Source organism: Paenibacillus sp. NPDC058174 (assembly GCF_042883865.1).
Classification (GTDB): Bacteria; Bacillota; Bacilli; order Paenibacillales; family Paenibacillaceae; genus Pristimantibacillus.
Map to the genome: position 1 here is coordinate 1 of NZ_JBHVUY010000002.1, position 57,671 is coordinate 57,671.

Annotated in this window: 51 protein-coding genes, 11 tRNA genes, 1 rRNA gene and 1 riboswitch (1 of these 64 running past the window's edge); of the genes, 50 read left to right on the forward strand and 13 right to left on the reverse strand. The window is 46.5% G+C overall.

Going from position 1 to position 57,671, the window contains the following annotated elements; genetic code table 11:
• The 11 genes from ACFVVF_RS11660 to ACFVVF_RS11710 all read left to right on the forward strand — a co-directional run.
• A 23S ribosomal RNA gene (locus tag ACFVVF_RS11660) occupies window positions 1-95 on the forward strand; the annotation flags it as partial.
• Window positions 96-174: 79 nt separating this feature from the next.
• A tRNA-Asn gene (locus tag ACFVVF_RS11665) sits at window positions 175-250 on the forward strand.
• Between the two features lie 4 nt (window positions 251-254).
• Window positions 255-330, forward strand: a tRNA-Thr gene (locus tag ACFVVF_RS11670).
• Between the two features lie 15 nt (window positions 331-345).
• A tRNA-Glu gene (locus ACFVVF_RS11675) sits at window positions 346-420 on the forward strand.
• A 27-nt stretch (window positions 421-447) separates the two neighbouring features.
• Window positions 448-523: transfer RNA gene (locus ACFVVF_RS11680), tRNA-Val, on the forward strand.
• A 9-nt stretch (window positions 524-532) separates the two neighbouring features.
• Window positions 533-607 (forward strand) — tRNA-Gln (locus tag ACFVVF_RS11685).
• A gap of 10 nt (window positions 608-617) precedes the next feature.
• Window positions 618-693, forward strand: a tRNA-Lys gene (locus ACFVVF_RS11690).
• A gap of 22 nt (window positions 694-715) precedes the next feature.
• Window positions 716-798 (forward strand) — tRNA-Leu (locus ACFVVF_RS11695).
• Window positions 799-932: 134 nt separating this feature from the next.
• Window positions 933-1,415: a ferritin-like domain-containing protein gene (locus ACFVVF_RS11700; protein WP_387809086.1), complete on the forward strand. Its 483-nt coding sequence runs from the start codon at window positions 933-935 to the stop codon at window positions 1,413-1,415.
• Between the two features lie 171 nt (window positions 1,416-1,586).
• Window positions 1,587-1,910, forward strand: a complete 324-nt coding sequence (locus ACFVVF_RS11705) for a hypothetical protein (protein WP_387809089.1) — start codon at window positions 1,587-1,589, stop codon at window positions 1,908-1,910.
• Between the two features lie 216 nt (window positions 1,911-2,126).
• Window positions 2,127-2,627 carry a class F sortase gene (locus ACFVVF_RS11710; protein ID WP_387809091.1) on the forward strand — a complete coding sequence of 167 codons (501 nt, stop codon included), beginning with the start codon at window positions 2,127-2,129 and terminating at the stop codon, window positions 2,625-2,627.
• A 15-nt stretch (window positions 2,628-2,642) separates the two neighbouring features.
• Here the strand turns inward: ACFVVF_RS11710 and ACFVVF_RS11715 are convergent, their stop codons facing one another.
• Window positions 2,643-3,305 (reverse strand): DUF1232 domain-containing protein, encoded by a 663-nt coding sequence (locus ACFVVF_RS11715; protein ID WP_387809093.1) that lies wholly within the window; start codon window positions 3,303-3,305, stop codon window positions 2,643-2,645.
• Window positions 3,306-3,474: 169 nt separating this feature from the next.
• Here ACFVVF_RS11715 and ACFVVF_RS11720 point away from each other — a divergent pair, with 169 nt between their 5' ends.
• The 4 genes from ACFVVF_RS11720 (at window position 3,475) to ACFVVF_RS11735 (ending at window position 6,679) form a co-directional block, all read left to right on the forward strand.
• Complete coding sequence (locus ACFVVF_RS11720) at window positions 3,475-4,179, forward strand: manganese efflux pump (protein ID WP_387809095.1); 705 nt, start codon at window positions 3,475-3,477, stop codon at window positions 4,177-4,179.
• A 99-nt stretch (window positions 4,180-4,278) separates the two neighbouring features.
• On the forward strand, window positions 4,279-4,839 hold the full coding sequence (locus ACFVVF_RS11725; protein WP_387809098.1) for a manganese efflux pump MntP: 561 nt from the start codon (window positions 4,279-4,281) through the stop codon (window positions 4,837-4,839).
• Between the two features lie 262 nt (window positions 4,840-5,101).
• Window positions 5,102-6,334 carry an MFS transporter gene (locus ACFVVF_RS11730; protein ID WP_387809100.1) on the forward strand — a complete coding sequence of 411 codons (1,233 nt, stop codon included), beginning with the start codon at window positions 5,102-5,104 and terminating at the stop codon, window positions 6,332-6,334.
• 126 nt (window positions 6,335-6,460) lie between these two features.
• Complete coding sequence (locus ACFVVF_RS11735; protein ID WP_387809103.1) at window positions 6,461-6,679, forward strand: hypothetical protein; 219 nt, start codon at window positions 6,461-6,463, stop codon at window positions 6,677-6,679.
• Window positions 6,680-6,734: 55 nt separating this feature from the next.
• Here ACFVVF_RS11735 and ACFVVF_RS11740 read toward each other — a convergent pair whose 3' ends face one another.
• Both ACFVVF_RS11740 and ACFVVF_RS11745 read right to left on the reverse strand, forming a co-directional pair.
• The gene (locus tag ACFVVF_RS11740; RefSeq protein WP_387809107.1) at window positions 6,735-7,079 is read right to left on the reverse strand and encodes an MGMT family protein; all 345 of its coding nucleotides are present in this window, start codon (window positions 7,077-7,079) and stop codon (window positions 6,735-6,737) included.
• A 53-nt stretch (window positions 7,080-7,132) separates the two neighbouring features.
• The gene (locus ACFVVF_RS11745) at window positions 7,133-7,975 is read right to left on the reverse strand and encodes a helix-turn-helix transcriptional regulator (protein ID WP_387809110.1); all 843 of its coding nucleotides are present in this window, start codon (window positions 7,973-7,975) and stop codon (window positions 7,133-7,135) included.
• A gap of 127 nt (window positions 7,976-8,102) precedes the next feature.
• Between ACFVVF_RS11745 and ACFVVF_RS11750 the strand changes: the two genes are divergently transcribed.
• Window positions 8,103-9,374 carry a TolB family protein gene (locus ACFVVF_RS11750; protein ID WP_387809113.1) on the forward strand — a complete coding sequence of 424 codons (1,272 nt, stop codon included), beginning with the start codon at window positions 8,103-8,105 and terminating at the stop codon, window positions 9,372-9,374.
• Window positions 9,375-9,419: 45 nt separating this feature from the next.
• On the opposite strand, the gene ACFVVF_RS11755 is transcribed toward ACFVVF_RS11750, so the two are convergent.
• From ACFVVF_RS11755 to ACFVVF_RS11770, 4 genes are read right to left on the reverse strand one after another with little or no spacing between them, the layout of a single operon-like run.
• Complete coding sequence (locus ACFVVF_RS11755; RefSeq protein ID WP_387809116.1) at window positions 9,420-10,952, reverse strand: extracellular solute-binding protein; 1,533 nt, start codon at window positions 10,950-10,952, stop codon at window positions 9,420-9,422.
• Window positions 10,953-10,992: 40 nt separating this feature from the next.
• On the reverse strand, window positions 10,993-11,865 hold the full coding sequence (locus ACFVVF_RS11760) for a carbohydrate ABC transporter permease (protein WP_387809118.1): 873 nt from the start codon (window positions 11,863-11,865) through the stop codon (window positions 10,993-10,995).
• Window positions 11,865-12,767: an ABC transporter permease gene (locus tag ACFVVF_RS11765; protein WP_387809121.1), complete on the reverse strand. Its 903-nt coding sequence runs from the start codon at window positions 12,765-12,767 to the stop codon at window positions 11,865-11,867. The genes ACFVVF_RS11760 and ACFVVF_RS11765 overlap by 1 nt, the downstream gene beginning before the upstream one ends.
• A 22-nt stretch (window positions 12,768-12,789) precedes the next feature.
• Window positions 12,790-15,153: an AraC family transcriptional regulator gene (locus ACFVVF_RS11770; RefSeq protein ID WP_387809124.1), complete on the reverse strand. Its 2,364-nt coding sequence runs from the start codon at window positions 15,151-15,153 to the stop codon at window positions 12,790-12,792.
• 260 nt (window positions 15,154-15,413) lie between these two features.
• On the opposite strand from ACFVVF_RS11770, the gene nfsA reads away from it, so the two are divergent.
• The 6 genes from nfsA (at window position 15,414) to ACFVVF_RS11800 (ending at window position 17,748) form a co-directional block, all read left to right on the forward strand.
• A complete protein-coding gene (gene nfsA / locus ACFVVF_RS11775; RefSeq protein ID WP_387809126.1) occupies window positions 15,414-16,154 on the forward strand; it encodes an oxygen-insensitive NADPH nitroreductase in 741 nt (246 codons plus the stop codon).
• Window positions 16,155-16,404: 250 nt separating this feature from the next.
• Window positions 16,405-17,259, forward strand: a complete 855-nt coding sequence (locus ACFVVF_RS11780) for an ABC transporter ATP-binding protein (protein WP_387809129.1) — start codon at window positions 16,405-16,407, stop codon at window positions 17,257-17,259.
• A 143-nt stretch (window positions 17,260-17,402) separates the two neighbouring features.
• Window positions 17,403-17,477 (forward strand) — tRNA-Gly (locus ACFVVF_RS11785).
• An 11-nt stretch (window positions 17,478-17,488) separates the two neighbouring features.
• Window positions 17,489-17,565 (forward strand) — tRNA-Arg (locus tag ACFVVF_RS11790).
• Window positions 17,566-17,590: 25 nt separating this feature from the next.
• Window positions 17,591-17,667, forward strand: a tRNA-Pro gene (locus tag ACFVVF_RS11795).
• Window positions 17,668-17,674: 7 nt separating this feature from the next.
• A tRNA-Gly gene (locus tag ACFVVF_RS11800) sits at window positions 17,675-17,748 on the forward strand.
• Between the two features lie 159 nt (window positions 17,749-17,907).
• Here ACFVVF_RS11800 and ACFVVF_RS11805 read toward each other — a convergent pair.
• Both ACFVVF_RS11805 and rsgA read right to left on the reverse strand, forming a co-directional pair.
• Entirely contained in the window at window positions 17,908-18,924 is a 1,017-nt protein-coding gene (locus tag ACFVVF_RS11805; protein ID WP_387811408.1) for a phosphotransferase, read from the reverse strand.
• Window positions 18,921-19,994, reverse strand: coding sequence for a ribosome small subunit-dependent GTPase A (rsgA, locus tag ACFVVF_RS11810; protein ID WP_387809132.1), 1,074 nt, complete (start codon window positions 19,992-19,994; stop codon window positions 18,921-18,923). Before rsgA ends, ACFVVF_RS11805 begins: the two co-directional genes overlap by 4 nt.
• A 603-nt stretch (window positions 19,995-20,597) precedes the next feature.
• On the opposite strand from rsgA, the gene ACFVVF_RS11815 reads away from it, so the two are divergent.
• The 4 genes from ACFVVF_RS11815 to ACFVVF_RS11830 all read left to right on the forward strand — a co-directional run bounded on the left by ACFVVF_RS11815 (window position 20,598) and on the right by ACFVVF_RS11830 (window position 24,143).
• Window positions 20,598-21,119 (forward strand): hypothetical protein, encoded by a 522-nt coding sequence (locus tag ACFVVF_RS11815; protein WP_387809135.1) that lies wholly within the window; start codon window positions 20,598-20,600, stop codon window positions 21,117-21,119.
• 217 nt (window positions 21,120-21,336) lie between these two features.
• Window positions 21,337-22,323, forward strand: a complete 987-nt coding sequence (locus ACFVVF_RS11820; RefSeq protein WP_387809138.1) for an ABC transporter substrate-binding protein — start codon at window positions 21,337-21,339, stop codon at window positions 22,321-22,323.
• A gap of 299 nt (window positions 22,324-22,622) precedes the next feature.
• Window positions 22,623-23,702: a helix-turn-helix domain-containing protein gene (locus tag ACFVVF_RS11825; RefSeq protein ID WP_387809141.1), complete on the forward strand. Its 1,080-nt coding sequence runs from the start codon at window positions 22,623-22,625 to the stop codon at window positions 23,700-23,702.
• 6 nt (window positions 23,703-23,708) lie between these two features.
• Complete coding sequence (locus ACFVVF_RS11830) at window positions 23,709-24,143, forward strand: hypothetical protein (protein ID WP_387809144.1); 435 nt, start codon at window positions 23,709-23,711, stop codon at window positions 24,141-24,143.
• Between the two features lie 23 nt (window positions 24,144-24,166).
• Here ACFVVF_RS11830 and ACFVVF_RS11835 read toward each other — a convergent pair whose 3' ends face one another.
• Together ACFVVF_RS11835 and ACFVVF_RS11840 are read right to left on the reverse strand one after the other, a co-directional pair.
• Entirely contained in the window at window positions 24,167-24,610 is a 444-nt protein-coding gene (locus ACFVVF_RS11835; protein ID WP_387809148.1) for a WGxxGxxG family protein, read from the reverse strand.
• Window positions 24,611-24,681: 71 nt separating this feature from the next.
• Window positions 24,682-25,044, reverse strand: coding sequence for a hypothetical protein (locus tag ACFVVF_RS11840; RefSeq protein WP_387809151.1), 363 nt, complete (start codon window positions 25,042-25,044; stop codon window positions 24,682-24,684).
• 945 nt (window positions 25,045-25,989) lie between these two features.
• Between ACFVVF_RS11840 and ppc the strand changes: the two genes are divergently transcribed.
• The 16 genes from ppc (at window position 25,990) to ACFVVF_RS11920 (ending at window position 47,708) form a co-directional block, all read left to right on the forward strand.
• Window positions 25,990-28,797, forward strand: a complete 2,808-nt coding sequence (gene ppc, locus ACFVVF_RS11845) for a phosphoenolpyruvate carboxylase (protein WP_387809154.1) — start codon at window positions 25,990-25,992, stop codon at window positions 28,795-28,797.
• Between the two features lie 175 nt (window positions 28,798-28,972).
• Entirely contained in the window at window positions 28,973-30,019 is a 1,047-nt protein-coding gene (locus ACFVVF_RS11850; RefSeq protein ID WP_387809156.1) for a hypothetical protein, read from the forward strand.
• Between the two features lie 141 nt (window positions 30,020-30,160).
• Entirely contained in the window at window positions 30,161-31,315 is a 1,155-nt protein-coding gene (locus ACFVVF_RS11855; RefSeq protein ID WP_387809159.1) for a S1C family serine protease, read from the forward strand.
• A gap of 293 nt (window positions 31,316-31,608) precedes the next feature.
• Complete coding sequence (locus ACFVVF_RS11860) at window positions 31,609-31,755, forward strand: hypothetical protein (protein ID WP_387809162.1); 147 nt, start codon at window positions 31,609-31,611, stop codon at window positions 31,753-31,755.
• A gap of 2 nt (window positions 31,756-31,757) precedes the next feature.
• On the forward strand, window positions 31,758-32,324 hold the full coding sequence (gene sigW / locus ACFVVF_RS11865) for an RNA polymerase sigma factor SigW (protein WP_188888006.1): 567 nt from the start codon (window positions 31,758-31,760) through the stop codon (window positions 32,322-32,324).
• Window positions 32,325-32,380: 56 nt separating this feature from the next.
• Entirely contained in the window at window positions 32,381-33,076 is a 696-nt protein-coding gene (locus ACFVVF_RS11870) for a zf-HC2 domain-containing protein (RefSeq protein WP_387809165.1), read from the forward strand.
• 188 nt (window positions 33,077-33,264) lie between these two features.
• Complete coding sequence (gene cdaA, locus ACFVVF_RS11875) at window positions 33,265-34,104, forward strand: diadenylate cyclase CdaA (protein WP_387809168.1); 840 nt, start codon at window positions 33,265-33,267, stop codon at window positions 34,102-34,104.
• Complete coding sequence (locus ACFVVF_RS11880; protein ID WP_387809171.1) at window positions 34,097-35,545, forward strand: CdaR family protein; 1,449 nt, start codon at window positions 34,097-34,099, stop codon at window positions 35,543-35,545. The genes cdaA and ACFVVF_RS11880 overlap by 8 nt, the downstream gene beginning before the upstream one ends.
• A 101-nt stretch (window positions 35,546-35,646) precedes the next feature.
• A complete protein-coding gene (gene glmM / locus ACFVVF_RS11885; RefSeq protein ID WP_387809174.1) occupies window positions 35,647-36,987 on the forward strand; it encodes a phosphoglucosamine mutase in 1,341 nt (446 codons plus the stop codon).
• Window positions 36,988-37,448: 461 nt separating this feature from the next.
• Window positions 37,449-37,574, forward strand: a complete 126-nt coding sequence (locus tag ACFVVF_RS11890; RefSeq protein ID WP_387809177.1) for a hypothetical protein — start codon at window positions 37,449-37,451, stop codon at window positions 37,572-37,574.
• A gap of 29 nt (window positions 37,575-37,603) precedes the next feature.
• Window positions 37,604-39,436 carry a glutamine--fructose-6-phosphate transaminase (isomerizing) gene (gene glmS, locus ACFVVF_RS11895; RefSeq protein WP_387809180.1) on the forward strand — a complete coding sequence of 611 codons (1,833 nt, stop codon included), beginning with the start codon at window positions 37,604-37,606 and terminating at the stop codon, window positions 39,434-39,436.
• A gap of 223 nt (window positions 39,437-39,659) precedes the next feature.
• Complete coding sequence (locus tag ACFVVF_RS11900) at window positions 39,660-41,021, forward strand: hypothetical protein (protein ID WP_387809183.1); 1,362 nt, start codon at window positions 39,660-39,662, stop codon at window positions 41,019-41,021.
• Window positions 41,022-42,289: 1,268 nt separating this feature from the next.
• Complete coding sequence (locus ACFVVF_RS11905) at window positions 42,290-43,990, forward strand: hypothetical protein (RefSeq protein ID WP_387809186.1); 1,701 nt, start codon at window positions 42,290-42,292, stop codon at window positions 43,988-43,990.
• A complete protein-coding gene (locus tag ACFVVF_RS11910) occupies window positions 43,975-44,694 on the forward strand; it encodes a hypothetical protein (RefSeq protein WP_387809189.1) in 720 nt (239 codons plus the stop codon). The genes ACFVVF_RS11905 and ACFVVF_RS11910 overlap by 16 nt, the downstream gene beginning before the upstream one ends.
• A gap of 10 nt (window positions 44,695-44,704) precedes the next feature.
• Window positions 44,705-45,685 (forward strand): hypothetical protein, encoded by a 981-nt coding sequence (locus tag ACFVVF_RS11915; protein ID WP_387809191.1) that lies wholly within the window; start codon window positions 44,705-44,707, stop codon window positions 45,683-45,685.
• Window positions 45,686-46,183: 498 nt separating this feature from the next.
• A riboswitch (cobalamin riboswitch) is annotated at window positions 46,184-46,389 on the forward strand.
• Between the two features lie 377 nt (window positions 46,390-46,766).
• Window positions 46,767-47,708: a LysR family transcriptional regulator gene (locus tag ACFVVF_RS11920; RefSeq protein ID WP_387809193.1), complete on the forward strand. Its 942-nt coding sequence runs from the start codon at window positions 46,767-46,769 to the stop codon at window positions 47,706-47,708.
• A 20-nt stretch (window positions 47,709-47,728) separates the two neighbouring features.
• On the opposite strand, the gene metE is transcribed toward ACFVVF_RS11920, so the two are convergent.
• Window positions 47,729-49,999 carry a 5-methyltetrahydropteroyltriglutamate--homocysteine S-methyltransferase gene (gene metE / locus ACFVVF_RS11925; protein WP_387809196.1) on the reverse strand — a complete coding sequence of 757 codons (2,271 nt, stop codon included), beginning with the start codon at window positions 49,997-49,999 and terminating at the stop codon, window positions 47,729-47,731.
• A 556-nt stretch (window positions 50,000-50,555) separates the two neighbouring features.
• On the opposite strand from metE, the gene ACFVVF_RS11930 reads away from it, so the two are divergent.
• From ACFVVF_RS11930 to ACFVVF_RS11940, 3 genes are all read left to right on the forward strand, one after another.
• Window positions 50,556-51,281, forward strand: coding sequence for a TraX family protein (locus ACFVVF_RS11930; protein WP_387809199.1), 726 nt, complete (start codon window positions 50,556-50,558; stop codon window positions 51,279-51,281).
• A gap of 125 nt (window positions 51,282-51,406) precedes the next feature.
• Window positions 51,407-51,721: a hypothetical protein gene (locus ACFVVF_RS11935; RefSeq protein WP_387809202.1), complete on the forward strand. Its 315-nt coding sequence runs from the start codon at window positions 51,407-51,409 to the stop codon at window positions 51,719-51,721.
• A 79-nt stretch (window positions 51,722-51,800) separates the two neighbouring features.
• Complete coding sequence (locus ACFVVF_RS11940) at window positions 51,801-52,436, forward strand: hypothetical protein (RefSeq protein WP_387809205.1); 636 nt, start codon at window positions 51,801-51,803, stop codon at window positions 52,434-52,436.
• 88 nt (window positions 52,437-52,524) lie between these two features.
• On the opposite strand, the gene ACFVVF_RS11945 is transcribed toward ACFVVF_RS11940, so the two are convergent.
• On the reverse strand, window positions 52,525-53,079 hold the full coding sequence (locus ACFVVF_RS11945; protein WP_387809208.1) for a hypothetical protein: 555 nt from the start codon (window positions 53,077-53,079) through the stop codon (window positions 52,525-52,527).
• 158 nt (window positions 53,080-53,237) lie between these two features.
• Between ACFVVF_RS11945 and ACFVVF_RS11950 the strand changes: the two genes are divergently transcribed.
• From ACFVVF_RS11950 to ACFVVF_RS11970, 5 genes are all read left to right on the forward strand, one after another.
• The gene (locus ACFVVF_RS11950; protein ID WP_387809211.1) at window positions 53,238-54,008 is read left to right on the forward strand and encodes a DeoR/GlpR family DNA-binding transcription regulator; all 771 of its coding nucleotides are present in this window, start codon (window positions 53,238-53,240) and stop codon (window positions 54,006-54,008) included.
• A gap of 96 nt (window positions 54,009-54,104) precedes the next feature.
• On the forward strand, window positions 54,105-55,346 hold the full coding sequence (locus ACFVVF_RS11955) for an MFS transporter (RefSeq protein ID WP_387809213.1): 1,242 nt from the start codon (window positions 54,105-54,107) through the stop codon (window positions 55,344-55,346).
• A gap of 27 nt (window positions 55,347-55,373) precedes the next feature.
• Window positions 55,374-56,024 (forward strand): sugar O-acetyltransferase, encoded by a 651-nt coding sequence (locus ACFVVF_RS11960; protein WP_387809216.1) that lies wholly within the window; start codon window positions 55,374-55,376, stop codon window positions 56,022-56,024.
• A gap of 509 nt (window positions 56,025-56,533) precedes the next feature.
• On the forward strand, window positions 56,534-57,268 hold the full coding sequence (locus ACFVVF_RS11965) for a GIY-YIG nuclease family protein (RefSeq protein ID WP_387809219.1): 735 nt from the start codon (window positions 56,534-56,536) through the stop codon (window positions 57,266-57,268).
• Window positions 57,269-57,326: 58 nt separating this feature from the next.
• A protein-coding gene (locus tag ACFVVF_RS11970) for an SIR2 family NAD-dependent protein deacylase (protein ID WP_387809222.1) crosses the window boundary here: on the forward strand, window positions 57,327-57,671 show its 5' portion. Its footprint extends 3,153 nt past the window's final position; 345 of the gene's 3,498 nt are visible here — the first part of the coding sequence; it begins with the start codon at window positions 57,327-57,329; its stop codon lies beyond the right edge, outside the window.

Consider the following 57,671-nt stretch of genomic DNA (forward strand, 5'->3'; position numbering starts at 1 on the left):
AAGACCCCTTGAAGACGACGAGGTTGATAGGTTCGGGGTGGAAGCACAGCAATGTGTGGAGCTGACGAATACTAATCGGTCGAGGGCTTATCCTAAATACCCCGATTAGGGGACGCTAAAGTGATACATTTCAATTCGCATCCGGTTTTCAAGGCGCAAAGCTTTGGATCATATTCCCTGATAGCTCAGTTGGTAGAGCACTCGACTGTTAATCGAGTTGTCACAGGTTCGAGTCCTGTTCGGGGAGCCATTATGCTCTCATAGCTCAGTAGGTAGAGTGCATCCATGGTAAGGATGAGGTCACCGGTTCGATCCCGGTTGAGAGCTCCAGGACATCTTATATATGGCCCGTTGGTCAAGGGGTTAAGACACCTCCCTTTCACGGAGGTAACAGGGGTTCGAATCCCCTACGGGTCACCAACAACTTCTTATTAGCAAAGCGCCTTTGGAGGCTTAGCTCAGCTGGGAGAGCATCTGCCTTACAAGCAGAGGGTCGGGGGTTCGATCCCCTCAGCCTCCACCAGTTAGCCGATGGGGATTAGCCAAGCGGTAAGGCAACGGACTTTGACTCCGTCATTCTCAGGTTCGATCCCTGAATCCCCAGCCATTTTTAATAAGAGCCATTAGCTCAGTTGGTAGAGCACCTGACTTTTAATCAGGGTGTCGAAGGTTCGAGTCCTTCATGGCTCACCATTTTTATCCTAGCTTCACCCATGCGCGTATGGCGGAATTGGCAGACGCACCAGACTTAGGATCTGGCGGGCGACCGTGGGGGTTCAAGTCCCTCTACGCGCACCATATCATGAGAAAACCCTTGTAGCTCAAGGGTTTTTTGCTGTTTATTTATCTAATTCAAGCGTGTTGATTTTAGGAACCGACATAGGCAGATACTCATATACTTTGTATATACTAATGTCGGGGGGGACACAAACTTGTATCAAGTACCTGTATACTGGGGAAATCCATATTATATAAGGGCCGATTTTGTACCTGTCTGGAGCACAAGCTTCCCAGAAGCATTACAAATGATAAAGGAAGCGGTACAAGACGAACGTAACGATGAGCTGTTCTACGATGAATTGATCAATCTGGCTCCCTCCCAAGAACAGGTTGCTATTATCGAAAGCATCCGTAATGATGAGCGCGGCCACAATCAAATGTATCGAGAGATGTATCGGGCTTTGGCGGGACAGGAAATTACAGGCATCAGCAGTGAGCAATATGAGCGGGTTCATTCCTATATAGAAGGTCTGCAACGCGCCTTGATGGGGGAGTTAGGGGCGGTGGAGAAATACCGCAGGATTTGGTTTGGCTTACCTGTGGGGATCTATAAAGATACGGTATTCGGTATTATATTGGATGAGCTAAAGCACGCTGCAAAATATAATTATCTTATTACATTAAACCTGAGGTAGTCATTTTATTCCGTTCCAACGGTTAAGCGTACCTATATCATGAGAAAACCCTTGTAACCAAGGGTTTTTTGCTTTTTAAATGCTGAGTCATACTGGAAGTTATTCGCACCAATAAGCTATGAGGAAAAGGGCAAAATGTATGTGGGCAAACCCCAACAGGAGGTCATACACATGAAAAAAATGATCGTTGCAGTTGTATCCGCATGTATGTTGCTTTCCGCAGGTTCTGCAGCCTATGCTGCTGCTCCAACAACAGAGAAGAAGCATCATGAACAAAAAGCTCATGAGAAAAAGGTTCACGCTAAAAAAGTGCATGCGAAAAAAGTGCACAAAAAGCATGTTAAGCAACTGCATGCAAAGAGCGTAAAAAAGGCGCATAAGCTTCATGCTAAAGGAACAAGTGAAGCTAAAAAACTGCATGCAAAAAGCTTCTCAACAAAAGCGACAAAAATGCCGAAATCCGGTTTCGGCGGTGCAAGTGAACAAACCGAATAAGGGGAATAAAGAGGGGGCCGTCCCCCTCTTTACTTTTATCAGATGAATAATAAATGGATTGTATATTTGCTGATGCTAATGATTATATCCATAGGCTGCAGCGCCTGTTCGAATTCGGCTAAAAAACCTCCTTCAAACCCTCCAGCTAAGCATCTAACCGAGTTCAATAAGAGCCGTACTTCACCGCCAGCAGCAGAGCCCCAAATACCTATTGTATTGAAAACGCTGGTTCAGAGTATAACGCCAACAGCCTTAACCGGAATTGTACCGGTTGAATTGTTTATTCCAGCGATTCAGCTGCAAGCGCAGATCGAGCCCGTATCCGTTCTGGAAAACGGTCAAATGGATATTCCCCAAAGTACGGATAAGGTTGGCTTTCTCAGCACGGGCACTTTGCCAGGTGCGCTCGGTAATGCTGTTATGGATGGGCATGTCGACAGCTATACTGGGCCTGCTGTTTTCTTTAAATTGAAGAGGTTGAAGCCAGGGGATGAAGTGCTGATTAGGAACAAAAGCGGCCGTGTGCTTCAATTTAACGTAGAATCAGTTGAAACCTTCAAAACAGCCGATGCTCCGGTTCAAAAAATATTTGGTCCTGCAGATGGGGCTCATCTGAACTTAATAACGTGCACCGGCAAATACAGCAGAAGCAAAAAAGAACATGAGGCCCGGCTCGTCGTATTTACCAAATTGCAGGAAGTCCGTTATGGCCAATAGGTTATAACGGTTTTTTTATGCGGTGAAGCCTTGTTGATTCAGACGGTCGAGTACCAGATGCACAGCAATTGCATCGTCCAGATAGCCGATCGGGAAGATATAGTCGGGAATGATGTCCGCCGATAAAATGAAATAAAGTAATGCGCTGCCGAGTACGGAACGATCTTGTCCAAGTGTCTCTTCATTGCAATACTGCATATACATTTTTTTCAGATGCTCGATGAAAGGACCTGCACCGTTAACTTGTTTAACTTTCGCAAGAAACTCATCGCAGATCATACGATGGCCTTCTTCAGTCCGAGCATACTGCTCATATTTATCGAGCTCCTGCGCAATGCGCGCTGTTGTCACATCCGGATCGTATAGATTAGAATTGCCGAGCATGTCTTTTATCGTATGAAGCGAATCGAAGATTCCGGTATCGCTTTCGTTTTTGTCGCCAGCCATCTCATAACCGGATGCTTCTATCAGTTTTTCAAGCGGAATTTGCAAATGTTCGGAAAATGCTTTCAAATGAATGAGTTTGGGCTGCTGTTTCCCATTCACGATTCTCGATATGGTTGCGGTATCGATGCCGCTAAGACTGCCAAGCTTACGCATAGAGAGCGAACGCTTTTTGATCAAGTATTTGATCAAGTCTCCGAGAGCATGTTCCTTCGATTGATCAAACCCATCCATTCTTATCCCCCCAGTCTCTTCTTTCTATAGTATATGAGGCTCTGTTGAGAAATTTACCATGCAATCGCTCATCAACAAACAAATGATTGTTGAGTTTTTCTCAATGTACTTGCACTTAAATCTCAACAATACATACATTGTTAGCAAATACAACTTGAGGTGATCACAAATGACTTGGCTGCTTATTCTTGGTTTCACTATTTCATCGAGTTTGGATAATTTAGGAGTTGGACTTTCTTACGGTATTCGGAAAATACAGATTGGAGTCGTTTCAAATTTGCTCATTGCTGCTGTATGCTTCTTGTTTAGTTATTCGGGCATTTGGTTTGGAAAATGGATTTCTGCTGTGCTCCCGGGTGTGCTTCCCGTCCTTCTCAGCGCCTTTGTCCTTCTCATCATCGGACTTCGTATCATTCTGCTATCCGTGCCGCGTAAAGTGCAAGAAACAGCGGGGCAGACAGAGCTATCAGGAGGAGAACAGGAACAGCAAGGACGAGAAGGAGGGCCAGTCGCCGTTGGTGAAGTAGCTGCCGGATCTGCTCCGAGACCAAGAGGACTATCTGCGATTTTACGGAATCCGGAAAGTGTGGATTTGGATAAATCGAATCATATCGGAATACTCGAATCACTGATTCTAGGAGCTGCTCTTTCGGCCAATGCACTGACTAATGGACTGAGCGCCGGTCTGCTTGGGATATCGCCAATGATCATTTCATTAATGGCCGCAGGCGGCAGCTTCCTGACTGTATGGCTTGGGGTATGGATAGGCTGCAAAGTTGCAGGCGTGAGGGTCGGCCCCTTTACGTTAGGGCAGTTTGGAACGATGGTGAGCGGTATTATACTCTTATTAATCGCAGTAAACAGCTTCTTCTAAGCGTTAACGGATACAACAATGCATAACACCATTCAACCAACTCTAGCATATTCTATTTAGTAGATTCTACTTGTAGTAGATGAGAGAGGGGGTTGAATTATGCATTGGATTTCAGTTGTAATGATCGGTTTGGCTTCTAATATTGATAATCTGGGAATTGGCGTATCGTTTGGCACACGTTCGACCAAAATTCCGATTCTATCGAATCTGTTAATTGCCGTTGTTGGTATGGCTGCCGCCTATATATCGATTACGATGGGGCATCTCATATCCGGGTATATGAGTCCAAGGCATGCTAATTTCTTTGGCGGTATTATCATCATGGCATTAGGCGTAAGAAGCATCCGATTCAAAGCTTCGGCTAAAGTTGAGTCAAGCCCGCTTGTGCTTGGCGATTATGAAAAACAAATTTCATGGCGTGAATCGATATCATTAGGTCTGGCACTTTCATTGAATTGTCTGGCTACAGGATTTGGGGCAGGGGTAAGCGGTGTTTCTCCTGTTATGACAGCAATCTCTGTGGGGGTATTCTCCTTGATAACGGTGGCTCTCGGGGTGCGTATCGGGCATCAGATTTCAAAAAGCTGGATAGGCAAATACTCAAGTCTAATCGGAGGGTTGATGTTAATTGCTATTGGTCTTTATGAGGTGTTTGTGTAATTAAGCGGCAAAAAGCGACCTGTGCAGGCCGCTTTTTGTTGTCTTGATAATGCTTCTGGCATGATTCTATGGAACAAGTAATTGGCATAAGCAAAGCGATTAAATCGTAATATAAGCTACTCGACTTAAAAATAGGAATTGTTATACTAGTTATATAGCATTGCCAATTATAGCCTAAATGGCTGATGGAATTTACAGCAGCTCATGCATACATAGGAATGGACATATTATAAGTAATATTGATATCGATAGAGGTGCGGGGATGAACCATTCCAATGATAATCCAAACGGCGGGACGACACGCTGGTCCGTCTTGATCGCTTATGCATGTCTTGCGGCAGTAACGCAGCTCCTATGGGTGACATACACGCCAATTACAACGGCATCCGCCGAAAGCTGGGGCGTTTCCATCGATGCTGTGGGCTGGCTTGCGCAGGTGTTCCCGCTCCTGTATGTCATACTGGCTGTTCCCTTTGGCTATTGGGCTGATCGTCGTTTCAAAAGCTCATTAGCCGTTGGGATAGCTGCGACCGTAGCAGGCGCTGTACTGCGAATACTGCCCGGCTACGCGTGGGCGCTCGCTGGACAGATTATTATTTCTATCGGCCAGCCGCTTATCCTTAATGCGATTAATAAGCTGGCAGGTCAATACGCGGCTCCTGCTAAACGCCCGATTGCGATTGCGGCGGGGACGGCAAGCTTGTTTGTTGGCATACTGATCTCAACGGTGAGCTCGCCATATCTGATGGAGTGGGGCGGTCTTGAATCCATTCACCTTATTCAAGCATCGTTTGCCGTTATTGCAGGCGTCATATTGCTGTGGGCACTGCGAGCTCCGGCATTATATAGCGATAACACGAGTGCAGGCATAACTGTTCCTGCATCTATCCGCACGGTTTGGGCTTACCCTTGGGTACGGCTTTACAGTCTGCTTCTATTCGCGGGCTTTGGATTGTTCGTTACTTTAACGACATGGCTGGAAGTGCTGGCGATCCCGGTCGGGCTCAACTCGGCACAAGTAGGACTTGGCATCGGCGGCATGACGCTTGCCGGTATCGCCGGGGCGGCTGTTATTCCCGGTTGGGCTGCGTCGGGGGGAAGAGCGAGAGGGGCATTGCTGGCATCGCTGATAGTTAGCGCGGCAGCTTTGACTGCCCTTGCATTAGGAGCATCATTTCCGTTATTCATCGGACTATTCGCGATAACAGGCTGTTTACTGCTTGCCAATCTGCCGGTAATTCTCTCATCAGCGGAGAAGCGGGCTTCTCTTGGTGAAGCGGGCACGGTGGCCGGCCTGCTGCTCATGTTCGGCAATCTCGGCGGCATCGTTCTGACGCTTGCGGTTCAGCTCCTGTTGAATCATCGACCCGCTGCCATCGGTCTGCTAATTGCGGTCGTGCTGCTGGCGATTCCGATTGCCTGGCGATTTCCTAGAGAAGAGGCAAGTTCCCCTAGTTCCTCTCTTGAGAATAGTGAAACGCCGCATCATTTCTAGTCATCTTGCAAAACCTGATATGCAGCAAATTTTAGTTCTGTGGTATGATGGCTATAAGGCCTAATAAGCGGAAGAATGCAGCGAAAGACAATTATTATTTTACTAACGAGCGCAGCGAGGTAAGCTATGGATCAAGTATTCGCAGACGGAACCGAGATTATGGTGAGCGTGACCTCTCAGACAAGAGACGCGTATGTTAAAATCATTGAACAATGGTACAAAAGTCCAAACGGATTCCTTGTCCAAACGACGGCTTCCGGCATGTATATTAAATTTACGAAGTATTTAACCAAACAACAGAAAGCCGAGCTGTTGCAGATTATACGAGATCTTAACTATTCTTAATAGACCAGTCAGGAATCATTTACCCTATAATAGGGGACATGATTCCCTTTTTATTTTATAGACGGTCATGATCATGATCTTCAGGCACATAACGGTATTGCTCCAGATCGATACGGCCGTTCCGATAAAGCTCTACACCTTCGCCCTCTAGATAAAGCATCTGAAGCGAGCGCGATTCATCGTCCATCATCGCAACCTCTCCTTTGGCGTTAACGACCCGGTGCCAAGGCAGCTTATGCGCCTTGCTCATGGAGTGCAATATCCGCACGACCTGTCTTGCTCCTCTAGGACTTCCGGCAGCAGCCGCAATTTGCCCGTATGTCATGACATAACCCTCGGGTATTTCTTTAATAATGCGAAGCACTCTTTCCGTAAAAGGTAGCAATTTGCTTTCCGTCATCAACCTCAATCTCCTTCTTCTCTTTGTAGCTTTCTCTAAGCATAGCACAGCTCTCAATCGAAATAGATATCTTTGCGAATACCGGCCTGCTCCCGCTGGCGCCACTCTCCAGGGGACATGCCTTCCACTTCTTTAAACACGCGGGTAAAATGGTAAATCGTCTTGAACCCGACCTGCCACGCGATCGTTTTCAAGCTGCCGGATGTCCTGATAATAAGCTTTTGTGCTTGCTCCACCCGGACTTGGCGCAAATATTGCGAGAATGTCATCCCGTAACTGGCACGGAATACACGGCCTAAGTAGCTGTTGCTGTAGCCGATCTCATATGCTGCGTCATTCAAGGTAATATCCTGGGCAAAATGAGCCTCGATATAGGCGGCCAGCCTTTGCGCCGCCTCTTGCGGCTCGTAGGTGAGCGCCGCCTCTTGTTCTGCTGCAGCCGAAGCATTTGGTTCAGCCAAACTTCGTTTTCTAGCCAGTTGATAGATCAACTGGCTCAGCATCAGAGCAGATATGGCCTGATAGTAGGACTGCTTGCCGTCGCCTTCGCTGCGGATTTTCTCCAGCAGCGGCTTTATTTGTCCATCATCGTCCGTGAAGGCGCCTGCACAGCCGAGTGCGGCATCAAGCAGCTCCTCATCGTACAGATTGAACTTCAGATCCAGCGTTCGGCTTGCCCGGCCGCCTTGGGGGGAGAAGCCATGCATGACGCCGGGGGCAATTAGAAAAAAAACGCCGGGAGAGATCGGAACGGCTTGCTCATCCAGCGTAAAGCGGCCGTTCCCGTCGACGAAATAAATCAACTGAAAGAAACGATGCTGATGGGGCTCCAGACGATCGCCCCGCTTGTACTCATAACGGGCGGCCCATTGAATTTGCAATCCATGACGGTTCATGCCAACAGCCTCCTGATTTCATTCGCGCTTAGCGACAAAGATAAGCCGCTCCCGGATAAACCCGCTTCTTCGGACGGTATTACAATGAAGGGGATCATCCATTTCATGCGTAAAGGAGTTATGTCCCTTGATCATTAGTGAGAAATTTCCGCGTTATACCGGCTTCAATCCGCTAGTTCCCGTATGGTGCCTGACGCCTGACAGCAAAGGCAGCTTTCACCGTTTTTTCGATACCTCGGCGGTCAGTCCATCCGGCCGCTATGTCGCGGTGCTGCAAATGCCGCAGGAGGACAGGCTGCCCGAGCCGGGAGAGACAGCGAGCATCGCCGTCATCGATCTGCATACCGGGGAAGAGCGGATCGCTGCGAGCACCCGCGGCTGGGAGCCTCAGCTTGGTGCGAACATCAACTGGGGTCCAACCGATGAGAAGCTATATTATAATGACGTCGATACTGCGATATGGGAGCCGGTCTGCATCGAGCTTAATTTATTGACGGGACAAAAGCGCAGCCTTGAAGGCGGTATTTATAAAATATCGCCGGATGGCCAGACGATCATCTCTGCATGTATGAAGCGGATGCGCCGGACGCAATTTGGCTATGGTGTCATGGTACCGGATGTCTTCGTTCCCCGCAATACCGGCTTTCCGGACGATGACGGCCTGTATGCGACTGATGTGCAGACGGGGAATCGGGAGCTGCTCGTTTCGTTGCGGCAAATCGTGGAGCAGGCTCAGCCTGCTATCGACTGGGAGCGCTACGCCGGCGGCGAATGCTACGGATTCCATTGCAAGTTCAATCCGCAGGGCGACCGCTTGATCTTTACGATGCGCTGGTTCAAATCGGATGAAGAGCAGCCATGGAATATGCTGCACAAGCAGGCGTTAAAGTTCTGGGTGTTAACGATGAAGCCGGATGGAAGCGATATCCATGTGGCTGTCGGACCGGAGCAATGGGACAAGGGCGGCCATCATATCAACTGGTTCCCGGACGGGCGCAGACTATCGATGAATCTATGTCTGGATGGCGACAAGCAGTTGTGCTTGGTTCAGGTGAATGAAGACGGTACGGAGCTTGTCAAAATAACGGAAGCCGTACCCGGCTCCGGTCATCCCACTGTGCATCCGAACGGAAGGCATATGCTTACCGATGCGTACGAGAAAGAAAACGTCGCGTTCGATGATGGTTCCGTACCGCTAAGGTTTATTGATCTGGAAAACGGAACAGAGGAGTTAGCAGTCCGGATACCGGTTGGCAACCCTGTAACGAGCGTCACGCCGGTTCTGCGGGTAGATCCGCATCCCGCATGGGCACCGGATCAGCGCCATGTCGTATTTAACGGTTATGTCGACGGCACGCGCCGCGTTTTTATTGCCGATTTTGGCCCTCTCTTGAAATAGCTGAAAGACCCCTTGCCGTCTTAGAGCAAGGGGTCTTTCCTTGTTTTATCCTTTTCTTGCGGCGTAAGCGGTGTTCATTTCTTCGATAACCTTCATGTAGCTGGCATCGGCCTTCAACGTATCAACATAACGGTCCCAAGCTTCAATGGATTCTTGGCCCATAATGATTTTGGTTTTGAGATCATTCATTTTTTTCGTATAGTCCGGACCGATTTTGAGCCATGTATCGGATATGAGGCCAACACTCGGATCGTCGACGGAATGGGAAGTCCGCTCGTCTACGATTTGCTTGTTGCGCTCGAACAGCTCCTTCGGCATGCCGGTTCGGTAAGCCCATAAGTAAGGATCGGAACGCTCAAACACTTTGCCGAATGAGCTTTGGGATACGCTGTCCTTGAACGCCTGCTCAGTGGCTGTTTTGAAGCCGTCTTCGCCTACCGTATAATGGACGCCTTCGATGCCGAAGCACGCGAGCGTGAAGCCTTCCTCGGAAGCGCCGTAATCCATCAGCGCCAGAATGCGTTTCATTTTATCCTCAGGCACCGATTTCGGGATGAGGAATACGCCGCTGAAGCCCGGCGAGGATGGCGCATACGTGCCTGCGTCCGATTCCAGATAGCTGAGCGGCAGGAAGTTCGCTTGCGGTTCGGTCTTAATCAGCTCGGCTTGGACACGCCAGATTGCTTCGATCGTGTTCGGGTAAATGCCGACTTTACCTGTCTTGGCCAAGTCTTCAGATTGCGTCTCCTTCATAATGGCATAATCGGCAGGCATGTAGCCGGCTGCGAACACTTTATTCAGCCACACTAGCGCTTCACGCGTGCCAGGCTCGAAGGTCGTGTCGATCAGCTTGCCGCCGGTTTCCTTCCATTTGCCGTTGCTATGATTGAGCACGCCTTCAGCCCAGCCCAGATCGTTGCGGGGAAGAAGCGGGATTGTATCTGCAACGCCGTTGCCGTCCGGATCCTGCTCAGCGAAGGCTTTCATGACGTTGAACAAATCATCCAGCGTGCGAGGCGTTTCCAGCTTAAGCTTCTCCAGCCAATCCTGGCGGATGATCGGCAGCCATGGGCCGCCGTGGGACGGACGAACGGAAGGAATGACGTAGTTTTTGCCGTCGATTTTCGTCTTTTCCCATGTTGCTTCCGGGTACTCCATCAGGTGCGGATAGTCTTTCAGGTACGGGCTCAAATCCCAGAATGCGCCTTGCTTGATCATTTGACGCATCAGCGAGTTGTTGAAGTCGAGCACCTTGACCAGATCCGGCATTTCGCCGGATGCCAGAATGAGGTTGATTTTATCCCCGTAGCTGTTAGGAGACGTCCACATGATGTTCAGCTTCGTATTGGTCTTTTTCTCAAATTCCTTCAGCACGGGATTGTCAGGCCCAGGAGCCTCCGGCGTATTGAATTCCGTAATGATGCTGATCGATACGGGCTTATCGTCGGAAGCTTTCGGGGACGACTTGTCGCCTTGATTGGATGGATTGGATGAATTGGAGGCGCAGGCCGAGAGCAGTGTAACGGCGAGACAGGCGGTCAGCATCAGCTTCACCCAATGGTTGATTTGCTTTTTCATAGAAAGAAACCCTCCCTTTATTTTTTTGCGGATATAGCAGCTATTCTTTAATGGAACCGAGCATAACGCCTTTAGCAAAATGCTTTTGCAGCAGCGGGTAGATCATCAGAATTGGCGTTGTCGCTACGACGACGGCAGCCATTTTCAACGTTTGGGCGGGCAATTGCTGTTCATTCATCAGCTCTGCGGCACCCGAGCCTTGTGATGAGGTGGAAGATTCGATCAATATGTTCTGCAGCAAAATTTGCAGCGGCCATTTCGTAGAATCATTGATATAGAGAACCGCGTTGAAATAGGTGTTCCAGTAGCCGACGGCGTAGAAGAGGCCAAATGCGGCCATAGCCGGCAGCGACAGAGGCAAAATGATGCGGAAGAAGATACCGATATCGTTATAGCCGTCCACCATAGCGGCTTCCTCCAGCGCTGGCGGAATGCTGTCGAAGAAGCTTTTCATCAAGAAAACATACCAGCCGCTGCTCAGTACAGGCAGAATCAACGACCAGATGTTGTTGATAAGATGAAGGTCACGCACGAGAATGTAATGCGGAATGATACCGGGACTGAACAGCATCGTGAAGAGCACCATCAGCATGAGCGGTTTGCGGATTTTTAAGCGTTTTCGGGAAAGCCCATAGGCAAGTGTAGCGGTAACCATGAGACTAAGTACCGTGCCTACCGTCGCCAGAAAGGTGCTGACACCCGTTGCGCGAATGTATGAAGCGGTGGACAGGATGTATTTGTACGACAGCAGCGACCATTTTTCCGGAAAGAGTACAAAGCCTTGCTTGGCGATATATTCGGCCGGGTCGGTGAACGAGACGACAAATACATAGTAGAGCGGGAAGAGAGTTGCCAGTCCAACCAAGGTCAGAATGAAAATATTGACGATATCGAACAGCTTGCCTTCTTTCATTAGTACAGTCCCTCCTCGCCGAATCGTTTGGCCAGCTTATTGGCGCCGATGACCATGAGCAGGCCGATGACCGACTTGAACAAACCGACGGCGGTGCTGTAGCTGAATTGGCCTTGCTGAATGCCGTTGCGGTAGACATAGGTTTCGAACACGTCCGCAACATCGGTGACTGCGCTGTTCATCATCAGGAAGACTTGCTCAAACCCGACGTCCATAATGCTGCCCAGCCGCAGAATCAAGAGCGTAATGACGACGTGGCGGATGCCGGGAAGCGTGACATGCCAGATTTGCCGGAGCCGGCTGGCGCCATCGATTTTGGCAGCTTCATTAAGCTGCGGATCGATGCCGGCCATCGCCGCCAGGAAGATGATTGTACCCCAGCCGGTCTCCTTCCATATGCTCTGTACAGTGAGCAGCTGCCAGAAGATGCCCGGATTCGTCAGGAAATTGTACGGCTCGAAGCCGAAGCTCACGAGCAGCTTGTTAATGATGCCTCCGCTTTGGGACAGCAGCAGAAACGTAATGCCCGAAATAATGACCCAGGACAGAAAATGGGGCAAATAAATAACGGACTGGATGACGCGTTTGTACCGTTTCAGGCGAAGCTCGTTCAGCATAAGGGCAATGATGATTGGCATTGGAAAATAGAACAGTATGTTCATCAAGCTGATCACCATCGTATTGCGGAAAATCAGAAAGAAATCGGGATTTTTGAACAGGGTGACAAAATGCTCGAACCCGACCCAGGGACTTTTCCACATGCCCATATAAGGCGAGTAATCTTGAAAGGATATGACGATGCCCCACATCGGCACATATTTGAACAGCAGGAAATAGATGACGCCCGGTAAAATAAGCAAATATAAAAACAGATCTTTCCGTATGCCGGTAAGAACCTTCATAACCTCGTTCCTCCTAAAGCCGTTACTCAGGTGCATGCTTCTCACGGTATTGTCCAGGCGTGAGACCTTCGTGTTTTTTGAACGTGCGATTGTAATAAGCGGGCTGATAGCCAACCTGTGCGGCAATTTCGCTAATTTTCAAATGCGTGCCGACAAGCAATTCCTTTGACCTGTTTAATCGTAAACGGGTTAAATAATCAATGAAGTTAATGCCGGCAAACTGCCTGAAGCTGACGCTAAGCTTTTGCGGGTAAGTACCGAATCGTTCGGCGCAGTCCTCCAGCGACAGATCCTGCATGTAATGCTCCTGCATGAGAGCGATCACTTTCTCAACCGTCTGTTTGATCTCCATATCCTTATGCGACTGCATTTCCTCCATAAAAGGCGCGAGTACAGAAGCATTGAACCAGTTCAGCATGGCAGAGGGCTCTCGGAGCTGCAGCAGCTGCTCGTACAGATTAACCCCTTTGTATAACTGTTGGGGATTGCTGCCCATCTGCATCATCGTAAAAAGAACGTTGCCCAGCAATTGCAGCATCCCCTGCTGAATAGCGTAAGCATTGGACGATTTGGCGCGCAAAGCGTCCATGAAAGCTTCGGCATGCTGGGCGGCCTGCTCCTCCATACCTGATTGCAGCGCTTGGAGAAGCATGTTTCCTTGCAGGAAAGGATAGGTGGAAGCGGGCTCTCCCGCCGGCGCTGCTGCCTCTGTATCGATTACCGAATCGCCGGCATCGCTTCCCCGGTGGCGCATCGCTTGGCGGGTATCCTCCAGCATAATGGACAACAGCTTCGCGGAAGTCGTTACCCGGCTGACGCCAACGTTGGCTTGAAGCTTCAGATAGGTCTGCAAAGGTGCGATCAGCGTCCTGCCGAATGCCGAGACGGAGCCTTTGATCTGCTCCTTGGCCAGCTCGGCAGAATGGGTGAACAGCACCCCGATCGTCAAGTCTTGGAAATTAATGACGTGAGCATGCAGGAACAGCGGGGAGTGTTCATACCGTTGCTGCTCCTGAAGCATCTCCTCCATAATGTTGGCAGCCGCGAACGTAAGGAGCCGGTCGTCGCCGCTCGTCAAATTGCCGTAGCGGTTGGCAAACCCGCTGAGCTCCACCAGCAGCATGGAATAGCAGACGTTGTCCGTCGGCAGCTCGTATTGTTCGAATTGCTCGCGGATCCGGTAGTCCGGCAAGGCATTCAGATGCCCCTGCACGAGCTGCAGCACGAATCCTTCTCGCAGGGCGGGCATTGCCTTCTCCAGCTTGAATTTCATATCCGTCCTTTCCCGGAGCAGGTAGTTCCATCTTGACTCGATGAACTGCACCTCATTTCTTCTTGGTGCATCAGAGACGGATGCAGGCTGATCATATCCAAATACTCTGGTCAAATGGAGCAAAGGCCGGTAAAGCTGCTTCGATGCGAGCCACGACAAAATAAAGGCAATGATCAGTCCCAGTATGCCTGCGAATAAAGGCAGCTTGAATATCCGCTCTACCGGCTTGATCAGATGGGACAGCGGCGTTGCGCATACGTAGAGCCAGCCTGTGCTTTTCAGATGACCATAGGTGACGACGTACACTTCCTTGTTCAAAGAGTAGGAGAAGGAACCAGCGCTTTTCCCGCTGTTCTGTACGGCAGTAAGTATAGCGTCGTTTAACTTGGACTTTTCATCATCGCTTCCTGCAGGGTACGCCGCGCTAGTAACCAGATAATCTTGCTCAGGTCCTAAAATGAATGCGCTTCCTTTTTCCGGCGGGCTAAGCTGCTCCACCAAGGAGGCAAGCTCCCCCTTATTAAGGTCCACAATAATTGCACCGTAGGCGGGGTCGCTTAATACCGGAACCTTTTGCACTAGCGACAAACTCAGCGTATTATCGGTGCGATTCTCTACAGCATCCAGCCGGTCTGTCCAAAAAATCATCTGCTGCTGCTCCAGCAGAGGGAGGTAGCTCTCCGTGAACAGCTCATGCGAAAGCGGGCGGCTCCCATTCTCTCCATCGATAAGAAGCGGCTTGTCGCCTCCGAGCAGCAAGGAGACTTGGCTAATGAGCGGGTCCGATTGCTTCATGACGACCAGCTGATTGAACAGATCGAGCGTATAGCGGACATCCTGCCCGATCGAGTGGCCCGGAAGCTCCATAATGAGCGGATTGTACGCCCATTGATTGACGGTCATTTTCAATTGAGTGAGCTGAGCATCCATCCTCTCTGATACTTGCGCATACTGAAGCTCCTGGGTGCGGCCGACCTCCCGTTCAATTTCGCGAATCCCTGTGTAATAGGTTAGGATAGCTAATGAAATTAACGGGATGCTTGAGATGAGCAGCGTAATGATTAAGCTCTTGTGGAAGAAGCTGACGTTGTTCCGGGGTCTGCCATTTTTCATTCGATCGAATCCCTTTCTCCGTCTGCATACCCTCACTATAGGAGGGAGTATCCTTGCAGACAATTGGACATTTTTATGGTGACGCGCTTATCGCATTGGATATTTTTCTTATAAAACGTTGCACTTTTTTAGCAGATAGCCATTAAGCACGGCGTACCGCTTCATTTTACACGGAAGCGGCATTTTGACACAGGGGCTGGAGTCTTTTTCCCGGGACATGCTAGTATGAGAATATACGTGAGGAAGAGGAGGGACAAGCTGTGAACGAAACGATACAACTGATGCTGGGGCATCGTTCGATTCGAAAATTTAAAGAGGCTCCAGTCGCTAGGGAGCAGTTGGATGCCATTATAGAGGCGGCGCAGTATGCGTCCACGTCCAGCAATATGCAGGCTTTCACCGTTATTCGCATTACCGATGCCGGGCTGCGGGAACAGCTTGCTGCGCTGGCGGGCAATCAGGCGTATGTGTCGCAATGCCCGGAGTTTCTGGTGTGGTGCGCCGATTTGCACCGGTATGAACGGGCGGCAGCTAGAGCGCTTCCGGAAGGCGAGGAGCACCGCAGCACGACGGAGAACTTCATCGTTGCGACGGTCGACGCTGCGCTCGCTGCGCAAAATGCAGCTATTGCCGCCGAATCGCTTGGGCTTGGCATCGTCTATATCGGCGGCTTGCGCAACAATCCTAGGGAAGTATCAGAGCTGCTTCGTTTGCCGCAGCATGTATATCCGGTGTTCGGCATGTGCATTGGCGTGCCGGATCAGGAGCCGCTTGTACGGCCGCGTCTGCCGAGAGAGGCTATTCTTCATGAGAACGGATATTGCGAGGAGCGTATTGATCCTGCGATTGATCAATATAATGTAACGTTGAGCCATTACATGGCTGAACGGACGAACGGAAAGGCCGCAACGAATTGGTCGGAAGCGATGGCGGCCAAGAAGAATGCTCCGCGGCTGCATATGCGGGAGTTTTTGCGGGAACAGGGCTTTAGGTTGGAGTAGGGCAGTTGGAACAGAGGCAGGGAAGAGGAAAGCGGGTTAGAAGAGCACGCAGCGCAGTTTAACATTTGAGGCGATGCCGTGAACAAAATAAAAAGGAAAACGGTTTTTTTGGAATTAAAGCTCCAGCGGCATTGACATCGGTGGTGAGAACTATTATCATTAAGTAGTGCTAATGATAATTGTTATCATAAAATTTTCACCAAATAGATGACATCCCGGAAAACGGGCTTGGAAGGAGCGTGCAAGTCAAATGATTCGCCTGACGACTTCGAATCTGGACATTGCTTATGATGATCGCCTTATCGTTCAAAATCTAAATATCGCTATCCCGCAAGGCAAAATTACAGCGCTTGTGGGTTCAAACGGATCTGGCAAATCAACGATTCTGAAGACGATGGCACGCTTGATGAACCCTGCGGGCGGTCAAGTGATGCTGGACGGCAAGTCCATCCATAAGCAATCGACCAAAGAAGTGGCGAAGCAGCTTGCAATTCTTCCGCAAAACCCGACTGCACCGGATGGCTTGGCAGTAGCCGAGCTTGTCTCCTACGGACGTTTCCCTTATCAGAAGGGCTTTGGCTCCATGACAAAGGACGACCGTAAAATCGTAAGCTGGGCAATTGAAGCGACGGGAATGGCTGAATTTGCCGACCGTCCTGTAGATCAATTGTCCGGTGGTCAACGTCAGCGCGCTTGGATCGCGATGGCTTTGGCGCAGGAAACGGATATTTTGTTCCTCGATGAGCCTACTACATTCCTTGATATGGCGCATCAGCTGGAGGTTCTCCATTTGCTGCAAAAGCTGAACGAGCGCAATCAGCGTACTATTGTTATGGTTGTCCATGATTTGAACCATGCGTCCCGTTATGCGCATCATATGATCGCGATTAAAAAGGGGACGGTCGTTGGAGAAGGATCTCCGGTTGAGGTTATGACACCGGACATTATGCGTGAAGTGTTCAATATTGAGGCTGATATCGTACCGGATCCGCGTACGGGTGTACCGCTTTGCCTGCCGTTTGCGCTGGCAGCCGAGCCGGTTGCAGACAAAGCGATGGAGCAGCTTGCCCCGGCTCCGGCCATGTTGGCCGCTGCAGGAGCGTAGCCTAAACGACGGAAAAAGCTGTGCCGTTGCCGGCACAGCTTTTTTTTCAAAAAAATTAAAATAACAGTTGCATTCCTTTCGTAAAGGTGATATATTATTACTTGTCGCCGCGATAATAATCGCAGAAACGACAAACATAACATGCGGAAGTGGCTCAGCGGTAGAGCATCGCCTTGCCAAGGCGAGGGTCGCGGGTTCGATTCCCGTCTTCCGCTCCATAACTTATTTTGCGGCCTTAGCTCAGCTGGATAGAGCGTTTGACTACGAATCAAAAGGTCAGGAGTTCGAATCTCTTAGGCCGCGCCACTTTTACTTACTTAATTGCAATTGTCGGGATGTAGCTCAGCTTGGTAGAGCACCTGGTTTGGGACCAGGGGGTCGCATGTTCAAATCGTGTCATCCCGACCAGTTATATGCGGGTGTAGTTCAATGGTAGAACTTTAGCCTTCCAAGCTAATAGCGTGGGTTCGATTCCCATCACCCGCTCCATCTAATTAAATCCCGAAAGCCTTGCGCAGCAAGGCTTTTTTTGTTTTTGTTTTTCGACATGCCTTGAGTCAACCCTCTAGTTTTGGGGCAGACTATGGGGCAGATTTTTTTAGGAAACTCCGAAAACCCGCTGCAAGGGCTCTCGGAGTTCTTTTTAAGTCAATCCTGCAGAGGGCTGGTCTTCATTTTGTAAATTTGTTGAAGCGTATGAACCCACTTTATTTTCTCATTATCATCCTCAGTGTGGAGATACCACTCCACAAGCCTGTAACCGAATCCGAGAAGGATCAGCTCATAGACGCAATTATCGGCGATAGAGGCTGCATCGGTATACTCCGAAAAGCCTTTGTAATATGCAGGGATACATCGCTGGTAGTATTCGACCATGTGATCGATATCTGCTTCATCTGCAATGAGGCTTGCGAGATCCTCGCCCAGGTAGCCCCATCCGGAAGTATCCCAGTCGATGAGTGCGATTTTCCCGTCGGCATAGATCAGGTTTGTCACCCAGAAGTCCCGATGGCATAGCACGAGTGGCAATTTTTCGATGCGGGCAAGTATCTCGTCTGCGTGCTCATCGATGTCGATGAGCATTTGCCGTACGTGCTGCGGGAATTCACACTCCTCCGAGCGTATATAGTCGTAGACGACCGGCCATGACCGGTAATGCAAATACGTATTCTTCATGAGATCTGCATGGCTAAGGTTGGTTAGGCTATGCAGCACAGCGGGCTGCTCTGCATACAGCTTGCCTTGATAGCGTCCTAACTCCAGCGCGGCTTGTTCATACATGTCGCTGGTTAAGTCTAAGCCGGTTACGCCATCGATATATTCCAGCCAGAGCTGAAATTTAGTTTCTTCAGTATTCATCTCGGCGTGATAACATGCCGGCCAGCGGAGGGCATCTGAGAACGTCGCTCCCAGGTCAGACGCATAGAGATCATATTCCCGGCGCCATGAGCCCGGATCGCCGTAGCGCTCCCATTTATTCTGGACTTTTAACACGATACGATAAGGCAATTTTTCACCATCCGCAGCTTCGGCGCTCCCCGATACCAGACATACATCTCCCACAGTTCCTCCCTGCAGCGGCAAGGCTTGATAGTCGGCTGAGATAATATTCTTCTTGAACCGTTGGCTTAAGGTATTAATAAGCGTTTCGAGTTTTAAATTCATTTTTTCCATCCCCTGTTTTTCTTCGTTTGCTTGCTCCATATCGTAATCGTTTTGTTTCGAGCATTCTTGTCGATGAGGTAGCTCGCTTTATCCTGAATAAACTTGTTCTCATGCTGCTGAGCAATATAATGCTCCAACCGTTCACGCGACAGTGAACCGTCGGCAAGTGCGGCGAGAACGGCACAGCCCGGCTCGGTCTGGTGGCGGCAATGTGTAAATCGGCATTGGGGGAACCATTGCTCCACATCGTTAAAGCTAGCGCGTATGCCTTCGTCGGCATTAAACAGCCCAAGCTCGCGCATACCCGGCGTATCGATGACCATCGTACCGGAGGGGAGCATGAACAGCTGACGATGCGTTGTCGTATGCCGTCCCCGGCTGTCGGCCTCACGGATCGTCTGAACCTTCATTACGTCCTGTTTTATCAGCGCATTTAGCAGAGATGATTTACCGACACCGGACATGCCGAGAAAGACGACTGTTTTACCAGGCATCAAATAGAGAGCGAGTTCGTTCAGCCCAAGACCTGTATGACTGCTGATCGCGTGAACCGGCACATCAGGGATGCTTTGTGTGACTTCAGCGAGCGGAAGCTTATAATCTTCAACGAGATCAGCTTTGGTCAGAATGACGACGGGCTGGCCGCCGCTCTGACTGGCTTGTGTCAGGTACCGCATAATACGGGTAACATTGAAATCCCAATTCAGAGAAGAAAGGATAAACACATAGTCAAAGTTGGTGGCAACAACCTGCTCCCGCACAGTTTTGACATAGCCTGCGGCATGCCCTGAATAATTCGCGCGTGAGAACTGGGAACGACGGGGAAGTACCGTAACGATGAGAGAATCTCCGCTATCGTTGTAGTGCAGCAATACAAAATCACCGACGCACGGAAAGTCTACACGCGTTTCCGCATTGTGATAGAACGCTCCTTTGAGCACTGCCGTTACTTTACCTTGCTCGGTCATTACCGTGAAACGCTCGCGTCGAAGCTCAGTCACCCTGCCAGGCAATAATCCGTCCGGAATTACTTCTATTTCTGTGTAGCCATAGGTTTTCAAATCCATCATGTTTTTTTTGATAGCTCCTTTAATGTTGTTTTTTGGACGCAAAAATGCCGCGGACAAGCAGCCTCTAAAGAAGCTGCTGTCGCGCGGCATTAAGACGCAAAAAAGATACGACCTTCATCGTATCTGCAAACAGCAATATTCACGAAAGGTTACTTTGGACGGCATACCAAATAATGCGGGTGATTCCCGCTTTTTTCACATATGCCTGCTATTCGGTTTTAAGACCAAACCACCATATAAGTAGCTGCCATTCAAAACATCTCCCTTCGTGTCAGGAACTTGCTTATCGCTAAGCTGTATATAAAATAACCTATTCTGGAAAAAAAATCAATGGATTAAGAACATGATCCGCTGGGGAGAAGCAACTTTTTCTCAAACGTGAGCGTTTATAGTTGATGAAGCTTTTTTGGGCAATGATGAGGGAACGATACAGGTTTCTCTGCCTTGTAAATACCTGTCCAGTGTTGGCAAATACCACTATTCAGTTGTCAATCTAGATGACGCTTGCTAGAATATAAAGATGTCCGTTAGCCTTTGTACAAGCTCAATTAAGCGGCGGAAACTATTTCATGAAAATGATAAGCTGGAAAGGATACTTTAAAAATGAAATTTACATGGAAGCGTACAGCGTTAGCTTGCGCGCTGGTTGTATGTCTAGCGTTAAGTGCAGGCTGTGCTAAAAGCAGCAGTAACAGTAATGAAGGCGGAATTCCTACTTTTACGGATATCGATAACGTAAATACAGGCGAAGATCCAGTTTTGGGCAATCCGTTTGAAGCCGCTGGAGTAAGCGACCCTATCGCATTTGGCAAAATGTTTCGAGATGTTCGTATCTCGGCCATGATTCACCATAAGGAAAAGCTGGCTGATCTTATTCTTTATCCGCTTATGGTTCATGACGGCAAAGAATCACGTACAATCGAGGACAAGGCTCAATTCCTCGAAGAGTACGATACCATCATTACAGCTGATGTTGAGAAAGTGCTGAAGGACCAGAAGGTCAATGGTTTGTCGGCTACGAAAGATGGGGTAATGGCAGGCAAAGGGGAAGTCTGGTTCCGTGCTACAAATGATAATCCTCAAAAATACGGCGTTTTCGCTATACTTACGGCTAAAGTGAAGTGATGATAATAAAAAAGGTATCTAACCGTCGTTAGTTCGACGGTCAGATACTTTTTTTTCGTTCTGTTATGAAGAGCCGCAAGCTCAGCATTTACTTTTGTCCCAAAAAAATTACAACGTTTCTCCATTGTTTCAACGAGCGATCTTGATTATGATGCATTATTAGAGAATGATTATCATTATCTTATATTATATCATTTTATTGGGGGACTAAAGTCAGATGTATACAGTACGAAAAATTGTCGTCACGATAGCAGCAATAGCTTTGACCGCCGCTATGCTAGCGGCTTGCGGCGCGAAGGCCAATGATAATGTAAGTACGGGGAACGCAGCAACTACAGAGTCAAGTTCAAGCCCGAGCCCCGTAGAAGCAGCGACAAGGTCTGTTGTGGATTCTAAAGGCCACACGGTAGAGATTCCAACTCATCCTGCAAAGGTTGTATATACAGGCAGTGATCTAGGAGATGTACTGGCACTCGGAATTAAACCTATCGGTGCTGACCTCGAGGTCATTGCTGATCAAGTTGCGTATTCAGACTTGCTGGCAGGCATTGAGGATATTGGTGAAGCCTCTGCAAATCTTGAGAAGATACTTGCGCTTGAACCAGACCTTATTCTTATGGATAGCGGCGGTACCTACTACGATACTAAGGACTATGAGGCGCTTAATAAGGTGGGACCAACCGTCACGTATGACAGGCTGAAGACCTTTGAGCGCTTGCTTACAATCGGAGAGCTATTAGGCAAGAGACAGGAAGCCGAGAAATGGATTAATGACTTTAAAGTAAAAGCAGAGGACGTTAAAAAGCAGCTGGATGTAAAAGAAGGCGAAACGGCTGCTGTGTTCATTCGTTTAGGCAAACAATTTTACGTGATGGGGGATAGCGGCTTCGCCAATATTTTATACGATACGCTTGGTTATGTGCCTACGCCCAGAATTCAGAAGGAATTGATTGATAAGAATGAAAGATTCACGGATATATCAAGTGAGGTTTTGCCTGAATACTCCGGAGATTATCTGTTTATTCTCACGGATGATGACGAGGCGGCGAGGTCGGAGGCCACTTCTTTTACCCAGGAGAAAGTGTTCCAATCCATTGAAGCGGTAGCTAATAAACGAGTCTATTACATTGAGACGAAATGGAATTTTGATGATCCGGTTACGAAGGACAGACTGTTGGATGAGCTGCCGAAAATTTTGAAATAAAAGAGTCGGTGGAGTCCTGGATTAGAAGAGAAGAGGCTTGCAACTTGATGTTGCTAAGCTTCTTTTTATTTTATACAATTAGCTCATAATTGATAATCGTTCTCATGTAAGGAGGACTTGTATTGGAACAGGACGAGCAGAAAACGCCATCGCTTCTTCATGTCCGATTTTCCATCGTTAAAGCGGGTATATGGGATAGCCGTAGCAGGCATCCAATAGCTTCTAGCGTACTGGAAGGGCATCACAGGATAGTTGTATGTGCGAAAGGCTGCGGCCATCTTCTCCTTAATGGCAAGGCTATGCAGGCTAGATCCGGCACAGCCGTGATTATACAGCCTGAGAGTCAACTTATGCTGGAGCAGTTCAGGGACAGCGGCTTTTTCGGCTATTGGGTTACTTTTGATATTTACAGCCAAGGGTGGAGCAAGCCGCTATTGCATATGCAGGAATGCTTTCCCTATGAGCAGATGCTGGCTCCGGCTCTGTTTATGAAAGTGGTCGATTTGTTTGAACAGCTTGTTGACGAGCGCCCTAATACAGGTACGCTGGAGTTATTTAAGCAGCAGATACGACTACAAGAACTTCTGTTATTATTGCTTGAAGCTCCGAATGAAGCCTCGCCAAGCGATACGGAAGCCAAGCGGGCTGTAGAGCGGTCGGTTGCTTATATGGAAGAGCATTATGATGAAAATATAACGGTAGAGCTGCTGGCAAGGCAGGCAGGCGTTCGGCGCTCGGAATACAGTGCTTTGTTCCAACAGCTTACCGGCCATAAGCCTTTGGATTACTTAACAGAGCAGCGATTGAAGCGTGCTAAGGAACTCCTGCTTCTGTCCAATCGACCGCTTCGAGACATTGCGCATCATATCGGATTCAGGGATGAATATTATTTCAACCGCAGGTTCCGGCAAGCTATGGGTATTTCTCCCAAACAATATGCGCGAACTCATCCAAGCAAGCTGAATATATCGGATGACAGGGGCTTGGGGATTGAACTTCCGCTTCAGCCGCAGCGCTCCAAAATTGTCGTTGTCGGTTTTCCATTAGGACATCTGATGGCGCTTGGAGTTAGGCCGATAGGTGCGGATATGACCGTAATCGGCAAACAGGTTGTGTATCAGAATGAGCTCCAGCATGTTCATGATATTGGGCCAAGGGAGGATTTTGAAAAAATAAAAGCGTTAGAGCCGGACTTCATTTTCTGCTGCAGCACGGTCAATATGGCGGAAGTTCCTATGTCCCGTATCGCCCCAACCATGGTCGTTGATAGAGCGGCTTCGAACTTCGAACAGCTAAGACTAATGGCTGCTGTTGTCGGAAAGAGTCCCTGTGCTGAACAGTGGATAAGGGTCTATAAGGCGAAGCTCAAGGCAATGTGAAGCCAATTGCGGCCGGCTATTGGGGATAGTGAAACGGCTGCGGTCCTTGTAATCGTTGATGGGGAGCTGTACGTGATGGGGTCGAATGGTCTAACCTCTACAATCTATCATCCGCTTGCATTTAAGCCTTCTAAGAAGATTAAGGAATTAATTGAACACGGGATTGATTTTCGGCATGTAGCTGCTGATATGCTGCAGACGTACGCCGGAGACCGGCTGTTTTTATTGGTGGGCGAGGATCAGGTCTCGCTGGTTGCAGAGAAGCTGCTATCACAAAGTGCACATTGGCAGGGGCTATTACCTGTACAAAGGAATTTTGTCTATCGAATGCATGCCAAATGGAACTATGATGATTCGATTACTTTAGAACGACTACTGAATGTTCTCCCATGCGTGATGGGCAATTCTAACTCAATTCATCGAATAAGCAGCCGCTCCTAGGAGCGGCTGCTGCATTAGTTTTGTTACGTTCTTTCGCGGTTGCGGCTGCGCATGCCTGCTAAGCCGAACAGACCCAGCAAGCCGAGCCATCCCCAGCCAGAGCCTCTGTTAGTTGCGGTCGTAGCAGCTGCTGTAGCTCTATAGCGGTTGCCGTTAACCGTTGTGTCATAATAACCGGCATTATGGTTATTGTAAGAATAGCCTCTATAATTGTTGGCATTCATGCCTGCACCTGTGCCATATTCATAAGTGCCTAGACCGTTCCCGGTTGAGAAACCGCGTCCAGTACCGTTATACGTTCCGTTGGTATAGGTACCATAAGTGCCGGAATTGTTCTGGTAATTGGAGTATGGTGTTATCGGCGAGACGGTGCTATTGCTGCTCATGGAGCTTTGATTGGCATAAGCCGAAGCCGATATCGTCAGGGTCAGACATGTAGCCAGCATAAAACCAACTGTCTTTTTCATTGGATAATCCCTCCTGATATGAATGATTATTTATGAAAGTACTTGCTGAAACACTCAAGCTGGGGTTGCTTCTATTGGAAGCCCCGAAGATTGTGATGGTCATAATGCCCTTGTTGTTGCTGTTGATGCTGCGGCTGGAAGCTGTTCATCGAAAATTGCTGCTGAGCAGCAGCAGTTTGCTCCAATTGACGGCAAATTTGAGTAACCTGCTGCAATTGTTGCACCGCTTGCTGATGGTTTTGCAGCGCTGTTTGGATGATTTGTGCAGCGCGCTGCTCTTTTTGAGCGATGTCTTCAAGCGTTCTTGCATTTTGCTGCTCTTGCTGCAGCAATTGCTGATACATTTGGGAAGCTTGCTGCGTTTGCTGGATCATTTGTTGGGCGATTTGCTCGCATTGGTTAATTTGGCTCGACAAGCTTGAGTTCTGGTACATGTGTTCAGCCTCCAAGTAAGTGAGATGTAGTACCCACCTATTTTCTTCACATTCGGCGTCCATATGCTCCACTAATAATGGGAAAATGAAAAAATGAAGCCATAAAGGCAGCGTGTCATACGCTTTCTTCATGGCTTCGTTCATTGAGCCGAGGGGAAGAGCATGAGGGCCGTACTGGTAAGACCTTGCGAGGGACTTAACTCACAAGCAGTTGGCACTTTCTCTGCCGATAAGACCTCGCCAAGGTCTTATTCATTAATAATCAGCCAACTTTCTGAGGGTTTTCTTGCCTCAAATGAGAGATAAGACCCTGCGGGGGTCTTAATTCATATGTAGCTGGCATTCTCTGCACCGATAAGACCTTATCAGGGTCTTAACTCATTCTGCCAGGGGATTATTAGCATATGAGCAACAGCATGCTTAGCGCACTAATCACATTTGTGATTCAATGCCAGATATTTTGGTTAAATGTTTGCATGTAAGCGAGATTACTCAACAGAATTCGGCCGAGTTAGTGTCACGGACAGCTAATAACTGCAGCTGAAGAGTATCGCCATAGCGATATACATCATACAGGAGCAGTTTTTTTGCATTAGATAGCCAATCCATTAAGTTCCAATAATTGCAATGAAGGCAAGCAGGTAGAACCATTTGCCGGGACTCATGATTCGTTCTTGAGCGGTAAGCACCATAACAAGTTTTTCAGTGATAACAGTTGTTCTGGCTCAGTTTTCAGGCTGTTCATCACGATTCAATTCCTTCATTTCGGATCGATATCCTTATTCTAAATGGAGCATAAAATGGTATTTGCCTGCCAGAAAGGGACTTCGATATCGCTCGGAGGCTTATTTTTGCTTGTCGACAGGGCTTCAACCCTGCAACATTTTGTAGTATGATGAAATGAGTTGAAATCGCGTCTAAGACGACGCCCACAGGAGGAAAAGTATGTCGGAACAAGCTACATCAACGTTATCGGCCAACCGGCCGCAGGCGAATAACCTGCTGCGCAGGGATGTCCGTTTCCTAGGCAATATACTCGGAGAAGTGCTCGTGCATCAAGGTGGACGCGAGCTGCTGGATATCGTCGAACAAATTCGCGAGACGAGCAAATCGCTTCGTGCAGAGTTCGTTCCTGAGCTGTTTGGGGAATTCAAATCGAAGATCGCTTCCCTTAATCCGGAAATTCGTCATCAAGTCATTCGTGCATTCGCTATTTATTTCCAACTGGTAAATATTGCTGAACAGAACCACCGTATCCGCCGCAAGCGTGATTACGAGCGTTCGGCAGGCGAAGGCGTGCAGCGCGGCTCCATCGAAAGCGCTGTCCAAGACTTGAAAGAGCGCGGAATCGCGGTTGAAGATGTTCAGCAAATTTTGAGCGGCATTTCGCTCGAACTGGTTATGACCGCCCACCCGACGGAAGCAACACGCCGGGCCGTCCTTGATATCCACAAACGGATAGCCGAAGACGTGATGGAGCTTGACAACCCGACTCTGACTTACCGCGAACGCGAGAAGCTTCGGGACAAGCTGCTGAATGAAGTGCTCATTTTGTGGCAGACTGACGAGCTTCGGGACCGCAAGCCTACCGTTATTGATGAAGTACGCAACGGCCTGTACTACTTCGACGAGACGCTCTTCGAAGCGCTGCCTGCCGTCTACGAAGAGCTGGAGCGCTGCTTGGAGAAATACTATCCGGGCGAGAATTGGCATGTGCCAAGCTACCTGCGTTTTGGCTCCTGGATCGGCGGAGACCGCGACGGCAACCCGTCCGTAACGGCCAAGATCACTTGGGAAACGCTGACGCTTAACCGCCAATTGGCTTTGCAGAAATATGAGGAAAAGATCAATGAACTGGTTGATCAGCTCAGCTTCAGCACGAATATCGTCGAAGTGTCGGAAGAGCTTATTGAATCGATCAAGCAAGATCGTCAATTAATCGATGTGAAATGCGTCGAATTGTGGCGCAATGCGAAGGAGCCTTACCGCATCAAGCTGGGCTTTATGCTGGAGAAGCTGGCTAACGCCCGCGACGAGGCGCTGAAAGGCTCGCCGATGCGCTACAACAATGCTGACGAGCTGCTGGCGGACCTGCGCATTATCGACCGCAGCCTGCGTCACCATTTTGCAGACCATGTTGCAGACACGCAAATTGGCAAGCTGGTGCGCCAGGTCGAGCTGTTCGGCTTCCATCTGCTGCAGCTGGACATCCGCCAGCACAGCCAAGAGCATGAGAATGCGATGAGCGAAATTTTGGCGAAAATGAACATTGTTTCGAACTATGGCCAATTGTCCGAGGATGAGAAAATCGAGCTGCTTCATAAGCTGCTCAATGATCCGCGTCCGCTGACATCCAGCCATTTGGACTATACAGAATCCACACGCGAATGTCTCGATGTGTATCATACTGTCTATCGTGCGCAGCAAGAGTTCGGCGTAGACTGTATCTCAAGCTACCTGATCAGTATGACACAGGGCGCAAGCGACATGCTGGAAGTTATGGTATTCGCGAAGGAAGTCGGCTTGTTCGTCAAAGATGTCGACGGTACGGTTCGCTGCACGCTGCAGTCGGTTCCACTGTTCGAGACCATCGACGATCTTCATGCCGCTCCTGGCATCATGAAGCAGTTGTTCGAGCTGCCAATCTATCGTCAAGCGGTAGAGGCACGCGGCAATCTGCATGAAATTATGCTGGGCTACTCCGACTCCAACAAAGACGGCGGAGTAGTAACGGCGAACTGGGAGCTTCGCGTTGCGCTGAACGAAATTACAGCGGCAGCGGGCGAGCATGGCGTGAAGCTGAAGTTCTTCCATGGACGCGGCGGAGCACTCGGTCGCGGCGGCATGCCGCTTAACCGCAGCATTCTGGCACAGCCTCCGCACACCATTGGCGGCGGCATCAAAATCACCGAGCAAGGCGAAGTGCTGTCCTCGCGTTATTCGATGCAGGGCATCGCTTACCGCAGCTTGGAGCAAGCGACATGGGCGCTTATTACAGCTGCACGCCTGGCGAAATATCCGCAGCAGCAAGAGCAAGAAATTGTAGCGGAATGGAATGACATTGCGCGCTCCATCTCGGAGACGGCGCTTACGAAATATCAGGATTTGATTTTCCGCGATCCGGGCTTTATGACGTTCTTCAAAGAGTCGACGCCGCTTCCGGAAGTGGGCGAGCTGAACATCGGCTCCCGTCCGTCGAAACGGAAAAACAGCGACCGCTTCGAAGATCTCCGTGCAATCCCTTGGGTATTTGCATGGACGCAAAGCCGCTACTTGCTGCCGGCTTGGTACGCGGCGGGTACAGCGCTGCAAAGCTATGCAGGCGATGACGAGAAGAAGATGGATACGCTCAAGACGATGTATGAGCAATTCCCGTTCTTCCGCTCCCTGATCGACAATTTGCAAATGGCGCTGGCCAAAGCAGATTTGCTGATCGCCAAAGAATATGCAGACATGATCTCCGATCAAGAGATTCGCGACCGGATCTTCACGCAAATCGAAGAAGAGTATAAGCTCACTTCCGATTTGATTCTGCAAATTACAGGTCAAGAAGAGATTCTGGACAATGTACCGGTTATCCAGGAGTCGATTCGTCTCCGCAACCCGTACGTCGATCCGCTCAGCTATATGCAAGTACAGCTGCTGTCCGAGCTTCGCGCGATTCGCGAGCAGGATGAAGATGCACCTGAGCTGCTCCGCGAGGTGCTTCTCACGATCAACGGAATTGCAGCCGGCCTGAGAAATACGGGCTAATAGGCTAATATACAGAAGAAACCGAGCGAGGCGAAAGCCCTGCTCGGTTTTTTTGTGCATGCAGGAAATCTGTCGTTGAAAATCCATAAAAGGAACGGTTTTACAGTTCTTCGCCATTATATACTGGTAACAAAGCAAATAAACTGCTCATTATCGGTTTAGGGAGGTTTTAGCTATGGTCTCACCCTCGAAGCTGTCCCGTTCTACGTATTGGTTCATTGGAGCTGCACTGCTTATTTTAAGCGTCGACAGCGCGGTTGTGCTCACGATGAAGGAGGAACCGTTCCTTGCTTATGCGATTCTGTTTGACTTCATGCTCGTCATTCCGCTTCTTTACTGGCTGCTTGTTATCCGAAGGACTGGACGTAAGCTGAAGGCGGTGTTGCCGCTTCCTGTGCTAGGAGGACTAGCAGCATGGTTCATACTGCCTTCGTCGATGAAAGGCGCCGTGTGGCAAACGATTTGGCCGATCGAGCTGCTCGTCCTAACAGCAGAGGCTGCGATCATATTTTATGAAGTGCGATTAATTGTTCGCGTCGTGAAGAGGTTCAGGCAGATCAGGCGGACGGAAGCTAATACAGGAGAGGCTATTCGGGTTGCGGTACAGGAGGTATTGGGGAGCGGGAAGCTAGCCTCGGTTCTCGTACATGATGCAAGCATGATTTACTACTTGCTCTTCTCTTGGGGCGCACGCAAGCGGATGCTTCTGCAGACAGAGGAAGACAGCTATTCCTTCACTTATCATAAAGAAACGAATCAAGTGCTCATGGCTGCGTTCGCGACGAAAATCATCATCATGGAGTCCGTCGTCGTTCATTTGCTGCTGGCCATGTGGTCGCCTCTAGCAGCATGGATTGTGACGTTCTCTGAAATCTGGCTGCTTATGCTGCTGTGGGCTGATACGCGCGCGGCTGTGCTTCAGCCGATTCGAATGGACGGGAAGGGCATTAGGCTGCGTTACGGCATGCGTTTGCAAGGCGATTTGCAGTGGAGCGATATTTCTTCTATCGACTGGTCTAAGACAGGGTATGAGCTGGACAAAGCGGAGCTCAAACGTTCTGCCGGGCCGATGTTAGGCACGCCTAATGTGAAGCTCGAATTGCACCGGGAGAAGCGGGTTGAAGGATTTTTGTTTCTGCCTAAGCAGACTCGCATCATCTATTTAAAGGTGGATGAACCGCAGAAGCTGGTTGATCAAGCGCGTGCCTACGCAGCACAGTAGCCGCTTGTCCAAGGTTTTATTTATTTTTATAGTCCTCTTAAGTTTGCTTTAAGGTGCAGCCTTCATTATGAAGACATCAAAGCAAACGACAACGACGAAGCGGCGAGATCAAGCCGTATGAATCGAAGGAGGGCATCATCTATGAATTCATTCAACGACAAGGAAACAACGCAATCAGGTGATCAAGTCAAAGAGGCAGCCACTTACACATATGGTCCTAACCAAACGGCAATGGACATGAAGTCGAATTACGAGAGACAATTGGAGCTGCTCCAAGCCAGCGGATATTTACCGGAGGAGCCTGGTGACGGAGATCATGGTTCTAAGCATGGCGGCAAGCGTAAACGGAAGGGCTCGCCAACGGCGATGCTGGCTGCCTTTCTGGTAGGAGCTGTCGTCATTGGCGGGTTCATGTATACAGCGGACCGCAACAACTTGTTTACTGGCGGTACCGAGACCGCATCCGTCACGAATGTGGCTGATAAGGGCAATTCAGGTGCAGGAGTGAAAACGGCGTCTGCTTCGGTGGATCAGACGATCTCCAGCATTTACGCTAAGGCATCTCCGGCCGTTGTGAAAATAGAAAACTATGCAGCGCCGAAGCAGCCTTCAGGCAGAGGTGATGGGGGCTGGCCGTTTGGCGGCGGCATCTTCGGACAAGACGAAGGACAAGGCCTGAACCCGCAAGGGAATCAGGGGCAGCAAGGACAGCAGGGGCAAGGGCAATCGCAAGGGAGCAATACATCCAATCTTCAGCTGACTGGATCGGGGACAGGCTTTATTTTCGACAAAGCGGGCTATATTCTTACGAATGAGCACGTCGTATCAGACGCGGATCAAGTGAAGGTTACTGTGGAAGGGCATGACGAGCCGTTTATTGCGACCGTTGTTGGCGCTGATAAAAATCATGACCTGGCGGTGCTGAAAATCGAGGGCGCAGGCGATCTGACGACCTTGCCAATCGGCAATTCCGACGAAAGCGCCATCGGCGACTGGGTTATTGCAATCGGCAACCCGTACGGCTTCGATCATACGATGACGGTTGGCGTATTGAGCGCTAAGGAACGTCCTATCACGATAGCCGACGAAACCGGCAACCATGTGTACGAGCATTTGCTGCAGACGGACGCATCCATTAATCCCGGCAATTCCGGCGGACCGCTGCTGAATGCCAAAGGCGAAGTGATCGGCATTAACACAGCCGTCAATTCGGAGGCACAAGGTATCGGCTTCGCGATCCCGACCAGCACAATTAAGGATGTCCTCAAGACCATTATGGGGAACAGCATTTTATAAGCAGTTGAGTAGTGAATATGCTGAAAATCATACGCTAAAAGCGGCCGGTACCCGGGGAAATTGCCCCGGAGCCGGTCTTTTTCCGTTGCTGCCGGATATAGCGGATTCCGTTACTGATTCCTTTGCCATCGCGGGGCAAAAACTATATAATTAATTCCGGTACTTTTCATGTAATAGTATTGCTTTTTCGGTTTATGTGGATTACGATTTTGCTAGCGTATTACGATCTCAAATAGATGTCGAATTATGTTTTATAGGTTTGTGAAAGCGGCAGCCGGACGGTCTGCTGCTGAATGGAGCCGCAGGGCTGGAACACAGATAACGCTTGCTTGGACAAGCTAAGCTCTGGAAGTCTATACAATCGTCAATGTGACGATATTGTCGCCACCATCCGGGTGATGCGGCAGCAATCCGTTCAAACGGAAGGTTTGGAGGAGTAATAGTGAATCTACTGGAAGCTCGTCTCGCCCGATTAGCGTTAAAGGGCGATCAGCGGGCGTTTGCTGAGCTTGTGGAGCTGTATCAAGATAAATTGTTCCATATGGCTTATCGCATGCTGAATAACCGCCAGGAGGCGGAGGACGTCGTACAGGAAACGTTTCTGCGCGTCCACAAAAATTTAGAACGCTATGATGAATCATTGAAATTCTCAACCTGGATCTACCGAATTGCAACAAACTTGTGTATCGACCGGCTGCGGAAGCGCAAGCCGACGTACTCGCTGGATGCAGAGTCTAATGATCACGAGGGGCTGGACGGCTACTCGATGATTCCAAGCGACAACAGGACGCCAGAGTCGGAAATGCTGCTCTCTGAGACGCAGCGGATTATTCATGAGGCCATCGATTCACTAGCGCCGAAGTACAAGACGGTCATGATGCTGCGCTATATTCAGGAGCTGTCTCTGCAGGAGATTAGCGATGTGCTGGATATGCCGGTTACGACGATCAAAACGCGGGTTCACCGCGGCAGGGATTTTCTGCGGAAAAAATTAGAGCATAAGCTGTAATAGTAATCTTTATAAAAAAGTGAAACATCCTGTTCGACGCAACGTATCGTACTTATGTGGAGAGCTTATGCGCGAGCAAACGAAAGAAAGGACTGGCTGCTATGGAATGCAATGTCGCCATCGTTGGCATGCATGATTATTTAGACGGCGATCTGCCGCGCGAGGAAGCGCAGCAACTACAGGCACATTTACGCTCATGTCCTTCGTGTATGGCCCGCTTTGAACAGCTGGAGCGAACCGAGGCGTTATTGTATAACGCGCTGGAGCACACGCCGGCGATTCCTGCCTATGATGGTACCGCTTCTGCGAAGCTGACGGAACGAATCATGTCACAGCTGCCGCAAGAGAAGGCGCCGCGGCAGAATCGACGCGGAGCCTTGCGCTACCTGTATAAATATCCGGGTCTCGCTGTAGCAGCCCTATTCGTAGTGGTGATGCTCGGCAGCTTCATCTCGATGTGGCAGCAGGATTCCAAGCTGGTCATATCGGGCGAAGGCGAAGTGCTTCAGCAGGTCGTAATTGAAGGCAAGAAAGTGACTATACCTGAAGGTGTTCATGTGAAAGGCAATTTGATCGTTGAGAATGGAGAGGCCGATGTAAGAGGCGAAGTGGAAGGCAACGTAACCGTCATCGACGGCTCGCTTAACCTGGCTTCGACAGGCTACATTACCGGTCAACAGCGGACGATCGACCAAGCGCTGGATTGGTTCTGGTTCAAAGTAACACAATCGTTCAGCGGATTGGCTTCTTAATGTCAACTGCCTCCCTTGAAGGAGGCAGTTATTTTTTTCTTGCGAAAAAAGGATTTCCAAGCCCAATTCTAGAAAATAATAAGGTTGTTAGGTTTCGCATTGATTTTAGAAGACAGCATACAAGGCGAAACTGATATAGCCTATATAATAAAAAAAATAGTAGCTGTCGGTTGTTTGGGGGTTTTATATTGAGCTACTTTACTGATTTGAACTGGAATGATTGGGTTAAAGACGTTATCGATGTAGGTATTGTCAGCTATATTATTTATAAAATGATTTTGCTCGTACGGGGAACGAGAGCCGTACAGCTGCTGAAAGGGATATTCGTCCTCGTCGCGACTTGGGCAATCAGCACTTGGCTGAATCTATACACGCTGAAATGGCTGATGAATCAGATGTTTACGTTCGGTGTCGTCTCTGTGCTTATTATTTTTCAGCCGGAGCTGCGGCGCGTGCTGGAGCAGCTGGGACGGGGCAAGCTGTTTGCCCGTACGTCCTCGCTGGAGAAGGATGTCGTCAGCGATCAGATCGAGGGCGTAATGCGGGCCGTGCAGACGATGGCGAGCCGTAAGGTTGGCGCACTGATCGTGTTCGAGCGGATGACGGGCGTCAATGAGCTGATTGAATCCGGCATTCAAATGGAATCACGGATTACGTCGGAGCTGTTGATTAATATTTTCACACCAAACACACCTCTTCATGATGGAGCTGTTATAATACGAGGCAATCAGATTATGGCGGCCGGCTGTTATTTGCCGCTGTCGGAGAATCCGTTCATCAGCAAGGAGCTTGGCACGCGCCACCGGGCAGCAATCGGGGTGAGCGAGGTAAGCGACGCTGTTGCGGTTATCGTGTCGGAGGAAACCGGACAAGTCTCCCTGGCATTAAATGGTATGATCGTGCGCGATATTAAGGAAGAATCGCTGATCTCCAAGCTGTACGAGGAACTGACGCCGAAAGAGACGGGCAAGGAGCAGTCGGTCTTCTCCTCCTTCCTGAAGCGGAAAGGGGGTCGCAGCGATGGATAAGTGGCTGAGCCATCCGACGGCGCTGAAGGTGCTGTCGGTCATTATTGCGCTGCTGCTGTGGGCAGTCGTCCATTTCGATCCGGAGAAGACGCCTGCTACGGTGACGTCCAATCTGGATACGAAGGCCTATGAGGCGCAGTCTGTTATTCCGGTTGGACTGGATGAGGAGCATTATGCCCTAGTGAAACTGGAGCCGACGGTTGTCCGCGTCGTTGTCGAAGGACGCCGGGCCAATCTGCTCGGCTTGAAAGATGAGAACATCGTACTTAATGTCGATTTAAGCGGCATCAAGGAAGGCGAGCATGTGCTGCCGCTGACCTATAAATTGCCGAAGGGCATCGAGCTTGTCGAGATGTCGCCGACGACGGTGACGGTTGAGCTAGTCGAGATTCAGACGAAGGCCTTTGATCTTGGTGTGAAAATCGAAGGCACGCCTGCGAATGGTTATATAACGGGTACGCCTAACTTTGTGACGACGGGCGGCGGTCAGGTCAAGGTCACGCTTCCGAAGGAAGAGATGGCGCTTGTCGGAGCTGTCAGCACGAGCGTCAGCGTTGAGGGTGCGGAGAAGACGGTCGAGGAGAAGAAGTCGAAGATCGTCGTCTATGATACGGAAGGTCATCCGATGGAACATGCCGTTATTAATCCTTCTACGGTTGCGGTCACGGTGCCGATAACGCCGCCGTTCAAGATGCTGCCGCTGCAGCTCAGCTACACCGGCTCGCTGCCTGACGGACTTAGCGTTTCGGCGGTTAAGCCTGAGATGGATAAAGTAGCCGTCTACGGCGACCAGAAGCTGCTTGATTCCCTGCAGTTCTACAAAGGGGTAACGCTGGATCTGTCGAAGATCAAGGGCACAGGAACCTATAAGGCGAAAGTCACCGCAACCGACGGTGTAAAAATGGTAGAGCCGAACGAGATCAACGTCGAGGTAACGATCGTTGATTCGGAGACAAGAACCTTGAGTCGCAATATTCAGCTGGAAGGATTGGCTGATGGACTTGAAGCGACTGTAACGGCTGAGTCGGAGGGCGCATTTGCCTTTGATGTGCTGGGAGCGCCTAATGTGCTCGACGCGCTGAAGACGGATGATATCCGGCTGAGCGCTGATCTGAGCGGATTAGCGCCGGGTACGCATTCTGTGGAGCTGAAGGCAGTCCTGCCTCGCTTTGTTCAGCTTGCCGGCGGGGCACTCACGGTAACGATAGAAATTAAAGATAAATCGGTAAGTACGGGAACGGACCCGACGGGAGAGCCGGGTACCCCGACTGGACCGCCGACGGAAACGCCGGACGGACAAGGCACTCCACCGCCTGAAGAGACTGCCAATTCAGGGAATTCAGGCGGCGGAGGGAATTCGAATACGCCGGAGGATGACGGCCACGGAGGGCCAGGCAATGGCAACGGAAGCAGCAACAGCCCGGCCAATAATGGCGTGTAATTGTACGCTTTCGAACACTTGCTTTGACGCGCGGCATGTTCATCCATTACGATAGATGACAATATACTTGCTTACATTCGAACAGAAGGAGAACGACAATTATGGGGAAATATTTTGGAACTGACGGTGTGCGCGGAGTGGCAAACTCCGAGCTTACACCTGAATTAGCTTATAAAATCGGCCGCTGCGGCGGTTATGTGCTTACTGGAAAGGCGGATAAGCCTAAGGTTGTAATCGGGCTGGATACACGGATTTCGGGTCCGATGCTGGAATCTGCTCTTATCGCAGGCTTGTTGTCGATTGGTGCGAGCGTCGTAAGACTGGGCGTAGTGTCGACTCCGGCAGTGGCTTACATTACACGCGAATTGAAGGCGGACGCAGGTGTTATGATTTCCGCTTCGCATAATCCGGTGCAGGATAACGGCATTAAATTTTTTGGCGGCGACGGCTTTAAGCTGTCGGATGAAACGGAGCTTGCAATTGAGCAGCTGATCGACGCAGAGACCGATGAACTGCCGCGTCCAGTGGGCGGCGATATTGGCTCGGTATTCACTGATGAGGATGCGAAATACCGTTATTTGAGCTACCTGAAGACGACGATTAAGGGCGAATTTGCCGGGCTGAAAATCGTGCTCGACTGCGCAAACGGCTCTGCTTACGAGCTTGCGCCGAAAGTTTTCGAGGAGCTTGGCGCTACGATTATTACCGTTGGCGCAGAGCCAGACGGACGCAATATTAATGCGGGCGTTGGTTCGACGCATCCGGAATATTTGCGTGAGCAAGTGCTGGCGCATGGCGCCGATCTGGGCTTGTCCTTCGACGGCGATGCGGACCGTCTGATCGCGATTGACGATCTGGGCGAGGAAGTGGACGGCGATTACATTCTTGCGATTTGCGGCGATGCGCTGAAGCGGGCAGGCAAGCTGAACGGCGAGACCGTTGTAACGACGGTTATGGCCAACATCGGCTTCTTCAAAGCGACAGAGCGTATCGGTCTGAAAACGGCGCAAACGGCCGTAGGCGACCGTTACGTCATGGAAGAAATGCGCCGCGGCGGATTCAACCTGGGCGGCGAGCAGTCCGGCCACGTTATTTTCCTCGATCATAATACGACAGGCGACGGCATTCTGACTGCCTTGCAGCTCGTGGACACACTTGTTGCGTCGGGCCGCAAGCTGAGTGAGCTGAAGACGCTCATGAGCAAGTATCCGCAGGTGCTCATTAACGTTCGCGTGGCGGATAAGAGCCTTTATGCAGGCAATGAGGCGATTGCAGCCGCTGTGGAATCGGTGGAAGCGGAGCTCGGCGACAACGGCCGCGTACTCGTTCGTCCATCCGGTACCGAGTCGCTGATCCGCGTTATGGCTGAGGGTCCGGATAAGGACCAGATCGAAGGCTATGTTGCGCGTATCGTTGACGTTGTGAAGCAGCAGCTCGGTTAAATATTAACGGGCATAATGGAGTGTAGGATGCCGCCGCCTTGCCGGGTGCAGGGCGGCTTTTTTACAGGTCCGGGGAGTGCTTGAAGACTACGCAAAACGGACTGCAGCCCTGTTTTGCCACACTAAGTCTAAAGTATAGGTTGCGAAATGAGTCGAAAATGAATATGATAGAACATATCATTCCAGCAGGAAAGCGAGGACAGGGGTTACAACTTGTAAGATAAGCGCCAGAGCTTGCGTGATGAGACGGTTCGGCTCTTGAGGATTCGGTTGATGATTCGAGAGAGGACGTCCATACGGGAAGCTGACGAGGTGAAGGTGTTCGAAATTTCGGCGGGGACCTTCCGGTTATTGCAGACCAACCGAAAGCCGACAAGCAAAAGAATTGGGCGACCGATTCCACAAACTTGCGGCAGGCTGCTCCATAGTTTTTATTTGAGGAAGACAACATTAGCTCCCGTATGTCTACGATGCCGCTTGCGAAGCGGGCATGGGCAGAAGGGTTGCGCATTGCAGATGCAGACTTGCATAATAATGACAACCGAATAGCGCTTGTGCTGCGCATAAGCTGGCATCCGTACGGGTAATCATACCGATAACGGAGGTCTATATAATTATGTGTGGTATTGTTGGATATATTGGTAAACGTGACTCTCAGGATATTTTGATCGAAGGACTTAAGAAGCTGGAGTACCGTGGTTACGATTCTGCGGGCATTGCTGTATTTACGAGCAACGGTCTGGAAATTTCCAAGTCGAAAGGCCGTTTGGCTAATCTGGAGGATAAACTCCGCACGGTGCCGCTGGCCGGTTCAGTAGGCATCGGTCACACACGCTGGGCGACACATGGCAAGCCGTCCGACGTGAACTCTCACCCGCATACCGACAATTCGGCGAAATTCTCGGTCGTGCACAATGGCATTGTCGAGAACTACCTGGACTTGAAGGATGAGTTGATTGCGAAAGGCCATCATTTCGTATCGGAGACGGATACGGAAGTTATTTCCCATCTGGTTGCGGATGAGTATGACGGCAACATCGTAGAAGCGGTACAACGTGCGGTCAAACGGATGCGCGGCGCTTACGCGCTGGGCGTTCTGACTGAATTCGAACCAGAGAAGCTGGTTGCGGTTCGTTTTGCAAGCCCGCTCGTTATCGGGATCGGGGAAGGCGAGAACTTCATTGGCTCGGACATTCCAGCCATTCTGGAGCATACTCGTAACGTCTATATTTTGAACGACGGTGAAATGGCTGTATTGACACGTGATGCTGTCGAATTGATGACGACCGAAGGCGAATTTATTTCCAAGGAAATATATCATGTCGATTGGGACCTCGTCACAGCGGAGAAAGCCGGATTTGATCATTTTATGCTGAAGGAAATTTATGAGCAGCCTAAAGCTTACCGCGATACAATGCTGGGCCGCATTGCGGACGACGGCAAATCCGTTAACTTGAAAGAGCTGTCGATGACAGCAGATTACATCAAGTCGATCAACAAAGTGCATATCGTCGCTTGCGGTACCGCATCCCATGCCGGTATGGTCGGCAAGACGGTTATCGAATCGCTGGCTCGCATTCCGGTTGAGACGGATGTCGCTTCCGAATATCGTTACCGTTCGCCAATCATTACGCCAGAAACGCTCGTTATCGTTGTGAGCCAATCGGGCGAAACAGCCGATACACTTGCTGCGCTGCGCGAAGCAAAACGTAATGGCGCTCGCGTACTCGCGATTACGAACGTAGTCGGCAGCTCCGTTGCCCGCGAAGCGGATGATGTGATCGTAACTTGGGCGGGTCCTGAAATCGCCGTTGCTTCGACAAAAGCATACACGTCGCAGCTGATCGCGTTCTACCTGTTCGGCCTGCACCTGGCAGGAACACTGGGTACGAAGCCAGAGAGCGAGATTGAAGCAATCATCACGGCGATGCATGACTTGCCGGAGCAAGTAGAAAGCATTCTGGAGCAATCGGCTGTACTGAAGCAAGTAGCGGAGTCGATCTCCTCGCATAAAAACCTGTTCTTCATCGGCCGTGGTGTCGACTATGCAGTCGCACAAGAAGGCTCGCTGAAGCTCAAAGAAATCTCGTACATTCACTCCGAAGCTTACGCAGCAGGCGAGCTGAAGCACGGCACGCTGGCGCTGATCGAGGATGGCATCCCAGTCATCGCACTCGTGACGCAAGAAGAGCTGTACGAGAAAACGCTGAGTAACATCAAAGAGGTTAAAGCACGCGGCGCTCACGTTCTGGGTATCGTGAACGAAGGCGCTCAGAAGGAAGTGGGCAAATCCGTAGATGAGCTGTTCGCGATTCCGCGGACGCTGCCTCTGCTGACGCCGGCCCTGTCGGTCGTGCCGCTGCAGCTCCTGAGCTACTACGCCTCGCTCGCGCTCGGCCATGACGTTGATAAGCCAAGGAACTTGGCGAAGAGCGTTACGGTGGAGTAGTGGACATTAAAACTGGAAACTCTTATTGTCAAAAGAAAATAAGGTATTAGACTGAGGAAATAAAGTATTAGACTGGATGAGACGGATATACTGCTATTAGGAGCTATTCTACTGTCTACAGAATCGACAACAAGAATAACAATATGATTTAAATTAGGGGCTGCGTTAGCAGCCCTTTATTATTTGGTTATTCATTTCCTGAATTACAGAGGAGGAGTAGAATTTGAAACTACAAGTAGAACTGTGGGCCGAAAGAACAAATGCTTTTGAATATATTAGTCAAGATTTATTTAAAGAAGCGATATCGTGCTACAAAATTGGCGCGTTTCGATCAGCATTTTTGATGTCTTATCTCACTTTAATGCAGACCATTCGACAGCGAGTATTGAATTTCACGATAAAACCAGAACACGTTGAGGAACGGAAATGGAGTAATTTCAGGACAACTTTATCTGGTGATAGAAATTGGGAAGAAGCGGTTGCCAACATTATTATGATGAATAAACCGAAATTTAATAAAGATAGTAACACCTATGAAACTGATCGTAGAATTATCAAATTAGCTAATCATGATGAGGTGATTGATGAATTTATAAATTGGAGAAACAAAAGAAATCAGTGTGCACATGCCAAATCTGGAACAATAAACGGTGCAACGGTAGAATGCTTCTGGAATTTCATTCAGGATAACCTGTTTAAATTCCATGTAAATGGAGGTTTAGAGTACTACAAGGAATCTTTATTTAAATCTTTTAGAGATCAGTATGAAAGTGTAAATATCACTTTTATAGATCACCTGAATGCACTTCCTACAGCGGAGCTAGATAAAACAGATTTAATGGAATTATGGGAGTACTTGGAGAAAAGAATTGATGGATTACAAAGATTGAAGATTGAGAGTTCAGCTATGTTTTGGTCAGAAATTTTATTTCATAGGGATGAAGTCATAAAAAATAGTTTCATTGATTTTGTTAAAAGTGATCCCGTTAGATTTATTCGGTTCTACAACATAGTCCCAGATGTATTATCATTCATAATGCAACAATCGGGTGCACACTTGTTTAAAAAGGACATCCTACATGAATGGATTGAAAAGAAGTTTCATTATGTTGAGGAAAGGTCGTTTTGGAAATTAGTTACTGAAATTATTGAGAAATATACTCCTAAAGAAGATTTACTTGATTTCTTCAAATATATCAACCCATTTGGTGCACGTATTCTACCTAATGAACATGAAACAGCGATTCTTAAGAAAAATCTGTTCTTCGAATCTATGGAACAAGAACTCTGCTCACAACTTACATATATCTACGAAGATGTACCGTTACAACTAAGAGATATAGACAAGACAAACTATTTACTAGGGAATATAACACTAAATCCAAAGATAGTAAGACATCTCAATAGTTATATGGATAAATTAGGATCTTATCATTATCCAATGACTAATGAATTATATTACTCATTGAAACGGTTCATACAAGACAATAAAGACTTTTCGATTAGGCTAAAGAGTATGGCTACTGATAGTCAAATTAGCCTATGTCAGACTTTAGTGTATATTACATCGATAGAATCAGAATAAAACAAGAAATGAGTAAGAAATTTTAAATTGTTTACGGGACTAATGAAGGTACTACTGTACAGTAGATATTTCGAACAATATCATCATTTGTCCAATTATGCTGCTTTTTTAATCATTCTGTTCTAAAAATGTGGGAGAAGTAGTAAAAGGGAAAAAGTCAAGTTAATAATATTGATTATACTTATTCGGGTGATTGTAGGGTATTAATCGATAAGATACAAGATGAGCAGATTGATCTTGTAGTTACCTCCCACTTTATTTGAATTCTAGAGATTATACAGATTCACACAGTTTAGAATTGTGGGTGTTATGTTATATCACTAGTTATGACATGCATAGCGACTTGCGTGGAAATACAATGCGATCACATGTACAAGTTAATTGGGGTGAAATTGCAAAGCCCCAAAGTTTGATTCTAAAAGAGGCGTTAGATGAAAATAAGGTTCCTTGAAAATCAATATTTGAATAAATATATATCTAAACGCGACAGTCTAGGATATTATTTTCTAGTCCTGGGCTGTCGCTGTTTCAATTTCTAAGGTCAGTCTAAAACTTTTTTTTGAAGTCTGAAGGTATTACAACCGAATCCGCGTGGAATAAACACCCAGTCTAATGTTTTATTTTCTTCTTACACTTATTATCCCATGAAAATAAGTTTTAGATTGAAAATTATAGAATTAGACTAAAAAATATTAGACTGAAGGGGCAATTACATTATTTGGAGTTGTAATAAATGGGGTTCAGACTGCGATGGATACATAAATTAATTTCCCATTCAGGCCCATTTTTATAGTATAAATTTGACCATTTAAGTCATTAGCCCTAAAATATTCGTATACCAACTATTTGCAGCCTATAAAGCCTTTTTCGGAATGAGACATTTTGGGTAATCAATTACTATGAATAGTCAGTAGGTATCAACGTTGGAATTTATTTGTCCCACTAGCTCCTCGATTTGTATGGGTATACTTTCAAAGTTTTGTTCTTACGGGAATTAGGTTCGGGGATACATCGATTCTAATATATTCACGAAAATTATTTCTAATGACTCGACTCCTGCATGATTTCACGGATACTATTGTTGCTAGGTTGAAGTTCATGAAATCCGATCAAATTCCATTACTTTTCCTACTCTCCAAATATCTTGGCCGTAGTATCTATACGATATAATACTATTTATAAAATGAGCCATTGTATCTATTCAAACAATAAAAATGTTAAATAATGTAAGATGAAGGAAATATAATTAGAAAAACTGAGGTGCGATCTTGAGTCTACAAACAAAAAGTTGTGGTCATAATGTATTGCATTTAATATACCCACTGAAAGATAGAAAGCTCAATTGTAATTTATCGAAAGACTGGTGGGAGCAGTTAGAGTTCTCAATTCCAACTAAGGATAAAGAGAAGCAATTTTTTTTCCCGGAAACCATTAACTACTCGAAGGTTGACCTAGTTGAGAATATAGACGTAGTAAAGTACTTTCATCCTAATTTTCAAAATTTCGTTTTTGCTGAGAGTAGTAACGAAAAGAGAATGAAGGTATATAGGCTGAAAAAGCACAACCCATATCGAAAGTTTTATGTTATTAACCCAAATAATTCTACCGATAACACTATAGCTGGTTTATTTCCGGTAGAATGGTTGTCAACTGAAATTTATCAATTTAATAGGTCAAGTTTTCTAGTCGTGAGATTAAGCTTATTGGAAAACATAAAAGTATCATTCCAAACGTATATTAATGGAATGGTGAATTTTAATACTGTAAAAGAGCTAAGGGCACAAACAAAAGATGAATTTCATACTGTTGCAGATTGGATGACATTCGTTAATGGAATAAGAATCAATTACCCTAAGTTTAAAAATCAATCATTGTTTAAAATTATTACTGAGTCATTAAATGAATCTAGAAAAGAATATAGTTTCTTCCAACTACTAAAGGAGCAAATGGATGAATGGTGTAATGAGCAGTTTATAATTTCAAGTGTAATAAATTTTGAAAACCATACTAACTTTAAACGGGATTATTCGCTAGTCGAACCTATGGCATTTGTTCATGGTTTTGTAACTGGACAAGAACATGAGGGAGTTGAACCAATAGACTATTGGAGTCTCAACGAAAGGTATCAAATAATGTGTATTGATAAAGATGATGGTGACAGTGGTGGAACTGAAAAGTTTAGAAAAGAGTTTTGTAATAAGCACTCCTATAACAGATGGGAAAACTATGGTTCATTTTCTACGACTGTTGATTATGGTGCAATGACAATGATGGTTACTAAAGATTTGATCTATAAGGGAGAAGAAAAAAAATCATTCATCTTAGATACATTATATCAGCATCACTGTAAGCATTACTTGATACTGATTTTACTACAAATTTATTATCGGGAAGAACTATTCCAAATTGCAGGACTTTATGCAGAAATTAATATGCTAGAAAAAAAAGAAAGTCAAAATTTGGCAAAAAAAGTGGTTTCTCAATATTATGATATGAGTCAGTATTTTTTATTTGATAGATTGACTAATGAAATCCAAGGAAGAGAATTATGGGATTTTTATGGCGACTTGTTAGGTACAAAAAAGCTATATCAATCTGTAAGAGATGACATGAGGGAACTAAACCAAAGACTCATTGAATTTGGTAATGAAAATCAAACTAGAAAGGTTACAGTTTTAACGATCTTTGCAGGTCTAACTGGAATGTTGGGAATGAATCGCATAATCTCAGAATCAGATATTGAAAGTGGTTGGTTAGGGTTTGTAAGTTCTACAGAATTTTCAGATCTTATCCGTTGGTTCACGGTAATGCTTATATTCTGCTTAATAATTTATACTTTTACAATGGTTGTTCAATTATTTAGAATTCCAAAAAAAGCATTTTTTTTAGTTGCTATACTTGTACTTGGTGCGATGTTTTATTTTTCAGACCACAATTATTGGAGGGAGTACATATGGAGTTTGTTTTAAATACTATAACCCCAATAGAAAAGCCCAAGAAAAAAATGATTGTTGAACGATTAACAAATGACAAGTTTTTATTTGATATTGAAAATAGATTTGTCAAGTATACAGTACCAACTACGGATTTGGTTCTATACATGGATGACAGTAATAACTGGTATTTATCAAAAACTTTCAACGCAAAAAATCTAACTGAGATAAAATATGCACGACAGGCTTACAAACCAAGTTATATTACAAGCGAAGATAAATTCCCACTCATCTCCTACATGATGGAAAACGGACTGAACCCATCTGAGCAAGGGTACGATAAGGCATTTGCTCATCTAGGAGTTTTTACAAACGACATTCTTGCTTTGTCTGAACGTTTTCAAAGTCAATGTGCAAATATAGATGGCGAAGATGATCCACAAGTCGTTCATTCTCTTCATTTTCTCTCTACATTTTATAATAATTTAGAAACGCGATTTATTACTGGTTGGGAAACAAATTCTTTCTCAACAATTACAGAAAATGAGTATTATTATAAAAATATTCATTTACGTACCACAGCTGAAATTTACCTATTGTTCTTTGTTTATTTAATAAATTATAAAATATTACCAAGTAATCAAATGCTTCCAAAGTTACTGGGTAATTTATGGAGATCCGGAATGGTGGATACTACGTTTAATGCTCTACTGCATAGAATCGAAAAAATAAATAAGTAGGGGTGGATGTATGAGTCAAGAAATTGTATCCAGAGCAATTCATAAATTTATATCCGAGGAAATTGCATTATCGAAGAGAGATATTTCGGCAGCAGTCAAAAGTAGGGAGTGGTTTTTACAAAGAGTTGAGAACCAAATCGCTAAGCGGAGTAACGAACCTGTACTACATCCAATGAAATTCCTTAAGTTTGGCAGTTATTTTAAACAAACCAAAGTATCTGATGTTGATGAATTTGACATTATGGTCATTATTGATTCGAATAATGGTCGTTTTTTTTCTGGGGATAAAACAATTGGAACTGGGTTAGGAAACGCTAACCCTAACACTAAGTATACTAACCCAAATATAAGAAAAGATGACGGTTATATAAGTCCTAATAAAATCCTAAATTGGCTAAAAGGAATAGTAACAGAGGTCACCGACGCTTTTGAAGGGCAGGCTCCTGAACGTGACGGGCAAGCCATAACTGCAATTATAAAATCCAAAGACTTAAAAATAGACCTAGTACCAGCAGGTATATTTGAGGATGCCAATGGTGAAGTGTTTTTTACCATCCCCAAAGGCGATAAAAATAATAATTGGATTCAGACTGCTCCGGATCGGGATATGAAACTCTTAGAGTCTATAGCTCAGAACAAAGATAGTTTTCGAAATGTAATAAGGTTAATTAAATATATTAAATCTAAATACAATTTTAAAATTTCTTCATATGCTTTGGAGCATGCTATAGTGAAATTTGCTGAAACAAACAAATGGGAAGGAAACATATATTATAATTTATATAACACTATATTATTTATAATCGGCAGGCTTAGAGTAGGATCTTTGGAAGAACCATTTAACAACGTGAATTTATTAGAAGGCGTCGGAAGTAAAGATTATTATATTAGTAGATTTAAGAAAATTAATGAAAGACTTGATGCCCTTGAGGAGGAGGAAGACGAAGAAATAGTATATGAAAAAGTAACGGAAATATTTAAAAATCTTTAATACAAGACTCATGTAGATAAGTGGAGGGTTTATTTTTTTGATTAACCCTCCTAAATCCAAAGTACAATAAAATAACTTTGTCTTTTTTTGTTCGAGAAAATAAAGACTAGACTGAAAAATAAAGTATAGGCTGAAAACACCGTTGCGACTAAACGATTGTGAGAAATATATGGTGAAAAGTTATAAACTATTTATAGAACCAGGTGTTTTTTAGGGTTATCACGCACCGCACCGAGTCTAATAAAATCATAAAAGTTGTTTCAGAGTTTTTTATCAATCGACACTTATATAAACAGAAAGTGCCCATAAATGATTATGGAAACTTTTTTTCGAACATTAGAAGCCTTATACATGATTTGAATCAACCAATAATAGTTATAGTTTAAATTTCTACTCAGATATAAATTATTGGTGTCATGCTATCTTCATTCAAATATGCTATCGTACCTATACAATCAATTCACGTTGTAAGATGCAGATATAATTAATATTGTATAAATTACATATTTGAGAACAGCTGTCTAATTGCAAGCGTACTTGTCGTTCTGACTTAAAGGGGAAGTTCGGTGCAATACCGACGCGGTCACGCCACTGTAACGGAAGAGCAGGCAACTCAATTTAGCCACTGATCTAGATTGATCGGGAAGGTTGCTGCCATGTGATGATTCCAGAGCCAGGAGACCTGCCTGTTCTGAAAACACTGTTTTACCTAGGGGAGATAGGAAGGTGTTAGATGAACCGTCATAATTCACTCATTATTATGAAGGCGTCTTCCCCTATGCATTTTTCAAAGGGAGGACGCTTTTATTTTTTTGTAAGTAGATATAACCAGCTAGAAAATGTTTCATTATTTCATTTAAGCAAGTTGTTTTGACGCGATACGAGTTAATATTTTTTTGTCTCATGTAAAAAATGAGCAGACAATGACTAAGTTCATTGTGAACTTGAATGCCGAAGCTTTGAGGAATGCCCTCAGTTCTTTATAGCTTGGTCGTCACGTTAGAATGTATACTTCATGCAGCCAGACAGTTGCTCAAACGAGCCAACTTAGTCATACTTACTAAAGTAAGGGGGTATTCCAATGACCTTGCAGCAATTGAAATATATTCTGACCATCGTAAGCTGCGGCTCCATAAGCGAAGCGGCAAAAAGACTGTTTATTTCGCAGCCGAGCTTGTCCAACGCGGTAAAAGAACTCGAGGCGGAAGCCGGTATCGAAATTTTTCTTCGATCGTCCAAGGGGATCGTACTATCAAGTGACGGAGCGGAGTTTCTATCCTATGCCAGGCAAGTCGTGGAGCAAGCCGAGCTTCTCGAGCAGCGGTACATGAATCGCAAGCCCTCGAAGAAGCTGTTCTCTATCTCCACACAGCATTACGCCTTCTCTGTGCAGGCTTTCGTCGGACTGCTGAAGGAGCTTAATGTGGACGAGTACGAGTGCACGCTGCGCGAGACGCGTACCTACGAGATTATCGAAGACGTACGGAATATGAAGAGTGAGCTCGGAATCATCTATATGAGCGAATTCAACCGAAAGGTGATTCAGAAAATATTAAAGGACAACGAGCTATGGTTTCATCCGCTGTTCCAAGCGGAAGCGCATGTATTCATCAGTGAGGAGCATCCGCTTGCCTCTAAGTCGCTGTTGGACATCGAGGATTTAATTGATTACCCTTTCTTGGCCTTCGAGCAAGGCGACTACAACTCCTTCTACTTCTCGGAGGAAATTCTAAGCACTAGAACGCATAAGAAGAAAATACTAGTCAGTGACCGCGCCACGCTATTCAACCTGCTGATCGGGCTTAATGGCTATACGATTAGCTCGGGCGTATTGAATAAGGATCTTAACGGAGAGCAAATCAAATCCGTAAGGCTTCGTACGGACGAGAGCATACAGGTAGGTTACATTGTGAATCAGAAGGCGAGCTTGAGCCAGCTGGCCGCCGCCTACGTTATGAAGCTCAAAACGGTCATTACGGATTTCGGTTATCCGATCATAAAACAAGAGGATGAGCTCGTTTGAGCTCATCCTCTTGTGCGTTATTACAATGTTGCGCGTACTTCTTTAGCTGCTTGGACGAGATTCTTCAAGCTTGCCCACGTTTCTGTAACCCCGCGAGTTTTAAGTCCGCAGTCCGGGTTAACCCATAGCTTCGAAACCTCGATTTTGTCCAGCATGCGGTCAAGTCCTTGTTTAAGCTCTTCGACGCTTGGAATACGAGGCGAGTGAATGTCGTATACGCCTGGACCAACTTCAGTACGGAAGCCGCATTCGTTAATCGCATCGATGATAGCCAGATCCGAGCGCGACGCTTCGAACGTAATGACATCGGCGTCCATCGCATCGATATCGCGAATGATGTCGCTGAACTGGCTGTAGCACATATGGGTATGAATTTGCGTTTCCGCATTAACACCGCTGTGAACGAGTCTGAAGGCAGGAATCGCCCAGCTCAAGTATTCGCTCTGCCAGTCGGAATGACGCAATGGAAGCTTCTCTCTCAATGCGGCTTCGTCGATCTGGATAATCTCAATACCGTTCGCTTCAAGGTCGAGTACTTCGTCACGAATCGCAAGACCGATCTGAAGAGCGCTTTCCTTCAGGCTAATATCTTCGCGAGGGAACGACCAGTTGAGGATCGTTACCGGGCCTGTCAGCATGCCTTTGACCAGCTTGCTGGTACGGCTCTTCGCGAATGCCGAGTATTCTACAGTCATTGGCTTGCTGCGGCTAATGTCGCCCCATACGACTGGAGGTTTTACGCAGCGTGTTCCGTAAGATTGTACCCAAGCTTTCTCTGTAAAGATAAAGCCATCCAAGCATTCACCAAAGTATTCGACCATGTCATTACGCTCGTATTCACCGTGAACAATGACGTCAAGTCCGATTTCTTCCTGCTGTGCGATGCACTCCGCGATCTGGTCAAAGTTGAATTGCTTGTACTGCTCCTCGGTGATGCTGCCTTTCTTGAAGGCTGCACGGTTTGCACGGACTTCAGCCGTTTGCGGGAACGAGCCGATCGTCGTTGTAGGCAGCGCCGGCAGATTGAATTTCGCTTTCTGAATGGCTTCCCGCTCAGCAAAAGCAGGCAATCTTGTAAAGTCGGCGTCCGTCAAATCCGCGACTCTCTTTTGAACCGAATTGTCGTTTGTGAGACGTGATACGGTGAACAGCTTCTCATTTTCTGTATAATAAGCGGAGGCTTCCGGGTTTGCTTGCTCCAGAATCGACTTGAGTTCTGCAAGCTCGCTCAGCTTTTCTTCCGCGAATGCAAAATATTGCTTATTCGCTTCTGTCAGCTTCGTTTCGTTTTTAATCGTATATGGAACATGAAGCAGGGAGCAGGATGTACCCAGCACGACTTGGCTTGCATGCTTGCTGATCTCTTGAATGAGAGCAATCGTCTTTTTATATTGGTTTTTCCAAATGTTCTTGCCGTTAACTACACCAGCGAACAGCACTTTGTCGCTAGCGAAGCCATGCTTGCGCACCAGTTCCAAAGACTGCTTGCCTTCAACGAAGTCGATACCGATGCCGTCGAACGGCAAGGTTTGAAGCAACGGATAGCAATCGCGAACGTCTCCGAAATACGTTTGTGCGACAACTTTTACGCTGCCTTTGGCGGAGAGGATGCCGTTATAAAGCTCCGTGAACAGCGTGATATCTTCAGCAGTCAAATCTGTTACGAGCGCAGGCTCATCCACTTGAAGCCATTCTGCGCCAAGCGTGTTCAATTGGTTCAGAACTGCCGTATAAGCTTCGACAATCGCAGGCACGAAATCCTTCGCTGTCTTCGAACCCGTGAATCTTGCGAGCTTGAGCAGGGTGAATGCGCCAATCAGCACTGGCTTGGTTGTAATACCGAGCTGTTTCGCTTCCGTAAATTCGTCGAACAGCTTCGTTCCGTCCAAACGGATGCTTGTCGAATCATCGATTTCAGGAACCATATAGTGATAGTTCGTGTTGAACCATTTTTTCATCGCGAGCGCTTTAACGTCGCCTTTATCGCCTTGATAGCCTCTCGCCATTGCGAAGTACGTTTCCAGCGGGCTTAGGCCGAGCGCTTGATATCTTTGCGGAACGATTCCCAGCAAGACAGCCGTGTCGAGCAGTCCGTCATAAAAGGAAAACACGTTGGACGGAATGAAATCGACGCCGTTCTCTTGTTGAAGCTTCCAGTGTGCTGATCTAAGCTGAGCAGCTGTTTGCTGCAGTTCCTCTACGGGAAGTACACCTTTGAAGTATTTTTCCGATGCAAATTTAAGCTCTCTAAGCGAACCGACTCGCGGATAACCGATAATGGATGTTTTCAATTGCAACAGCTCCTTGTGTGATATGTTGCTTTCATTATAGGGGCTGGAAGGTGCTATCAATAAATACATAAAAACTATATAGAGATATAGCTTTTTGCTATGGCATCAGACATAGATCTAAAAGAATAGTGGATTACTGCCAATAAAGCGATTGTAAAAATCTATTCAAATGATAAGGCAGCACCGCGCCTTTTTTCTTGTATACTTAAGAGACACGTCGTTAGGATGAAGATAGGCAGGATCAGTAACGAAGTAATAACTAAGGAGCGTACAGGATGGATTCCATATTATTTATTGCTACATGGGCTATTGTTGGGATTTTTATCGGCGGGGTAATCGTGCTTATCAAAGCAAAATTCAAGAAATAAAAGATAATGAAAGACTCCTGAAAATCGAGTCTGGAAAGCATGTGAACTGCTTTCTGGGACTCTTTTTTTATTGGGCTCCGGTTTCTACCTTTCAAAAATGAAAGGTTAATGTCATGAACTTCAATAGGAGGCACTGTCCTTTGCGTTCATAATAAGTCTATGAAGGACATGAGATAGGGGACGTTAAAATGTTTAAGTTAAACGCATTTCAGCTTAAAATCATAGCGCTTGTTATGATGTTATTGGATCATTTGTATTTTTCATTTCTAGATCTGTTTCCCGTATGGATTCATCCCTTATCACGATTTGTAGCGCCGCTTTTTGCGTATTTGATGGTCGAAGGATTTTTCCATACCAGAAACAGGCTCAGTTATAATGTTAGGTTGTTAGGTTTTGCCGTCTTCATGCAAATCGGAAATATGATTATAAATGGTGCATTTGCTTCGGAGCAGGTTAGAATAAACAACAATATATTTATGACATTGGCTGCAGGGCTTATCGTTATAAGTTTGTTTGAATTAAGCAAGACGAGGGCAGGCTTAAGCAAAATAGCATTAGTAGCGGGAGCATTGTTAATAATTCCTGCTGGGATAATTTTCACGGAAGGCGGGATAGTGGGAATCCCCTTCATATTAATTACTTACTTTTTCAGAAAAAGTATGAAAGCGAAAATGATCGGATATGGATTACTATCCGTTGGATTATTCTTAACGTCCTATGTCCCTTACGAAACCGTATCGGAGACCATTCTGATGCTGATGGTGAACTCAGACTTCTTATTTATAACCGTCATTCCATTCATCCTGTTATACAATGGACAGAGAGGTTTAAGTAACAAATTTTCTAAATATTTATTCTACGTCTTTTATCCTATGCATTTGTGGATTTTAAAAACAGTGGAATTTATTTGGTAGGCTGGTATCGCTTAAAGTCCCGATGAGAATAAATCATTGGGACTTTATTTATATCTAGAATGAACCAAGATGTATGTTATGCTTAAAATAATGCAGTAATTCCAACATTTGAAGGGGAGAAAGTTTTGAACAAAAGAATAAAAATCTATTTTAACTTTGCTTTACTTTTAGTTTCTTTAATATTAGGAACGAAAGTAATAATGAATCAAATTGAAATAACCTCTTCTAATAAAAAGGTAGATAAGATATTTAATGAATTTAACGAGTGTAAAGAAACAACGATATTCCCTCCTAATGATTCTGGAGATGCAAGTTATTATGTAAACGCATGTGATACAAAGTATATCGTTACATTTAGTAATGGGAATATGATAGTGAAACAACACGATTTCGGCATGGGTAGAACTATGGTGTTGAATAGAATAATTGTGGAATACTAATATTGTTGGCTTAGTTTTGGTCTTTATTTGCGATATTCTGCGAAACTTGTAAGGAAGACGAAAGGGTGAGGATTCATTTATGGGAGCTAACGTATTAGAACGTTTACCAGAACCGATCATTTTAAAAAAGCTAATGAGAGTCCAAGCAGCTCTAAATATTATTCTTTGCCAGGATGAATGGCTTCGTTACCACAGCTTTGTTCCAGATTGGGATGAGGGTGTTAGCATGGCGAAAATAGATAATGGAGCGGGAGATCATCTCCTTATTTTATTTTCCTCGGCAGGCTGCATCATAAAAGGCTTCGATCATGAATCTGAATTAAGTCCATATGCTCAAGATGAACATAAAGTATGGCAAGGGATTTATGATGATACTCCAAAGAAATTGCTGTCGTTACTCAATGGCGATGCAATTGAACAAGATGATGCGACGTTTTGTATTTGGCGTGAAGCTAGTGACACGAACTGGCACAAAGGAAAAGTTGAAGTTCCAGAAGGAGCAAGCGACGGTTCTGATTTTCTAATCGGTTGTATCTATCATACACCTGAGGATTTTGCGGAATTCGCAAGAGGTTATTTTGAATTATCGCTATCATTAGATATTGTTGCAAAAATTTATGAGGATGTCCCCATTACGGCAGAGATGATCAAAATGTTAAATCCCGACTGTGATGTGAAGGAAGTTCTTCAAGAATTAGAGTCATTGCATCTATAGCGGAAGAGAAAATGATTAACCCAGCCCCGAGCCTTATTAGGTAAGGGGCCTATTTGCGTTCAGGTATAGATTTAGAAGTCCGCGCTGCTCAAGCATGTGCTCCTGGCAAGCCTGCTTCCCAAGATTCGAGCCCTAACAATTTGCTTCCTAATGGGGAGAGATGTGTCCGGAACGGTTTCGCATGCCAATACTGCAATCTTTCTTGCAAGGCCACTTCATCGAATGTGTTAGCGGGGATCATGGTCACGGGGAACCAGAATGAATCGAAGTCTGAATCAAGGTCAAGCTGACATCTTTCCACATCGAAAATAATCAGATCGCACATATTAATTCGCAGACCGCTTTTATGAATCGTTGTCTCTGTTTGCAGACATACCATACCTTGAATGTTAGGAGTCTCCTTCGGATTGAGACTAACCATTAACGCCTGATTGCCCAGAACTTCGCTGAAGGCATTATAGACAGGCTCATACATTCGAATGTCCCATAGCGATTGATGATGGGTTGAATACTCCGCATTCGTTCCGCCTCTGATCAACCATAGCAAATAACGGAGGACGTAAAAGTGAGTCACAGCATTCGGATAGACAACAAAGCCTTGCTGCAGCCAGCTGGAACCAGTATTATCTTTCACTATATCCATTGGATTCTCCCGCCTTTCATCACCGCGCATAAGGAACAGTAAGAAGTTGTGATCATTGTAGCAGATGATGCCTTAAAAAAACAAGTTGAATTTGCATGATAAATGCTTATAATGACTTATAAACACTTAAATATCTGCAAGAGGCTGGTGGGGCAAGAATGTATCAGGAAGAGCGTCTCAACAAAATTGTTGATTACTTAAAGCAACAAGGGCGTATTAGCATTCAAGATGTTTGCAATATTTTCGGAGTATCCCGGGACACAGCCCGTCGTGACCTTTTAAGGATGGAAGAGACAGGCCAAATCATTAGAACGCATGGAGGAGCCATTCTCCCTAAACAAGCGAATAAAGTTCATGAATACAGCGAACGTCTGGTTCGTGAATCCGAAGAGAAGCACAGGATCGGGGTCTTTGCGGCTTCTCTTGTTAACAATGGCGATTTCATTATGATGGATGCCTCAACGACGGTCCAATTTGCTGCCGAGCATCTCACCGCTACAAATGTAGTCGCGATTACGAATTCAATCGATAACGCGGATGTACTCTCCAAGAAGCCTGCTGTTCGGACGTATCTTCTTGGCGGAGAATTGCATGCTCAGCACAGGTTCTTGTTTGGGCAGGCCACGATTGAGAAATTAAGAGATTATCAAGCAGACAAATTGTTTCTTGGAGCTTGCAGTATTACGCCTGACGGACTCTTTTACCTTAATGAAGAAGACGGCTTTGTCAAACGTGAGATGATCAAACGGTCAAGTCAAGTTGTCGTGTTAGCTGACCATACGAAATTTGGAGCACAAATGTTCTATCGCGTCTGCGGGCTTGAAGCCATTGACTTGCTGATCACGGATAAACAGCCTGAACAAGCTTTTGTAGAAATTCTTCAACAGAACAACGTTGAGCTGCTGATTGTTTCAGAAACTGAGAAATAAGTTAAACTCATGCCCCTTGTTATAGATACAGATAGATTCACTTAAAAAAGCAGCACGGAATGTGTCACAACGCATTTGGCAAGGAGGGCTAGTAACATGAATCACTCATTAACGAACCGCCAAATTTGGCTGTGGCGTCTCGCTATCTATTTCATCTTTGCTTTACCGGGATTTACAATATCCTCTTGGGTATCACGCACACCAGCCATTCGGGATGCTTTGGAAGCGACCACATCACAGATGGGCTGGATCATACTGGGAATGTCCATTGGTGCTATCGTTGGCTTGATGAGTGCCAGTCATCTAATTGCGTATAAGGGCGGCCGTTTTGTCATGATAACGGGTCTGTTCATAAATGCGGTGGGGCTTTTGGTTGTAGGGGTAGCGAGTACGGTGTTTGCGAACAGCATTCTGTTATTTGCCGGATTGGCTGTTTTCGGATTCGGACACGGAATATGCGATGTCGCGATGAATGTGGAGGGAACAGCCGTTGAAAAGGCGGCCAAAAAATCGTTATTAACGGGCTTTCATGCCGCATTCAGCTTAGGAACACTGCTGGGTTCTTTAGGGGGAACCGGTGCTGTTAAGATAGGGATGTCGGTTCCTATTCATCTTTCAATTGCGGTGGCCATTCTTCTGCTCACTACTTTGTTTGTATATCGACTCGTACCAGCAGGCACAGCGAAGGAAGCTGGTCATTCAAAAGTGCCATCAATGAGCACCAGAGAACGTCTGGCTATATGGAAAGAACGGCGTACGCTTTTGATAGGCATCATTGTACTTGGTATGGCTTTTACGGAAGGTTCAGCAAATGACTGGCTGCCGCTTCTTATGGTGGACGGATATGACGTTACGCCTGCTATGGGTTCATTCTCTTTTGTCGTCTTTGTAACCGCGATGACCCTTTGCCGTATAGTCGGCGGCAAGTTGTTAGACCGCTTCGGCAGAGTTGTCATCCTGCGAGCATCGGCGATTTCCGCCATTATTGGACTGCTTCTCGTTATATTTGGCCATAATCACGTCATCGCGATTGTTGGGATTGTGTTTTGGGGCTTTGGCGCGGCATGCGGTTTTCCAGTGGGGCTGTCTGCAGCAGGTGACGATCCTCGCGGCGTTGCTGCAAGAGTCGGGGCCGTATCGACGGTCGGCTATATCGCTTTCCTTGTCGGTCCCCCTCTATTAGGGCTAATCGGCGAATCCGTAGGCCTACTTCGTGCTCTAATCGTGGTGTTAATTACGGTTGCTGTTGCCGGATTACTATCGCAAGCAGCCAAACCGTTAGGGATGCAAACAAGGAAGGCGAACGACCCAAATAGCAATTTTGAATCCTTTTCCTAATTGTATCCGATGATTGGAGATGAGCGTATGACAGAAGAAGAACGCATTTTTAAGGGGATATTATTCAGTCCTGGCAATCCCGAGTTAAAGGCTATAAAGCTCCGTGCGCATAACCTTAGCAGTCAATATAGCCGCACTTTTGAGGATCAGACGGAGGAACGCGCAGAGATCCTTGCACAGCTGCTTGGCAAAATGGGGGAACGCGGCTTCATTCAGGGGCCGATTTTCTTTCATTACGGGGTTCACACAGAAATCGGAAATCACTTCTTTGGCAACTATAATCTTACCGTACAGGATGATGCAAAGGTTACGATTGGGAACAATGTTAGTTGCGGGCCTAACGTAACGATAGTTACGCCTATTCATCCGTTTATCGCCTCTGAACGCAGGCAAATGCTTGATCAGAATGGTGAAGTTAAGTCGCTATGCTACGCCAAGCCTGTGAGGATCGGAAACGATGTGTGGCTCTCAGCCAATGTAACGATATGCGGTGGTGTTACCATTGGAGACGGATGCGTTATAGGAGCAGGCAGTGTGGTGACGCAAGATATCCCGGCAAACTCCTTTGCTGCAGGTGTTCCATGCAGAGTAATTCGCGAGATTACAGATGCGGACAGTATGCGGTTTAAACCGGAAGTGCTGGCAGATTGCCGTGTGATTCCGGAGTTAGAGACATAGTATGCAATAAGTATACGTATTTCCGGTATGTGCTGATGCGCTTATCCAAAACATTCAGATGCTGGTCTGGAAAATCAAAGCTTATAATTTCGAACCTGATTTTTGCAAAATGATAGGTGTAAATCCAAGTTTGTAAGACCACCTGATAAACCTGTTTCTTTCAAGATTACTGCAAGCATTCCAGCATGGACTCAAAGGAGAATTGCTGCGTTTACGGAGTTAGAACTAATGAATGGATGTAAAGACTGCAGATTTGATCCAAACGGGATAACAACACGTGCCAAAGAGATTATGCTGCTGCGTGTTATAGATTATGTGAAGATTCATTCAAACCAAAGCTAATTCATTCGGCGATCGCTATCCGGTACTCATCCGGAGAGCGGTCGTCGGTTTTTGTTTTTCTATGTTAAAATATAGTTGATAACATAAAATATGAAAGTAATGATAGATATTTAATATGGATTTATAGAGAATTAAAGCCTGAATCAACTTGTGAAAGGGGAACAGCAATGGAGAAGAAGAATCAAATAAAAGTTTATATAGTATTAAATAAAGACATCGATGTGAAATTTAAATGTACAAAAAAATCGTTAGAAAGTCTACTCAGTCGTGGTAAGCATTTTGTTCTTATTGAAGAGTTTTATGAATTGATAGAAGATGAATTCTATATGCAAGAATTAAACGAAGGTATAAGACTGCCACGAGAACCACTTGCTATCGAGGAGGTTCGACGTATCTACCAACAAGCAAAACTGGAAAATAACAATGATGCTGTCCTACTTGTAAGGGAAGTTGACCGTCTCCAAAAAGAATTAGCACTACTTAATAATGAAGTTGATTCTATGAAATTTGAAAAGTTAACGTTAGAAGAACAATTGAAAAATAGCAGGCCATCGTATAAAAAAATGCTGAGAAAATATATAAATGACTCGGATCGAAAAGGTTTTGTTTACATAATTAGAACATTTGATAATCATTATAAAATTGGTAAAACAATTAATTTAGAACGACGTATTCCAGATCTTCGAATACAATTACCATATGATGAGTTTGAAGTTATATTAATTATTGAAACTAATGATAAAGACGAGTTGGAGAAATTATTGCATAAGCATTTTTATTTAAAAAGGAAAAATGGAGAATGGTTTAAACTTACCGAATTTGATATTGATTGTCTAATAGCTGGTGAAATCCCGAACAGTATTTCTCAATTGTATACAGTCGTATCTTTGCATAAAAGATAACTCATGACTAAATATCTTGATTGGGCGAATTATCAATATTCTGATAGGAGACTTACTAATGGATAATAACATAGAAGAAGTATTCGAAGAAAAGTTAGAAATGTACCCACATCTTAAAAATATTCGTAACAAATTATGGGCAAGTGACGGTAAAAGTCATGTTTCTGTCATGATAGGTGCTGGATTTAGTTTGAATGCTCAGAAGATTGAGGATTCTTTTGATGGGATGGCTGTTTGGGATGACATTAAAAATAAATTAATTCGAGAGTTAAATCATCATAAAGATGTTGAGAGTAAGGATGTTTTAGAGATTGGACAATTATATGTAAAAGAATATGGTAGGGTTGGCCTAGATGTAATATTGAAAGAAGCTGTACCTGATGATAATTACGAACCTGATGAG

What these genes read in the sequence shown, in the direction of transcription:
- ACFVVF_RS11705 (WP_387809089.1), top strand. Translation starts at nt 1,587, where the DNA reads ATGAAAAAAATGATCGTTGCAGTTGTATCCGCATGTATGTTGCTTTCC.
- ACFVVF_RS11715 (WP_387809093.1), bottom strand. Translation starts at nt 3,305, where the DNA reads ATGGATGGGTTTGATCAATCGAAGGAACATGCTCTCGGAGACTTGATC.
- ACFVVF_RS11720 (WP_387809095.1), top strand. Translation starts at nt 3,475, where the DNA reads ATGACTTGGCTGCTTATTCTTGGTTTCACTATTTCATCGAGTTTGGAT.
- ACFVVF_RS11725 (WP_387809098.1), top strand. Translation starts at nt 4,279, where the DNA reads ATGCATTGGATTTCAGTTGTAATGATCGGTTTGGCTTCTAATATTGAT.
- ACFVVF_RS11730 (WP_387809100.1), top strand. Translation starts at nt 5,102, where the DNA reads ATGAACCATTCCAATGATAATCCAAACGGCGGGACGACACGCTGGTCC.
- ACFVVF_RS11735 (WP_387809103.1), top strand. Translation starts at nt 6,461, where the DNA reads ATGGATCAAGTATTCGCAGACGGAACCGAGATTATGGTGAGCGTGACC.
- ACFVVF_RS11740 (WP_387809107.1), bottom strand. Translation starts at nt 7,079, where the DNA reads ATGACGGAAAGCAAATTGCTACCTTTTACGGAAAGAGTGCTTCGCATT.
- ACFVVF_RS11745 (WP_387809110.1), bottom strand. Translation starts at nt 7,975, where the DNA reads ATGAACCGTCATGGATTGCAAATTCAATGGGCCGCCCGTTATGAGTAC.
- ACFVVF_RS11755 (WP_387809116.1), bottom strand. Translation starts at nt 10,952, where the DNA reads ATGAAAAAGCAAATCAACCATTGGGTGAAGCTGATGCTGACCGCCTGT.
- ACFVVF_RS11760 (WP_387809118.1), bottom strand. Translation starts at nt 11,865, where the DNA reads ATGAAAGAAGGCAAGCTGTTCGATATCGTCAATATTTTCATTCTGACC.
- ACFVVF_RS11765 (WP_387809121.1), bottom strand. Translation starts at nt 12,767, where the DNA reads ATGAAGGTTCTTACCGGCATACGGAAAGATCTGTTTTTATATTTGCTT.
- ACFVVF_RS11770 (WP_387809124.1), bottom strand. Translation starts at nt 15,153, where the DNA reads ATGAAAAATGGCAGACCCCGGAACAACGTCAGCTTCTTCCACAAGAGC.
- ACFVVF_RS11780 (WP_387809129.1), top strand. Translation starts at nt 16,405, where the DNA reads ATGATTCGCCTGACGACTTCGAATCTGGACATTGCTTATGATGATCGC.
- ACFVVF_RS11805 (WP_387811408.1), bottom strand. Translation starts at nt 18,924, where the DNA reads ATGAATTTAAAACTCGAAACGCTTATTAATACCTTAAGCCAACGGTTC.
- rsgA (WP_387809132.1), bottom strand. Translation starts at nt 19,994, where the DNA reads ATGATGGATTTGAAAACCTATGGCTACACAGAAATAGAAGTAATTCCG.
- ACFVVF_RS11815 (WP_387809135.1), top strand. Translation starts at nt 20,598, where the DNA reads ATGAAATTTACATGGAAGCGTACAGCGTTAGCTTGCGCGCTGGTTGTA.
- ACFVVF_RS11820 (WP_387809138.1), top strand. Translation starts at nt 21,337, where the DNA reads ATGTATACAGTACGAAAAATTGTCGTCACGATAGCAGCAATAGCTTTG.
- ACFVVF_RS11825 (WP_387809141.1), top strand. Translation starts at nt 22,623, where the DNA reads ATGCAGGCTAGATCCGGCACAGCCGTGATTATACAGCCTGAGAGTCAA.
- ACFVVF_RS11835 (WP_387809148.1), bottom strand. Translation starts at nt 24,610, where the DNA reads ATGAAAAAGACAGTTGGTTTTATGCTGGCTACATGTCTGACCCTGACG.
- ACFVVF_RS11840 (WP_387809151.1), bottom strand. Translation starts at nt 25,044, where the DNA reads ATGTACCAGAACTCAAGCTTGTCGAGCCAAATTAACCAATGCGAGCAA.
- ppc (WP_387809154.1), top strand. Translation starts at nt 25,990, where the DNA reads ATGTCGGAACAAGCTACATCAACGTTATCGGCCAACCGGCCGCAGGCG.
- ACFVVF_RS11850 (WP_387809156.1), top strand. Translation starts at nt 28,973, where the DNA reads ATGGTCTCACCCTCGAAGCTGTCCCGTTCTACGTATTGGTTCATTGGA.
- ACFVVF_RS11855 (WP_387809159.1), top strand. Translation starts at nt 30,161, where the DNA reads ATGAATTCATTCAACGACAAGGAAACAACGCAATCAGGTGATCAAGTC.
- ACFVVF_RS11860 (WP_387809162.1), top strand. Translation starts at nt 31,609, where the DNA reads ATGGAGCCGCAGGGCTGGAACACAGATAACGCTTGCTTGGACAAGCTA.
- ACFVVF_RS11880 (WP_387809171.1), top strand. Translation starts at nt 34,097, where the DNA reads ATGGATAAGTGGCTGAGCCATCCGACGGCGCTGAAGGTGCTGTCGGTC.
- glmM (WP_387809174.1), top strand. Translation starts at nt 35,647, where the DNA reads ATGGGGAAATATTTTGGAACTGACGGTGTGCGCGGAGTGGCAAACTCC.
- ACFVVF_RS11890 (WP_387809177.1), top strand. Translation starts at nt 37,449, where the DNA reads ATGTCTACGATGCCGCTTGCGAAGCGGGCATGGGCAGAAGGGTTGCGC.
- glmS (WP_387809180.1), top strand. Translation starts at nt 37,604, where the DNA reads ATGTGTGGTATTGTTGGATATATTGGTAAACGTGACTCTCAGGATATT.
- ACFVVF_RS11910 (WP_387809189.1), top strand. Translation starts at nt 43,975, where the DNA reads ATGGAGTTTGTTTTAAATACTATAACCCCAATAGAAAAGCCCAAGAAA.
- ACFVVF_RS11915 (WP_387809191.1), top strand. Translation starts at nt 44,705, where the DNA reads ATGAGTCAAGAAATTGTATCCAGAGCAATTCATAAATTTATATCCGAG.
- ACFVVF_RS11920 (WP_387809193.1), top strand. Translation starts at nt 46,767, where the DNA reads ATGACCTTGCAGCAATTGAAATATATTCTGACCATCGTAAGCTGCGGC.
- ACFVVF_RS11930 (WP_387809199.1), top strand. Translation starts at nt 50,556, where the DNA reads ATGTTTAAGTTAAACGCATTTCAGCTTAAAATCATAGCGCTTGTTATG.
- ACFVVF_RS11940 (WP_387809205.1), top strand. Translation starts at nt 51,801, where the DNA reads ATGGGAGCTAACGTATTAGAACGTTTACCAGAACCGATCATTTTAAAA.
- ACFVVF_RS11945 (WP_387809208.1), bottom strand. Translation starts at nt 53,079, where the DNA reads ATGGATATAGTGAAAGATAATACTGGTTCCAGCTGGCTGCAGCAAGGC.
- ACFVVF_RS11950 (WP_387809211.1), top strand. Translation starts at nt 53,238, where the DNA reads ATGTATCAGGAAGAGCGTCTCAACAAAATTGTTGATTACTTAAAGCAA.
- ACFVVF_RS11955 (WP_387809213.1), top strand. Translation starts at nt 54,105, where the DNA reads ATGAATCACTCATTAACGAACCGCCAAATTTGGCTGTGGCGTCTCGCT.
- ACFVVF_RS11960 (WP_387809216.1), top strand. Translation starts at nt 55,374, where the DNA reads ATGACAGAAGAAGAACGCATTTTTAAGGGGATATTATTCAGTCCTGGC.
- ACFVVF_RS11965 (WP_387809219.1), top strand. Translation starts at nt 56,534, where the DNA reads ATGGAGAAGAAGAATCAAATAAAAGTTTATATAGTATTAAATAAAGAC.